We start from the raw sequence: 57,671 nt of genomic DNA on the forward strand, positions 1-57,671 counted from the left end.
GCCTCGTTGGGCGCCCCTACGGGGGCTAACCCCTAATTCCCACACGCAAAACAAAAATGCTCCGCCCTTCACGCCGCTCCTACAGGTCCGTCGGGCCGAGCAGGCGCGACATCATCGACTTCAGCGCGAGCGGCTTGAGCGGCTTGTGCAGCAGGTGGCAGCCGGCGGCGGCGATGGCGTCGCGCACCTCGGGGCCGTGGTCGGCGGTGATCACGACGCAGGGCCTCGACGGCATCAGGCCGGCCAGGCGTTCGCGCACCAGCAGACCCGTCTGGCCGCCGTCGAGGTGGAAATCCAGCAGCAGCAGGTCGGGCGGGCCGGCTTCGGCCACGCGCGCCGCGGCTTCGTCGCCGCTGCGCGCCGCCAGCACCTCGCAGCCCCAGCCACCCAGCAGGGCCTGCATGCCGCGCAGCACGTCCGGGTCGTTGTCGACCACCAGCACGCGACTGCGCGGCGGCTCGGGCGTCGGTTCCGGGGTCGCGCGGACGTCGGCGGGCTCCGGCTGCGTGCGCGGGACCCCGATCGAAAACACGGTGCCCCTGCCCGGCCACGAACGCAGCTTCAGCGGCAGCCCCAGCAGGCGCGCCACGCGTTCGGCGATCGCCAGGCCGATGCCCAGGCCCTGGCCACCCTTGTCGAGGCGCCGGAACTCTTCAAAGATCAGTTTCTGGTCGGCTTCGGCGATGCCCGGCCCGGTGTCCCAGACTTCGACGAACAGGGTTTCGCCGCGGCGCCGGCAGCCGATCAGGATGCGGCCGCTGGCGGTGTAGCGCACCGCATTGCCCAGGAAGTTCTGCAGCACGCGGCGCAAGAGCTGCGGATCGGTGAACACCCAGGCCTGGGTGGGCACCCTCTGCAGCACCAGTCCCTTCTGCGCCGCCAGCACGCCGAACTCGGCGGCCAGGTGCCCCAGCAGGTCATCGATGCGGAAGGCCTGCGGCTTGGGCTCCATGCCGCCGGCGTCGAGCCGGGAAATGTCGAGCAGGCCGGACAGCAGGCCTTCGGCGGAAACCAGCGCGCCGTCGATGTTCGCAAGTGCCTCGCGGTGCGGCGTGTCCTCGAGTTTCGGCGTCAGCGCGTGCACGAACAGGTGCGCGGCGTTCAGCGGCTGCGCCAGGTCGTGGCTCACCGCCGCTAGGAACCGCGACTTCCCGCGGTTCGCGCGCTCGGCCTCGGCCTTGGCGCCGGCCAGCTGGGCGGTGCGTTCGGCGACGCGCTGTTCCAGGGTTTCCGCGACCGACTTGAGCTCGGCCTCGCTGCGACGGAAATCGGTGACGTCAGTGAACGTGGCGACGAAGCCGCCGCCGGGCATCGGATTGCCGCGGATCTCCACCACCATGTGGCCGAACCGGCGCTCGGCGACGTAGGGCGTGCCCGCGCGCATGTGCCGCAGGCGCTTGCCGACCTCGCGTTCGGGCGGGCCGTCGCCGGCGAGGCCGCGGCCGACGTTGTGCGCCACCAGCTCGGCCACCGGCACGCCGACCTGCAGCAGCGGCGCCGGGTAATCGAACAGCTCGGCGTAGCGACGGTTCCAGGCCACCAGGCGCAGCTCCGAATCCACCACCGAGATGCCCTGGCTCATGTTTTCCAGCGCGGCCTCGAGCACGCGCTGGTTGAAGCGCAGCGCCTGCGAGGCCTCGCCAACGATGGTGGCGACGGTGTCGAGGTCGGTGCCCTGCGCACGCCGCGCCGCGTCGAGCAGCAATCGCGCCGAAGCCGCGCCCAGCACCGCCGCGAGCTCGCGTTCGATGCGCTGCTGCAGCTCGCCCGGCACCGCCTGCCCGGCCGTCGCGCCGGCCAGCACCGCGTCCACGCGCGCCACCGGCAGGAAACGCACCGCCACTTCGCGCAATGCCTCGCGCGACAGCGCGCCGCCGAGGTCGGGCGTGGCCACGTCCAGCCGCGAAGCCAGCATCCATGGCACCAGCGCGCCGGCCGCCAGGCTCAGCAGGGTCGCGCGGCCGATGCGGCTCCACTCGCCCAGGCCGAACATGCGCTCGGGCGCCAGCCAGCCCCAGCCGAAGGGTCCCTGCTGCAGCCAGGCCGGCGCCTGCCCGCCGGCTTCCGCCAGCGCCGGCGCCAGCAGCACCCAGCACCACAGCGCGACCGCCACGCCCAGGCCGGCCAGCACCGCGCGCGCCGGCGTCTGCGGCCGCCAGACCGCGAAGGCCACCGCCGGCGCCAGCGTCGCCAGCGCGGAGAACGAAAGCGCGCCGATGTCGGCCAGCGCGTCCGAACCCGCGATCAGGCGGCTGTAGCCCCAGGCCAGCAGCACCACGGCCAGGATGCCGACGCGGCGCTGGGTGAGCACCGCGCCGCGCAGGTCGGCGCCTTCGCCGCCACCGCCCGACCAGCGACCGCGCACCAGCACGGGCGCCAGCCAGTGGTTGCCGATCATCACGCTCAGCGCCAGCGTCGCCAGGATCACCATGCCGGTGGCGGCGCTCAGGCCACCAAGGAAGGCCAGCAGCGCCAGTGCTTCCTGGCCATGCGCCAGCGGCAGGGCCAGCACGTACAGGTCGGAGGGCACGCCGATCGGCGCCAGCAGCGCATCGCCGGCGCGCGCGAGCGGCAGGATCGGCAGCGCGATCAGCAGCATGTACAGCGGGAACAGCCAGCGCGCCGTGCGCAGCTCGTTTTCCTGCCGGCACTCGACGATGCCGACGTGGAACTGGTGCGGCAGCGTGAACATCGCCAGCGCGCCCAGCAGCACCAGCGCCGGGAACCCGCTGGCGCCGTCGGCCGGCGGCGGCGGCACGTCGAGGCTGGGCAGGTCGAGGCCGAACACCACGAAGGCGCCCAGCGCCAGCATCGCGCCCAGCTTGAGCAGCGACTCCACCGCCATCGCCAGCACCAGCCCGCGGTTGTGTTCGGCGGCCGATACGCGGCGCGTGCCGAACAGCATCGCGAACAGGCCCATCGCCAGCGCCACGTACAGCGCACTGTCCTGCCAGGGCGGCGGCGCCAGTTCCGACGCGCGGGTCAGCAGCCCGTAGCTCATCGCCACCGCCTTCAACTGCAGCGCGATGTAAGGAACGATGCCCAGCACCGCCACGAAGGTGACCGCGGCCGCCAGCCAGGAGCTGCGGCCCAGGCGAGTGGCGATCAGGTCGGCCAGCGAGGTCGAGTTGTGCTCGCGCGCCAGCCGCAGCAGCTTGAGCAGGAAGCCGAAGCCCAGCAGGTAAAGCAGGATCGTGCCGAGGAAGGTCGGCGGGATCGCCCAGCCCGAGCGCTGAGCCTGGGTGACGGTGCCGTAGAAGGTCCAGGAGGTGCAGTAAACCGCCAGCGAGAGGCTGTAGACGGCTGGCCATTGCTTTGCGAGCAGCGCCGGGCGGCGTTCGGCCAGCAGCGCCGTGCCGAACAGCAGGCCCAGCCACAGCAGGCCGGCACCGATGACCAGCGCGTCGGTCAGCACGACCGCGCCCGGATCACGGCATCGCGACGCCCAGCGCGCTCAGCGCCGCGGCCAGCCAGCGCAGCTGCGCGCCGTCGCGGGTGTCGTAGGCCTCGCCCGTGTAACCCCACCAGTCCCAGCATGCCTTCGGATTCAGCGGCAGGTAGCTTGATCGCACCTGAGGATACAGCACCGCCACGCGGTGCACGTCGGCCCAGCGGTTGAAGCCGGCGTCGCGCACGAAGGCCTCGCCGACCTTGTCGGCGTTCTGCTGGCAGCCGTGGAAGGCCACCAGCACGCCGCAGGTGGCGCCGGCCGCGCAGTCCGGCGGCAGGTACAGGTAACCGGCGTCGGCCATCACCGGGTCGGCATCGGCCGGCGTGAACGCGGCCTGGTCGAAGCGCCGCAGTTCGCCGGCGGCGTCCGCGGCGGCTTCGGCTTCCGGCTCACCGAACAGTTTCGCCATCATCGTGCCGGCGGCGTCGAAGCCGCAGCGGCCCAGCCAGGGTTCGCCGCCGAGCGTGCAGTCGACGCCGCGATCGCGCGTGGGCAGCAGGTGCGGAAAGGCGCGGTCGGTGTCCGTCTCCACGCGCAGCCCGCCGGCTTCCCCGGAAAGCGCCTCGTACACGCCGGCCACCGACGCGGCCAGCGCCGGCGCCACCGTGGCGTCGTCGCGTCCGTGCAGCACGTAGACCACGTCGCCGGCCAGGCCGGAAAGCGGGGCCAGCTGCCCGGCCGCGGCCCGCTCGCGCACGCGCGCGGCCAGGCGCTTCGGATCCGGCAGGTAGGGTTTGGCCTCCATGCACGGCCCCAGCGCCGTTTCCAGCGAACCCCCGGCGCAGCCATAGGGAGGGCCCGCCAGCAGCGCCGCACCGCGCAGGCGGTCGGACCAGGCGAAGTGCACCTGGCCGGCCATGATCGCGCCGGAGGAAACGCCGGCCACCGCGATCCGGTCGGAATCGACCGTGATTGCCGGCAGCGGCGGCGGCGGTTCGGCGCCGCAACCGGCCAGGCCGGCCAGCAGCGCCATCGGAATAAAAACACGGGCCGCTTGCGCGACCCGTTGGGAAAATTCCCGGGGAAACTTTGCCATCACTCAGAAGTTGTAGCGAAGCGACGCGTAGTAATTGCGGGGCGCGCCGTAATACGCGGTCTGGATGCCACCGATGGACGAGAACTCCTGGCCATCGGTCTTGTAGACCTCGTCGGTGAGGTTGCGCACGCCGGCGCGCAGCTGCCAGCGGCCGTCGGACGAATCCCAGCTGCCGAACAGCCCGGCCAGCGTGTAGCCCTCCTGGCTCAGCCCCGGGGCGTTGTCCACGCTCAGCCAGGTCTCCGAACGGTAGGAGACGTCGCCGCCGATGGTCAGCAGGCTGCCGTTGGCCAGCTCGAAGCCGTGCTGCAGCGCGACTCGGCCGGTGAACTCCGGCGAGAACGGCACGTGGTCGTGCAGGTTCGCCAGCGCCGGGTTGACCACCACGCGCGGGTCGTTGAACTCTTCGTAGCGCGCGTCCATCCAGCCCAGCTGGGTGCTAAGCAGCGTGGAGTCACCCAGCCGCGCCATGCCTTCGAACTCGATGCCGTCGATCGCCAGCTCGGCGGCGTTGAGCACCGGGAAGGCGAAGTTCGGAATCGGGTCGTTCGGGTTCTGCACTTCCGACACGCGGGCCTGGAAGTCCTCGTAGGTGCTGTGGAAAGCGGCGATGCGGCCCGACAGGCGGCGATCGGCCGACTGCATCTTGACGCCGACCTCGTAGGTCCAGACGTACTCGGGTTCGAACGCGCTGATCTCGGTGGCGGCGTTGGCGCGGCCGTTGAAACCGCCGGCCTTGTAGCCACGGTTCGCCGACACGTAGCCCATCACCTGCTCGCTGAACTGCTTCTGCAGGCTCAGGCTGGGGGTCAGGGCCTTCCAGCTGTCGGAGATGTTGAAAGCCAGCGCCGGGTCGGCGTTGCCCAGCAGGTTCGAGAAGGTGGACGTGGTGCGGAAGTACTTCTTGCTGTCCTTGCTGTAGCGCAGGCCCGCGGCCAGGGTCCAGCTGGGGCTGAACTCCCAGTTGAAGTGCGCGAAGCCGGCGACGGACTTGTTCGACAGGTCATCGTCGATGGTGCGCAGGAAGCTGATCGGGAAGCCCGAGAACAGCAGGAAGTCGTCGGCGTAGGCTTCCTGGTGCGAAGGCACCTGTTCGTTCATGTAGTACAGGCCGAAGATCGCCTGCAGGTCGTCGCCGTTGTCGTACTGCAGCTGGAACTCCTGGCTGGCCTGGCGCTGGTCGACGCCGACGAAGACGTCGCCAAGCTCGAACTCGGAGGCATCGATGTCGATGAAGGAGGCCGTGGCGAGCTCGCGGTAGGCGGTGATCGACTTGGCGGTCCAGCGTTCGCTCAGCACCCACTCCATGCCCAGCGAGGCGCCCTTGTGGGTCAGGGCCTGGCCCTGGTCCGGCGCGAAGGAGGTGCGGGTTTCGAAGTTGTACTCGCCCGGCGTCGGCAGGCGGTAAAGCACGATGCCGCCCGCCAGGTCGACGCCGTACAGCGGCGCCACCGGCTGGCCCAGGGTGAGCGCATTGTCCTGGCGGGTGTAGTCCAGGGACAGATTGCCGCTGAAGGTGTCGCTGGGGCGGAAGGCGATCTTCACGCGCGCCGCGGTGGTGTCCTCGTCGTTGTAGTCCTGGCCGGTGGCCGGGTCGGTGACGTAGCCGTCGCGGGTGATCTTCGCGGCCGCCAGGCTCACGGCCAGGGTGTCGCTGAGCTGGCCGGCGACGTAGGCGCGGCCCTCGGCGCGGCCGTAGTCACCGGCGGTCAACTCGACCGAGCCGCCCTGGTCGTCGAAGGGATTGCGCGTGGTGATCTTGATCGCGCCGCCGGTGCTGTTCTTGCCGTACAGCGTGCCCTGCGGGCCGCGCAGCACTTCGACCTGGCTGACGTCGAACAGCGAGAACAGCGCGCCGTTGATGCGCGAGTAGTAGACGTCGTCGACGTACATGCCGACGCCGGGGTCGAAGGTCTGCAGCGCGTCGGGCTGGCCGATGCCGCGGATGAAGACGTTCACCGAGTTCGAGGAGCCGCGGCCCTGCACGATGTTCATGTTCGGCACCGCGCCCTGCAGGCCGTCGATGTTGGTCGCCTGCAGGTCGCGCATGGCGTCCTCGCTGAAGGCGCTGACCGCCACCGGCACGTCCTGGATCGACTCGGTGCGGCGACGCGCGGTCACTTCGACCGCATCGAGGGTGGCCAGGGCGTCTTCCTCGGCCGTCCCGGCGGCGGGCGCGTCCTGTGCCGTCGCGTGGAGGGCGACCAGGGACAGGGTGAGGCCGATGGCCAGGCTCAGTTGCTTGCGCTTCATGGTTTCCCCTCGGACTAGCGTGTCGGACGGCCGGTCGGCCGGTTGCACGGCAGACTACGTCCGGGCCGGCGGGGCGGCACCTGTACCTTGGTACAAGTGGCCGGCGGCGCCGCGCCTGCGGACACTCGACCCCTGTGTTTTTCCCGGGGGTTCGAAGGCATGTCCTTCCTGATCGTGCTGGCGGCGCTGTGTTTCCTGATGTTCGTGGCCTACCGCGGCTACAGCGTCATCCTGTTCGCGCCGGTCGCGGCCCTGGGCGCGGTGCTGCTGACCGACCCGTCCCTGGTGGCGCCGATGTTCACCGGCCTGTTCATGGACAAGATGGTGGGCTTCCTGAAGCTCTACTTCCCGGTGTTCCTGCTGGGCGCGATCTTCGGCAAGCTGATCGAAATCTCGGGCTTCTCCAAATCCATCGTGGCGGCGACGATCCGGCTGTTCGGACCCGAACGCGCGATGCTTTCGATCGTCGCGGTCTGCGCGATCCTCACCTATGGCGGCGTGTCGCTGTTCGTGGTGGTGTTCGCGGTCTATCCCTTCGCCGCCGAACTCTTCCGCCAGGCCGACATCCCCAAGCGCCTGATCCCGGGCACGATCGCGCTGGGCGCCTTCACCTTCACCATGGACGCCCTGCCCGGCACGCCGCAGATCCAGAACATCATCCCGACAGGCTTCTTCGGCACCGACACCTGGGCGGCGCCGGTGCTGGGCACGATCGGCGGTCTTTTCATCCTGGCGCTGGGCATGAGCTATCTGGAATGGCGCCGCCGCGTGGCCCGGCGCGCCGGCGAAGGCTATGGCACCGAGCTGAAGAACGAGCCGGCACCTTACGCCGGCGACAAGCTCGCCAGCCCGTGGATCGCGCTGCTGCCGCTGGTGCTGGTGGGCGTGACCAACAAGCTCTATACGGTCTGGATCGGCAGCTACTACGGCGAAACCCACAGCTTCGAACCCTCGGTGATCGGCAACGCCGCGCCGGTGGTGCAGGAAGTTTCGCGCGTGGCGGCGATCTGGGCGGTCGAGGCGGCCCTGCTGACCGGCATCGTCGCGGTGGTGCTGCTGGCCTGGAAGGCCGTGAGCACGCACTTCGCCGAAAGCACCCAGCCGGCGATCGGCGGTGCGCTGCTGGCGTCGATGAACACCGCCTCGGAATACGGCTTCGGCGCCGTCATCGCCGCCCTGCCCGGCTTCCTGGTGGTGGCCAGTGCGCTTGGCTCGATCCCCAACCCCTTGGTCAACGAGGCGATCACCGTCACCGCGCTGGCCGGCATCACCGGATCGGCCTCGGGCGGCATGTCGATCGCGCTGGCCGCGATGTCGGAAACCTTCATCGCCAACGCCAACGCCGCCAACATCCCGATGGAAGTGCTGCACCGCGTGGCCTCCATGGCCAGCGGCGGCATGGACACCCTGCCGCACAACGGCGCGGTGATCACCCTGCTGGCGGTCACCGGCCTGACGCACCGGCAGGCCTACAAGGACATCTTCGCGATCACCATCATCAAGACGCTGGCGGTGTTCTTCATCATCGGCGTGTTCTACGCCACCGGCTGGGTCTGATCCTTCCGGGGCCGGCAACGCAAAACGCAAAAAACATCCGCAGACGGCAAATCTTCGCTGCGGATGTTTTTTTTCGCCGTGCGTAACGATTGCGACGACGGGCGTGGTCACGCTCGGCCGGCATCGTCCGACACCAGGGGAACACCATGACCAAGTTCACTTCGCTGGGCCTCGCCGCCCTGCTCGTCATTCCCGCATCCGCGCACGCCCAGGTCTTCGCCAAGCCGACCGACAGGTCGGGTATCTGGCTGACCAAGCCCGGCATCCTTTCCACGCCGGATCCCGACACGTACTACAGCTGCGTGCAGGATTCCGACGGCATGCTGATCTTCTTCAACGCCAGGAAGGGACGCTTCGTCACCTGCCAGCGCGGCACTTCGCCGGTGTCCTGGGCGGGCCGCGGTCCGCAGGGCCTGCCCGGGCCGATCGGGCCGGCGGGTCCCCAGGGTGAGACCGGTGCAACGGGTGCCACCGGTCCGGCCGGCCCGATGGGACCCGTGGGTCCGATGGGCCCGATGGGTCCGATCGGGCCCATGGGTCCGATGGGCATTCCCGGTCCCGTCGGTGCCCCCGGCCCCATGGGCCCCATGGGCCCGGCGGGTCCGCAGGGTGAACAGGGCGTTGCCGGGGCCGCGGGCGCCACCGGTCCCGCCGGTCCGATCGGACCGGCAGGCCCGGCCACGCCTGACCTGCGCTTCGGCATCAATACCGGCACGGCCGCTGCCGGTCGCGGCGAGTGCACGATGGGCGAGATTACCCTGACCGCTGGCACCGTCGGCAGGGGCGTCCCGGCGAATGGACAGATCCTGGCGATCTCGAGCAACACCGCGCTCTTTTCGCTGCTGGGCACGCGCTTCGGTGGTGATGGCGTGTCCACCTTCGCGCTGCCAGACCTGCGCGACGCGGCTCCCAACGGACACACCTACCTGATCTGCACCCAGGGCATCTACCCCTCGCGCGCCTGAGTCCGCGCCCGCCCCGCCTTGCCGGCGGGGCGGGCGACCTTTCAGATGGCGGCTGCGCCTGCGCTCAGGGAGCGCAGCCTTGGGTGGTGCCCTCGCCGCCCAGCGGCTGCAGGGTGCTCGACGCGCTCCAGGTCCCGGTGACGCCATCGGTAAACGTCGCGCTGACGTCGATGCCGGCCAGCGTGCCACCGGCGAAGGTGCGTCGCAGCGTTCCCACCGGGAAGCGCATCGGCGTGCCCTGCCAGAACGAGGTGGGAGGCGTGCCACGCAGCTGTTCCAGGCTCAGCGTGGCCTCGGCCTGGCCTGCGAACGTGCTTTCAGCGGACAGGAAACGCGCGCTGCCCTGCTTGTCGTAGACGAAAGCCGCGTAGAACTCGTACTGCGGCCACAGCTGCACGCTGAAACCGGCGCCGGCCGTCGCCGGGTCAAACCAGTGCGAGCTTGCATCCACGGGCAGGCCTGAATAGGTCGGGCAGCCGCGGCCGAGGGCGGACATCGGTTCGGAGCCGGTCAGCCCATGCACTTCGTGCGTGAAGGTGAACTGGTCCGGCCCGGTCGGCGTCACCATGACCTGGCCGATGCGGGTCAGGCGGTTGCCGTTTCCGATCCAGGCCGAATGGTAGACCGGCGCCCGCCAGATGCCATCGGCGCCTGGCCGGGGGCCCTGCGCGTAGTACCAGGTGGGACGCCCGCCGTAACCGTAGGTGTACCAGATCCCGGCCCACTGGTTTCCCGCGGGGTACAGGAAGATGCCGTGGCCGCTTCGACCGGCATTGAAGTAGCTGCCGGGCCGCACCACCGGCGTCGCGGCGCTGGTGACGGTCGCGGTGATGGTGACGGAGGCCAGGTCCTCGTCGCTGTTGACCGGCGTCACGTACCAGCGACCGGGTGACAGCGCCGCGCCGCTGACGGACAGGGTTTCGTTGCCGCCGGGCCCCACGGCGGAAGCGTCGGCGCTTGCACGCGACGGGGCGCTGCCGATCGCCGCGATGTCCGCGGAGGGCGACGCCTTTGCAACATAAAGGTCCACGTCCTCGGCGCTTGCGATCGTGACCCGCAGTTCGCTGGCGCCGGCAGGCACATCCACGAACAGGCGGTCATGCGCCTGGCCGGGCAGCAGACGCATGGCGTAGGGACTGCCGCTGGAAAGCGCGGAGCCGCTGTTGGTCGAAGGATCGGCGTCCACTTCGACGGTGACCGGCAGTGAATCCACTTCCTGCTGGCCATCGAAAACGCGCACGTACCCGACGGCCAGTTCCCCTTCGATGATGGACGGATCGTTGTAGGAGACGATGTAGGCGAGCGCGTCGCCGGCGTCCACCCGGGCCGGACCGGTGGCGACGACGCTGCCGTCACTGGCAATCATCGGCACGGCCGCCACGTGGACATCGACATCCGCCGGCCAGGCCTGCGCGTTGTGCACCATCACCCAGTACACAACCGGGCCGGTTCCCGGATGCGCCAGCGGGAAATCGCAGAATTCCTCGTCCGACCGCATCGTCGCCGCGCAGCGCACTTCGTCCGCGGAAGGCTGGCCGTCGCCATTGGCGTCCACGCCCACGTAGCCAAACACCCTCTGGCCCCCGTTCCAGCCGAAGCGGGCGTGGATACGCCAGCTGGACGCTTGCGCATCCGCCGGGGCGGGCAGCGTGTACAGGCGCGTCACGGTGCCGGACAGGCCTGCTTCCCAGGGGGTCGACGGACGCGGGTCCGCCTCGACATTGAAGAGTTCGGCCCGCGGCGTCGCCAGCGGCGTCGCCATGTAGCGGATGTCGGACATCGCCCGCGGTGATCCGGCTTCGCCGAACGAACGCCCCGACTGGCCCCGGGTGATGATCGAAAGCGGATCGTCCAGGGTGACGCGGACCGCGGCCGTTTCCTGGTAACAGGCGTTGGCCGCATCGCAGGCGCGGTAGACAAGCGTGTCCACGCCCGACCAGTCGCCGTCCGGCCGGTACTGCAGCACGTCGTCGCTGGCATCGGCGGGTGAACCGCGGTCATCGACCCAGGCGCTGCCGTTGGCGGGCGCTGCCAACAGCTCGAGGCGGCCGCCCGCCAGGTCGCCGTTCCGGCGACGATCGTTGGCAAGCACGTCGAGGCTCGATTCCGCGGCGTTCTCGATGAGGGTGAAGCGGTCGGGGACGCCGTAGAAAGTGGTGTCCGTGGCGCCATCATCGTTGAGGATGGTGCCGGTGGCGCTGGCGAACACCTGCCCGGCGCCGTCGCGAAGCTCGACGGTGAAGGTCTCGTCGATCTCAGGAGTAGTGTCGCCAAGTATGCGCACGGTATAGGTCGCACTGGTCTGTCCCGCGGGGATCGTGACCTGGTAGACCCCTTCCGCAGTGAAGTCCGAAAGATCGGCGGTTCCGGTTTCCGTCGTCACGTAGTAGACGAGGAGGTCCTCGGGCGCCGGCTCCGGCACCGAGATGGTGAAGTCCAGGGCGGTCTCGCCAGCGTCTCCTTCGGCGATGCTGGCATCCGCCACCGTGGGGATTTGCGGCGCGAACGGCGTCACCGAATTCGACTCGGCCGACCACGCGCTCGGCCCTCCCGGGTAGATCGCGCGCAGCGCGAAGGTGTAGGCCTGGCCATTCTCCAGCCCTTCGAACTGGAATGCCTGCAGGTCGGGCACCGATTCCACACGCCCGCCCGGCGTCGCCCTGACTTCATAAGCTTCGGGACGGATCTGAAGCGGTTCGGGCCAGCTCTCGAAGACCAGCCTTGCCTGCGCGTTGCCGGCTTGCGCCGTCGGCGGAACCGGCGTCGCCGGCTGCCGGTCCATGAAGGCAATGCGGCGCACGCGGGCATTGCCCACGTCGGCGACCAGGACGGTGCCGGGGTTTACCGAAGAGTCGAGGCTGGCCAGCGCTGCCGGCGAAGAGAAACGGGCCTGGGCCGCCGGACCACCGTCACCGGTGGAACCGGCCGTGCCGGTCCCGGCAAAAGGCGCGATGTCTCCGTAATACGGACTGATGCGCACGATGCGATGGCTTCCGGCGATGGTCGCGTAAATCGAGGCGACACCGGTCATGCCGCTGACCTCGCCCAGGGGGAGGTCAAGCGCGCGGCCGCTCTCGCCGGCATAACCATCACTGCCGTTGCCCGCGATGTCGCTTACCTGGCCCGTCTGCAAGGCGATCATCCGGATCCGCAGGTTGCCCCGGTCGGCGACCAGCAGGCCTGGCCCGCCGTCGTTGACGGCCGCCAGTGCGCCCGGGCGGTCGAACCTTGCGCTCGCCGAATCTCCGTTGACATGGCCCGCCACTTCGTCGCCGGCGAAAGCGCCGATGACGCCCCCGCTGCTGATGAAACGGATGCGATTGCCGCTGCTGACGTACAGGCCGCCATCCGCCGACGGCGCCAGACCCTGCGGGGATGGCAGGCCGGCGGTTGTGGCGGGGCCACCGTCTCCGGACGGGCTGGCACTGCCATTGCCGGCAATCGTGCTTATCGTGCCGTCGGCATCGATGCGCCGGATGCGATGGTTGGACGTGTCGGCGAAGACGATCGCACCGTCCCACATCGAAACGATCGCGCCGACTTCGCCGATCTGCGCCTGCGTGGCGGGCCCGCCGTCACCCGCAAAACCCCGGACGCCCGTGCCTGCCACCACCAGCGGCTCGGCATTGAACTCGAACAAGCGGTAGATGCGCCCCTGGGCGGCGACCAGCGCACGGCCGTCGGGCTCGTGGGTCAGCGCCTCCGGCGCACCCTGGCCATGGGCGATGGTCGAAACCTGCTGCGCGGCGGCGACGCCCGGCAGCAGCAGCAACAAATACAGGCCGAGGCCGGCCAGGCCCGGCGCAGATGCGCCGGGTCGGTTACGAGACTGGTTCAAGCGGATTCCCCGGGACGATCCTTCTGCCCGGATGATAGCCCGTGGCGCGCCCGCCGTGGTCAGGCAGCCGGCTGGAAATCGGGAGGGGGCTGTTACCGCGCCGGCCCCGCCAGCAGCGGATAGGGATTGATCGCCTCGCCTTCCCACCAGCGCTTGTCGGGGCCGAGCACGAAGATCGCGAAATGCAGGTGCGGGGCCGCGGCGTTGGCGTTGCCGGTGTGGCCGACGTAGCCGATCAGCTCGCCCTGCTTGAGCACCCTGCCTTCCCCGATGCCCTCGGCGTAGCGCTGCAGGTGCGCGTAATAGAACGCGACCTGGCCGGCGTCGTCGAACTGGTAGAGCGTGATCCCGCCGGGCACCGAGTCGAAGAGCTTGACGACCGGCCCGTCGGCCACGGCAAGCACCGGCGTGCCTTCCGGGGCCATGATGTCGAGCGCATCGTGCACGCGGTCGGTGCCGCGGGCATCGGCGAAGCTGTCCACCAGGTCGGCGGCCTGCACGCCTTGGACGGGAATGCGCAGCGGCGGCAGCAGCGGTCCTTCCTGCAAAGGCGGCGCCGCCTCGGGTGGCGCGACCGTTTGTACCGTGGCGAGGGGCGGCGCCTGTTCGATGGTTTCCTGCACGGCATCGTCGACGGCGACGTCCAGCGTGCTTTCGATGTCCTGTCCGGCGACCGGCCTTGGGCCGGGAGCCTGCGCCGGGCCGGGACCCGCCTGCGCAATCAACGCGGACCCCGAGGTATCGGCCTCCGGAGTGGCAGGTGCCGGTTGCGTGCCGGTCGCGCGCTCGGCCGGCACTTCGGCCACCACCCAGGCGACGGCCAGGCCGCCAACCAGCAATCCCGCCAGGAACACCAGGCCGGCCCGCATTGGCGCTTACTCCTGCAGCCGCACGGCCGTGCCGGCCGACACGGCGCCGGCGACACGCACGACGTCCCAGTTCGTCAGGCGGATGCAGCCATTGGACTGGGTCTTGCTGATGTTCGCGGGCTCCGGCGTGCCGTGGATGCCGTAGTGCGGCTTGCTAAGGTCGATCCAGACCAGGCCCACCGGATTGTTCGGGCCCGGCTGCAGCGTCGCCTTCTCATGCGACGGATCGGCAGCGTGGAACAGGCTCGGGTCGTAGTTGAAGACCGGGTTGCTGGCCACGCCGTTGATCTTCCAGTCGCCGATCGGCAGCGGGTCGTGCTCGCTGCCCGAGGTCGCCGGGAACCAGGCGATAACTTCGTCCTGCGCGTCGAGCAGCCACAGCGCGCCGTCGGATTCATCGACCACGACGGTGCTAGCCGCCGGCAGCGAGGCGTCGCGCGCGACGTTCGGCACGCGGATGGTTTCGCCGGCCGTGAACGCGGCCTCCGGATTGAGTTCGCGCAGCAAGGTGGGGCTGGCATGGAAACGTTCGCCCAGCTTTTCCTCGACGCTGGCAAAGCCCATGGATTCAAGCTCCGCCTTGGCCATCATGTCGTCGGGGATGTCCGCGAAGGGACCGGCGATGTCGTCTTCGGCCAGCACCACGTCGACGAGGGTCGGCACGTCGCCGGCCTCGAGGGCGGTCCAGGTGGCGTCGTCGAGCTCGCCGGTTTCGTCCAGGCCGTGCTTGCGCTGGAAGGCCTTGATCGCACCCGCCTGGTTGGAGCCCGCCACGCCGTCGATTTCGCCCGGGGAAAAATGCGCCCGGTCCAGCAGGACCTGGGCACGCAGGTCGTTTCGCGCGGTCGCGGCGTCCGACGGCGAGGCCTCCGCCTCCGCTGCCGCCATGGCACCCGAGGCCGCCGAGGGGCTCGCAACGGCGGCAGTGCTGGCCGCAAGCGCGGCTGCGATCCAGTACATCAGCGAACGGGTGCGCAACATGGCAGGTCTCCTCAGGCTTTGCCCGAGTGTCCCCTGCCCCGCATTAATCGCGGCTAAGCCGGCCGCCTGGTCTATGCTGGCCGGGCAAACCACCCAGGCGGAGGAAAGCCCATGAAGGACGATCCCATCACCGAACTGCTGCTTTGGTCACTCGCCATCAACTACGGCATCCTGCTGGTTTGGCTGGGTGCGCTCGCCTGGTTCCGCGAACCGGTCCGCCGCCTGCACCGGCGCTGGTTCCGCCTTTCCGACGAGATGTTCGACGCCATGCACTACGGCGCGATGGCGGTATTCAAGATCCTGATCCTCGTCTTCAACCTGACCCCGCTGCTGGCGATCCAGCTCCTGGACTGATCCCACCGGCAGCCGGCCACACCCAGAAGGGTGGGCCGGCATTCGCGCCGGCCGTTCAGTCCGCGCAGCCCTGCGTGGTTCCGGGGCCGCCAAGCGTCCGTACCTGGTCAAGGACGGACCAGCCATCGCGGATGTCGGCAAACGGCCAGGACTCCGCGAAGTCCGCATCCACCCTCACGCTGTCGAGCTCGCCGCCCTGCAGGATGCGCCGGAGCGAACCGGCCGGTTCCCTTGCCGGTGCGATGTACGAGCAGGTCGGGCACGCGCCCATCACGCGCTGCAGCGGCAGGGTCGCCGTGGCACCGGCGAAGGTGCCGCTTTCCGCGGTCAGGAAAACCGGCGAGCCCTGTACGTCGAAATCGAACACCGCGTAGAACTCGTAGTCGTTCCAGACCTGCACGCTGTAGCCGGCGCCGGCCCGCTGCGGGTCGAACCAGTGCGAGCTGATGTCCTGGGGCTGGCCATTGAGGCTCGGACAACCCCGGCCGAGGGCCGAATACACTTCCGAGCCGGTCTCGCCGTACAGCGTATAGGTGAAGGTGAATAGGTCCGGACCGACCGGCGTCACCGTGGCCTGGCCCACGATGGTGGGTTCTGCGTGGCCCGCATACCAGGCCTGACGGTAGAGCGGGCTGCGCCAGATACCGTCGGCGTCCGGCGCCGTGGCCTGCAGGTAATACCAGGTGGGACGGGCACTCACCGATTCGTAGGTGTACCAGAGCCCGGCCCACTGGTTGCCGGCCGGATACAGCATCAGGCCGGAGCCGCTGCGGCCCGGATTGAAATAACTGCCCGACCTCACCAGCGGCGCGACCGCCTGCAGGGAGGCGGTGAGGGTCACGCTGGCCCGCTCGGTGCCCGCATTGTGAGGCACGACGTACCAGCGACCCGGATGCAGCGCGCCCGCTTCGACGCGCGCCACGCGCTGGTCGCCCACGCCCGTGGAAGCAACGGCGTCCACGCCCGGCGCCGGAGCGGCGGCGATCGCCGACGAGGCCGGGTCATCGCCGCCAGGATGGCGCACCAGCTGGAAGGGCATGCCCCCCGGGCTGTTGCTGACGACCTCCAGGCGCGTGGCGCCCTCGGGCACGTCGACGAAAACACGTTCCAGGCGTGAGCCGGGAGCGACGTCGAAGCTCCTGGGCACGCCGAAGGCCAGGGGCAGGCCGACCTTTTCTTCGGAATCCTTCAACCAGACGGTGAAGTCATCGAGCACGGTGCCGGCGTCGGACCACAGGCGCACGATGCCGGCACGCTGGTCGCCGTCCAGGAAGCCTTCGTCGAGCCAGCCCAGCTGCAGGTATACCGGCGCTTGCGCGTCGGTTTGTACCGGTCCGGTCGCGAGCAGCGTGCCGTCTGACGCGTCCATCGGAATCTCGTAGACCTCGAACACCGCGGGGCGATAGTCCGGCCAGCGGTTGTGTCCCGCCACCCACCAGGTCACCGGCGCGTCGCCGACGTGCACGACGGTCTCGCAGACATTGCCCACGTCCTGTGGGCGGATCGCGCTGCACTGCACCTCCCCCTGCGACGGCACACCATCGCCGTCGAGATCGATGCCGGCGTAGGCATCGACCCAGGCGATATTGGAGTCGGGATTGACGAGCAGGATGCGGTACTCGCGGATTTCCCCTTCCGGCGAGGCGGGAATCGTGCTGGTCTCCCACACCAGGTTCGAATCCGCGTTCCAAGGCTCCCAAGGCGTGGGATCCGGGTAGACGCCCAGCGAGACTTCCCGCGGAGCCACCAGCGGCGAAGTCGTGTAGCGCGCGGCCGAGAGAGGCGGCAGGCTCTGCATCAACACCCGTTCGCTGCCGCCGCGGTCGCCCCGGGTAAGCTCGATCGAATGATTGGCGCGGATCGCCACGCGCACGGTGGCCTCGGTGCAGCCCGTCCCTGGCAGGCACAGCGAGTATCGGAAACTGTCGCGCCCCGTGAAATCGGGCGCCGGGGTATAGAGAAAACGCACGTCGCCGTTTTGCCCTTGCGGATCCAGCGCGCCGTGCGCCGGCGGGTCGATGATCTCCACGACGAGCTGGGAGCTTTCCAGGTAGTTGAACACGTCGTTGGCCAGGGGATGCAGCAAGGCCGGCTCGTTCACGACCGCCTGCACGGCATCATCGCGGGCCTGGCCCGAACGCGACACCGGTGCGTCATCGTCGCGGATGTCGACCCGGGTGCTGAACGCCGTGGGGTCCGGGCCGACGGTGCGCGCCCCCGTCACCGCCGAGAAATCGACCCAAAGGGTCTGGAAGTTCCCTTCGGCGTGGGTATCGCCGAAAACCCTGACCGTGACCTGCCCGGCAGTCTGCCCCGCCGGAATCTCCACGCGGGTGGGCGGGACCTGCACGTAATCGATGCCGGGAGTCATCGAAGAGTGGTCGGCGCGCGTAGCCCAGGTAAAGGCAACCTCGGAGCTCGCGGGCGAAGACAGCGTCCATTTGACCGCGACATCGGTATGCCCCGAATCACCCTCGTCCACCGCGACCACATGGGGTACGGAGAACAGTGGCGGATCCTGGGCGAAAGCAGCTGGCGCCCAAGCAAGCAACGGAAGCATGAGAACGACCAGTACGAGACCGCGGATGTGGGCACCAGGCATCGCGTGACTCCTCATGGTTTCGGAATCCTCACGGTCTTGCTGATCATCAGCGAGCCCGACACGGCGAACAGCAGCACCAGCGGATGCAGCTGCCAGCCCAGGTCGATGCGGCCGAACCACAGGTCTTCGCCGATGCGGCCCTGCCACGCGGCCACGGCCATCAGCCCGACCAGAACGACCGAGGTCGGGATCGGCGTGCCCTCGAAGAAGCGCACCTTCGCCGCGCCTTCGGACAAGGCTTCGGCGGTGACATTGAATCGCGCCAGCCGGCTGACGCCGCAGCCGACGAAATACGACAGCACCAGCCAGTCCCAGCCGCCCTGCATACCGCAGGCATAGGCCAGCGCGGCGGGTGCCACGCCGAAGGAAATCACGTCCGACAGTGAATCGAGTTCGCGACCGAGCAAGGAAGCCCCGTGGCGCTGGCGGGCGACCCAGCCATCGAGCGCGTCGAACACGAAGGCCAGTGGCACCAGCGCCATGCCCCACAGCAGGTCGTTCACCCGGCCGTCCTGCAGGAAGCGCATCGCCGCGAAGATCGCACCGGTGCCGCAGAAGGCGTTGGCCAGCGTGAACCAGTCGGCCAGGTGGAAGTCGCGGATCATCGAAAAATGTCTTTTCATGCCTTCGAGCCTCCCCGCACGCGCCGCAAAAGGCAGTGCCGCCCTGCGTCGTGCCTCCGGGGCAATCTAACAAGCCCCTGCCCGGCAGGCCAGCCAACGCAGACCGGCAAACGCGGGCGCGCCTGTCTCAGGGCGCGCATCCCTGCGTGGTGCCGGGGCCGCCAAGCGGCACGACCAGGTCCACCGAACTCCAGGCGCCGGGCACGGGAATGTTCATCGGCCCGTTGACGAAGATCGCGTCCAGCTCCAGCGACTGCAGGGTGCCGCCCGAAAGGACGCGCCGCAGCGTGCCGACCGTCGTGCGGCTCGGAGGGCCGTAATAGGCGCACGACAGGCATGAACCGCCGAGTTGTTCGACATTGAGCACGTCGTCGGCGTCGCCGACGCCGCTGCGTTCCGACAGCAGGAACCGCGGCTCGCCGAGCCCGTCGTAGACGAAGGCGGCGATGAACTCATAGTTGGCCATCATCTGCACGCTGTAGCCCGGTCCGGCGTTCGCCGGGTCGAACCAGTGCGAGCTCACGTCCAGTACCTGGCCATCGATCGTCGGGCAGCCGCGTGCCAGCGCGGCCATCGGCTCCGAACCCTCGATGCCATCGACGGTGTAGCTGAATCGGAAGGCATCCGGACCCGTCGGCGTGACCGTCGCGGAACCCACCGCCACCAGGTGCCCGGCATCGCCGCTCCACGCCGACCGGTAGACGGGGGATGTCCAGGTGCCGTCGACGCCCGGCGCAGGGGCCTGCAGGTAATACCAGGTCGGGGAGCCGTTCTCGCGATAGGCATACCAGATGCCGGCCCAGGCGCCGCCGGCCGGATACAGGAAGAGTCCGTGGCCTGAACGGAGCTGGTTGAAGTAGCTGCCCGGACGCACCACCGGTGCCGCGGCGTCGATGGCTGCCGTCAGCTCGAGCCGCGCGTCGGAACCGTCGCGGTTGATCGCGACGACATGCCAGCGGGCGGGCTGGTCCAGGCCGTCGTGCACGACCACGCTCTCGTTGCCACCGGGACCCTCGCCCACGGCGACCGGCACGTAAGGCAGCGCGACCGGCTGCACCCTCGTGGCGGCGTCGTTCGGGTGCGGCACGCGCACGAGATGCAGGTCGATATTGGCGTCGCTCCGGCTCTCGACGCTCAAACGGGTCGCACCGCGCGGCACGTCGATATAGATGCTGCGATGGCTGGCACCGGCGGCCAGGGCCAGGACCTGCGGCTGGCCGTCGACAAGGCGCAGCGGTCGTTCCTCGTCGTTGCCCTGGACCAGCAGCACCGGGAAATCACCCGTTGCGGTGTTGGCATCCGACTTCACGCGCACGTAGCCCAGGCGCCGCTCGCCGGACAGCATGGTCGGATCGTTCCAGACCATGTTCAGCGCAAAACGCTGGCCGGCGGGCAGGTGGCCCGGGGCAGTGACCGCCAGGCTGCCGTCGCCATCGACGAAGGGCACTTCGTAGACATTGACCTGTACCGAGCGGGGCTCCTCGTTCCGGCTTTGCAGCATGACCCAGTAAGCCAGGGACTGGCCCGCGGCCTGCTCGAAGGACAGTTCGCAGGTTCGCGTCATGTCGTTCTGGATGCAGCGCTGCTCCGCCGGGTTTGGACGCCCGTCGCCGTTGCTGTCCACGCCCATGTACAGCGTCGCGTTGAATCCGAACTGCGTCCCGTCTTCGGCGAAAACCTTGACGGTGCGGGCGCGGCCGTCTGCCGGCGCCGGGATCGTCCGCAGCTGCCAGACCACACCGTTCGTGCTGTCCCAGGGAGTGGCCGGCGTATCGTCCACGCCGACGTAGAACGACATCACGTGGGGTTCGACCAGGGGCGTGGCCAGGAAGCGGGCGCCCGGCATCGCACGCAGGTTCGACACTTCCAGTCGTCCGCGGCCCGTGCGGCCGGAGACGCCCAGGTACTGGTCGGCCAGCGGGCGCACCACCAGGGTCACGGTCGCCGTCAGACAGCGCGCTTCGGTCTCGCACACTTCATAGGTGAGCTGCTCTTCACCTGTCCAGTCCTGCGGCGGGTAGTACCAGACGTACTGTCCGTTGACCGAAACGGTGCCCAGGGCGGGTGGGCTGACGATCGTGAAGCCGCCATCGGGATTGAATTCGGTGCTGTCATTGAGGGTGACGGGAAAAACGTAGGGCGAGGCATTCTCGGGAACGATCTCCCGGTCGTCGCGCAGGAAGAATTCCGGAGGGCCGGCTTCGTCATCGTCGTAGATGACGCCCGAGGCCTCGCCGTAATAACCATTGCCATAGGACACCGCCCCGGCAAGGATCACGACCCGCAGGTTGAAGGTTTCGTAACCCTCGACGTATTCGTCGCCGTTGACGAGCACCGTCAGCTCACCCAGGGATTCGCCGGCCGGGATTTCCACGATCTGCCCGGTGACGGGCTGGTAGTCGTGGTCCGAGGTCGCCAGATGGTCTTCGGTAGACACCCGCAGCCTGACCGGCACGAGCGCGGGCCGGTCCAGCCGGAACCGGAACACCGCCGGCGTGGTGCCGGTGTCGCCTTCGTCCACGAAGGCGCTTTCGAAGTAGACGCGGGGCAGCATCGCGTCGAGCGAGGTGACGCGGCGGACACGGCGGTTGTCGGAGTCGGCGACGAGAATGTCTTCCGCGGCGATCGCCAGGGAGGTCATCGTGCCAAGCCGCGCGTCCAGGGCCGGACCGCCGTCACCGGAGAAACCCGGGCTGCCGGTTCCCGCCACCGGCTCCACCACCTGCAGATGCGGCAGGTAGCGTTCGATGCGCGCGGAACCGACGCGGTGGTAGTACAGGTTTCCGTGGATGTCGGTGGCCAGCCCGGCGGGGGAGTTTTCCGCGAGCGTGCGGATGATGCCTTCCGCATCGATCACACGAAGGCGGCCATTGCCGCGGTCGGCTACGTACACCTGGCCGCCGAAAGGGGCCACCAGACCATCCGGGGAATTGAGCTGCGCGCCCGTGGCCGGGATGCCGTCGCCGTTGTAGCCCGCCGCGCCCGTTCCCGCGACCAGATGCATCACGCCACTGGAGTCGACCTTGCGGATGCTGACCTGGTCCGCGATGTACAGGTCGCCACCCGGCGCGAAGGTGATCGCGGCGGGATGCCGGAGCGCACGTTCGCCGGCGGGACCGCTGTCGGCGGTGAACTGATGCTCGCCCGTCCCGGCGACGGTGTGCACGATGCCCTGGGAGTCGATGCGGCGGATGCGGGCATTGCCCTGGTCGACGACATGGAGTTCGCCGCTCCGCGGGTGCAGGGCCATGGCCACGATGTCGGTGAACCGCGCCTGCGTGGCAGGGCCACCGTCCCCGGCAAATCCCGTCGTGCCGCCCTGCCCCGCGATGGTGGTGATGGTGCCGTCCTCGCCGACCTTGCGAATGAGCCCGCTGCCACCGATGTAATACGCCGACGAACCCGGGACCTGCACCACGGAAAGCGGCACGTCGATCGCGGCCGCGATCGCCGGGCCGCCGTCGCCCGAGAATCCGCTGCTGCCGTCGCCGGCGACGGTGTCGATGGTCTGCGCGGAGGCGGTGGCCGCACCGAACGCGACCGCGGATGCAAGGACCACTGCGATGAGTGCGGATACCCGCGGGAGGAAGGGCAAGGTCATGGCCGGGGGGCTCCGCTGCGCGATACTTTCCGGGGCAGTGTAGTCACACAATACCGCGACGGCTACGCAAAACACGCGAAAAAATCGCAACAAAAAAGCGGGCCGAAGCCCGCTTTCTTGTATTGCTAACGAGGTTAGCGAGGCTTAGCCTTCGCCTTCCTCGATGGCCTTGATGGACAGGCGGATGCGGCCCTGCTTGTCCACTTCCAGCACCTTGACCTTGACCAGGTCGCCTTCCTTGAGCTTGTCGGAAACCTTCTCGACGCGCTCGTTGGAGATCTGCGACACGTGCACCAGGCCGTCCTTGCCCGGGGCAATGGTGACAAACGCACCGAAGTCCATGATCTTGGCGACCTTGCCTTCGTAGATGCGGCCCGGCTCGACGTCCGAGGTGATCTGCTCGATGCGCGCCTTCGCGGCCTGGGCGGCGGCGGCGTTGACCGAGGCGATGACGATGGTGCCGTCGTCCTGGATGTCGATCTGGGTGCCGGTTTCCTTGGTGATGCCCTGGATGGTGGCGCCACCCTTGCCGATCACTTCGCGGATCTTGTCCGGGTGGATCTTGATGGTCAGCAGGCGCGGCGCGTACTCGGACAGCTCCGAACGCGGCGCGTTGATGGCCTTGTTCATCTCGCCCAGGATGTGCAGGCGGCCGGCCTTGGCCTGGCCCAGCGCGACCTTCATGATCTCTTCGGTGATGCCGTCGATCTTGATGTCCATCTGCAGCGCCGAGATGCCGCCTTCGGTACCCGCCACCTTGAAGTCCATGTCGCCGAGGTGGTCTTCGTCACCCAGGATGTCCGACAGCACGACGTAGTCGCTGCCTTCCTTGACCAGGCCCATGGCGATACCGGCCACCGGCGCCTTGATCGGCACGCCGGCGTCCATCAGGGCCAGCGAGGAACCGCAGACCGAGGCCATCGACGAGGAGCCGTTGGATTCGGTGATCTCGGACACCACGCGGATGGTGTACGGAAACGATTCCATGGTCGGCATCACGGCCTGGACGCCGCGGCGGGCAAGGCGGCCGTGGCCGATCTCGCGACGCTTCGGGCCCATCATGCGGCCGGCTTCACCGACCGAGTACGGCGGGAAGTTGTAGTGGAACAGGAAGTGGTCCTTGGACTCGCCTTCGACGGCGTCGATGATCTGGCCGTCGCGGGCGGTGCCGAGGGTGGCGACCACGATGGCCTGGGTCTCGCCGCGGGTGAACAGCGCCGAACCGTGGGTGCGCGGCAGCACGCCGGTGCGCACCGAGATCGGGCGAACGGTGTCGAGCGCGCGGCCGTCGATGCGGACCTTGGTCCTGAGCACGGACTCACGCATGGTGCTGTATTCGAACTCGCCGAATTCCTTGGCCAGGTCGGCCATGTTCCAGCCATTGGCCTCGGCCTGCGGCTTGAGCGACTCGAGCACTTCCTTCTTCAGCGCCGAGATGGCTTCCTTGCGCTCGAGCTTGTCGCGCACCTGGAAGGCGGCCTCGAGGCGGTTGCCGATGGCGGCCTTGATGGCGTCGACCGGGGCCTGCGCCTTTTCCGGGGCTTTCCAGTCCCAGTGCTTGACGCCCACTTCGGCGACCAGCTCGTTGATGGCGTTGATCGCGACCTGCATCTGCTGGTGGCCGAACATCACGGCGCCCAGCATCACGTCTTCGCTGAGTTCCTTGGCTTCGGACTCGACCATCAGCACGGCGTTGGCGGTACCGGCGACCACCAGTTCCAGGTCCGAGGTCTTGAGCTCGGAAATGGTCGGGTTCAGCAGGTACTTGCCGTCGGCGTAACCGACCTTGGCGGCGCCGATCGGGCCGGCGAACGGGATGCCCGACAGGGCCAGCGCGGCGGACGCACCGATCAGGGCCGGGATGTCGCCGTGCACTTCCGGGTTCATCGACATCACGGTGGCGATGACCTGCACTTCGTTGCGGAAGTGTTCCGGGAACAGCGGGCGGATCGGACGGTCGATCAGGCGGGAGACCAGGGTCTCGCGCTCGGTCTGGCGGCCTTCGCGCTTGAAGAAACCACCCGGGATGCGGCCGCCGGCGTAGAACTTCTCGATGTAGTCGACGGTGAGGGGGAAGAAATCCATGCCCTCGCGCTGGTTCTTGTTGCCAACCGCCGTCACCAGCACGACCGTGTCGCCGAACTTGACGATGACCGAACCACCCGCCTGGCGGGCGACTTCGCCCGTCTCGAGGGTGACTTCGTGCTGACCGTACTGGAACGTCTTGGTTACTTTCGCCACGTTTATCGCTTCCTTTGTCTCTGGATTCATCCCCACGGGGCACCCTGCCCCGCGGTTGTCGCATTTCCGTTCCCGGATGTTCCGTTCCCCGAAAATGCACACGGCGCATTTCTGCGCCGTGTGGGATCTTGCTGTTTTAGCGGCGCAGGCCCAAGCGCTCGATCAGCGTCTGGTAGCGCGCGACGTCCTTCTTCTTGAGGTAGCCGAGCAGGCTGCGGCGCTGGTTGACCATCTTGAGCAGGCCGCGGCGGGAGTGGTGGTCCTGCTTGTGGGCCTTGAAGTGGTCGGTGAGCATGTCGATGCGGGCGGAGAGCAGCGCGACCTGGACTTCCGGCGAACCGGTGTCGTTCGGGGTGCGCTTGAACTCTTCGATGACCTTGGCGGAATCAATGGACATTTGTTTTCTCTTTGGTGATGCGCAGCCTGCAGGAACGCCGCTCTGGGCGACGCACCGCGATGGCCCGCCGGTTGGGGGAATTGCTTGGTGAAAAAGCCGCAAAAGTTTAACGGACAAGGGCTTGCCGGACAAGGCGGATTTTGTGAAGGCGGTCCCGGGGACGGGGTCCGGCGCTGGTTTCAGCAGGCGCTGGCCCAGCGGAACAGGCGTTTCGGCCAGAGCTGGCCCTGATCATCGCGCCGGCCCAGGCCCAGCGACCGGCCGTCCGGGCCGACCAGGTTCAGGTTTGTCGCAGGCTCGCCTGCGACGGCGACCGGCTGGCCATGACCGAGGCGCCGGGCCTGGTCCGCATCGAGGGGCACGGCCTCGAAGTGCACCAGGCCGGCCTCGACCGGCAGCAGCAGGGCGTCCAGCGCCGCGTCGCCGCCCTCGCCCGCCGTGGCCTCGAGTTCGTCGATCGTGAACATGCGCGGCTGCAGGAAGGGTTCGACCCAGGTGCGCCGCAGCGCGGTCACGTGGGCGCCGCAGCCAAGGGCCTCGCCCAGGTCGCGGGCCAGGCTGCGGATGTAGGTGCCGGAGCCGCAGGTCACGGCCAGGCGCAGGCGCGCGCCGTCGAGTTCGAGCAGCGTGATCGACTCCACGTCGACCTCGCGCTCGGGCACCTCGATGGTTTCGCCGCGCCGGGCCTTCACGTACAGCGGCTCCCCGCCCTGCTTGAGGGCCGAATAGATCGGCGGGCGCTGGCGGATCCGGCCGGTCAGGGGCCGCAGCGCGGCTTCGACCTGCGCGCGCTCGAGCGCGGGCACCGGTCGTTCGCGCAGCACTTCGCCGTCGGCGTCGTCGGTGTCGGTGGTGCGCCCCAGTTCAACTCCGGCTTCGTAGGCCTTGCGGCCGCCCAGCAGCAGGCCGGCGATCTTGGTCGCTTCGCCGAAGCACAGGGGCAGCAGGCCGGTGGCCAGCGGGTCGAGCGCGCCGGTGTGGCCGCCCTTCTCGGCGCGGAACAGCAGGCGGGCCCGCTGCAGGGCTTGGTTGGAACTCAGGCCGGCCGGCTTGTCGAGCAGCAGCAGGCCGTCGAGCGGCCGGAAAATCGTGCGACCCATCGGCGGGCCGTCAGTCTTCGGCGGGCGGGACGGGGTTCTCGCGCAGCAGCTGTTCGATGCGCTCGCCCTTGTCCACCGAATCGTCGTAGTGGAAATGCAGCTCGGGCACGTGGCGCATGCGCACCGCCTGCGCCAGGCGATGGCGCAGCTCGGGCGCCAGCTCCTTGAGGGCCGACACCGCGGTGGGGCCCTGCTCGGCCAGCAGCGCGGTGACGAAGACCTTGGCGTGGGCCAGGTCGCGCGTCACCTCGACGTCGGATACCGACACCGACGGCAGGCCGTGTTCGCGCACCGCCTGGTGCACGATCTGGCCCAGGTCGCGGCGCAGCTGCGCCGACACCCGGTCGGTACGATGGAAGCTCTTGGTCGCCATGGTCCGTGCCTCCCTTACAGGGTGCGCTGCACCTCGATGCGTTCGAAGCACTCGATCTGGTCACCCGGCTTGACGTCGTTGTAGGCCTTCACCGCGATGCCGCACTCGGTGCCCGACTTGACCTCTTCGACGTTGTCCTTGAAGCGGCGCAGGGACTCGAGCTCGCCTTCGAAGACCACGACGCTGTCGCGCAGCACGCGGATCGGCTTGCTCTTCTTGACCACGCCCTCGATGACCAGCGAACCGGCGACGGCGCCGAACTTCGAGCTGCGGAACACGTCGCGGACCTCGGCGATGCCGATGATTTCCTCGCGGATCTCCATGCCCAGCAGGCCGGACGCGACCTGCTTCACCTGGTCGATGACGTCGTAGATGATCGAGAAGTAGCGCAGGTCCAGGCCGTTGGTCTCGATGACCTTGCGGGCGCTGGCGTCGGCGCGGACGTTGAAGCCGATGATCACGGCCTTCGAGGTCGCGGCCAGCGTGGCGTCGGACTCGGTGATGCCGCCGACGCCCGAGCTGATCACGTTGATCTTGATCATCTCGTTCGACAGCGCCACCAGGGCCTGGCGCAGCGCCTCCACCGAACCCTGCACGTCGGCCTTCACCAGCAGGTTCAGAGTGACCTGGCCGTTGTCCTGGCCCATCTGGGCCATGATGTCTTCCATGCGGCTGCCGGCGGCGGCGACCAGGCGCGACTCGCGGCGCTTGGCGTCGCGTTCCTGGGCGACTTCCTTGGCCAGGCGCTCGTCGGCCACGACCACGAAGTCGTCGCCGGCGTCGGGCACGCCCGACAGGCCCAGCACCTGCACCGGGATCGACGGCTGCGCCGAATCGACCTGCTTGCCGGCTTCGTCGAACAGCGCGCGGACGCGGCCGTAGTGCGTGCCGCAGACCAGGTAGTCGCCCTTCTTCAGGGTGCCCTGCTGCACCAGCACCGTCGCGACCGGGCCGCGGCCCTTGTCCAGCGCCGATTCGATGACCACGCCGGTAGCGCGGGCGTCGTACACGGCCTGCAGCTCCATCACCTCGGCCTGCAGCGAGATCGCCTCGAGCAGCGCGTCGACGCCTTCGCCGGTCTTGGCCGAGACGTTGACGAACTGCACGTCGCCGCCCCATTCCTCGGGCACGACTTCCAGCTTGACCAGGCCCTGCTTGACGTTGTCCGGGTTGGCTTCCGGCTTGTCGATCTTGTTGACCGCGATCAGCAGCGGCACGTTGGCGGCGCGGGCATGCTGCACGGCCTCCACGGTCTGCGGCATCACGCCGTCGTCGGCAGCCACGACCAGCACGACGATGTCGGTGAGCTTGGCGCCGCGGGCGCGCATCGAGGTGAACGCCGAGTGGCCCGGGGTGTCGAGGAAGCTGATGACGCCCTTGTCGGTTTCCACGTGGTAGGCGCCGATGTGCTGGGTGATGCCGCCGGCTTCGCCGGTGGCCACCTTGGTGCGGCGGATGTAGTCGAGCAGCGAGGTCTTGCCGTGGTCGACGTGGCCCATGATGGTGACCACCGGCGGACGCGGCTTCTTCTCGCCCTGCACTTCTTCCTGCAGCGCCGCGACCAGCGTGGTCTCGGCGTTGTCTTCCTCGGACTTGCTGGCGCGGTGGCCCAGTTCCTCGACGACCAGCACCGCGGTGTCGTGGTCGAGCACCTGGTTGATGGTGGCCATCACGCCCATCTTGAACAGCGCGCGCACCACTTCGCCGCCCTTCATCGCCAGCTTCTGGGCAAGGTCGGTCACGGCGATCGAATCACCGATGAAGACCTCGCGCACGATCGGCGCGGTCGGGCGGGAGAAGCCGTGCTGGCCGCCGCCGCTGCGCGAAGGCTCGGGACCACGGGCGCGGGACTTCTTGCGGTTGCCGGCGGCGCCGCGGCGGGCGCGCTCGGATTCGGAAAGGTGCAGCTGGCCGGCGGCGAAGCGCGTGGCCTGGCCACCGTCGCCTTCGTTGTCGACCATCGCGTGCGAACCGCGCACGGTCTTGTGCTTGCCGGCGGCCTTGCCCGCGGGCGCGGCGGCCTTGGGGCTCGGCGGCGGCGGCGGAGCCGGCTTCGGGCGCGGCTTGCGCTCGTGGATGACGATGGCGCCGGGCGCCAGCGGCGCGACTTCCGGCGCGGCCGGGGCCGCCGGTTCCTCGCTGGCGGGCTTGGCCTTGGCGGCTTCCGCGGCGGCGGCGCGGGCCGCCTCCTCGTTGCGACGCGCGGCCTCGTCGGCCTCGCGCTCGAGCTGGCGCTTGCGGTCGGATTCGGCGATCGCGGCCAGTTCGGCCTCGTTGCGCGCCTTGGACTCCTCGAGCTTGCGCAGGGCTTCGGTGCGCTCGTCGGTGGCCGGCACCGCCTCCACTTCGTCACGCTTGACGTAGGTGCGCTTCTGGCGGACCTCGACGGTGACGGTGGACTTGGACTTGCCGGCGCTGACGGTCAGCTCTTCCTGCTTGCGTCGCTGCAGCGTGATCTTGCGCGGCGCGGCGCCTTCGGCCGGCTTGTCGTCCTTGCCGTGCGTGCGGCGCAGGAAGCCAAGCAGCTTCATCTTCTCGGTGCTGCTGACCACCTGATCCGGCCCGCTGAAGGACATGCCTGCGCCGGCCAGCTGCTCAAGCAGCTTCTCGACGGGCATTCCCAGCACTTTGGCCAGCGAACCAACGGTGACTTCAGACATGTGGTGGCGATTCCTTCGTTTCCTGCGCGCGGGGCGCGCAATGGTGACTCTCGGGTCAGGCGGGGCGGAGCGGTCTTATTCGAACCAGTGCGCGCGGGCGGCCATGATCAGCTTGCCGGCACGCTCCTCGTCCATGTCCTCGATGTCGGTGATCTCGTCCGTGGCCAGCTCGGCCAGGTCGTCGCGGGTGGCCACGCCGCGCGCGGCCAGGGCGTAGGCAGTGGCCTCGTCCATGCCCTCGAGCGACAGCAGGTCGTCGGCCGGCTTGTGTTCCTCGATGTCCTCTTCGACCAGCAGGGCCTCGGTGAGCAGGGCATCGCGGGCGCGGGCGCGCAGTTCCTCGACGATGTCCTCGTCGAAGCCCTCGACGGCCAGCAGCTCGGCGGCCGGCACGTAGGCGATTTCCTCGACCGTGCTGAAGCCCTCGGTGACCAGGATGCCGGCGATTTCCTCGTCGACTTCCAGCTTGTCCATGAACAGCTGGCGCGCGGCCGCCTGTTCGGACTCGGACTTGGCGGTCACCTGGTCCTGGGTCATCACGTTGAGCTGCCAGCCGGTCAGGCGGCTCGCCAGGCGGACGTTCTGGCCGCCCTTGCCGATCGCCTGGGCCAGCTTGTCCTCGGCCACGGCCAGGTCCATCGAGCGCTTTTCCTCGTCGACGATGATCGACTGCACTTCGGCCGGCGCCATCGCGTTGATCACGAACTGCGCCGGGTTGTCCGACCACAGCACGATGTCGATGCGCTCGCCGTTGAGCTCGTTGCTGACGGCCTGCACGCGCGAACCGCGCATGCCGATGCAGGCGCCGATGGGATCGGTGCGGTGGTCGTGGGCGAGCACGGCGATCTTGGCGCGGTCGCCCGGGTCACGGGCCGCGGCCTTGATCTCGACCAGGCCCTGGCCGACTTCCGGCACCTCGAGCTTGAACAGCTCGATCATGAATTCCGGCGCGGTGCGGCTGATGAACAGCTGCGGGCCGCGGGCTTCCGAACGCACGTCCAGCAGGTAGCCGCGCACGCGGTCGCCCGGGCGCAGCACGTCGCGCGGGATGGCCTTGTCCTTCGGAATCAGGGCCTCGGCGTTGCCGCCCAGGTCGACATAGACATTGCCGCGCTCAACGCGCTTGACGATGCCGTTGATCAGCTCGCCGATGCGGTCCTTCCAGGCGTCGACCACCTGGGCGCGCTCGGCTTCGCGCACGCGCTGCACGATCACCTGCTTGGCGGCCTGGGCGGCGATGCGGCCGAACTCGGCGTTCTCGACCTGCTCCTCGACGTAGTCGCCGACTTCGGCGCCTTCCTTCTCGTCGACGGCGTCCATCAGGCGGATCTGGCGGTCCGGCGATTCCATCACCACGTCGTCGGCCACGACTTCCCAGCGGCGGAAGGTTTCGTAGCTGCCGTCGGCCGGATTGATGGCGACACGCATGGCGACGTCCTGCTCGTGGTAGCGCTTCTTCGCGGCCGAGGCCAGCGCGGCCTCCATGGCCTCGATGATCACGCCGCGCGGCACGCCCTTTTCATTGGCCACCGCTTCCATCACCAGCAACAGTTCCTTGCTCATCTCTTCCAGCTCCGTGAAAGGCGTCGGACGCCTCAGGGGTTATCGGATTCATCGCCGGCCTTGCGCTTGCCGCGCGGACCGGTGGGTTTGGGCTGGGCCGCAAGGCCCAGGGCGACGAGGTCGGGGACCAGGCGCGCCTTTTCGATGTTCTCGTGCGCGACCTGCATCTCGCGGCCGTCGAAGGACAGCACGATGGTGTCGCCTTCCACGCGCACGATGCGCGCCTGGAAGCGTCGGCGGCCGTCGACCGGCAGCCGCAGGTTCAGCTTGGCCTGCTCGCCGGTGAAGCGCGCGAACTGGGCCGGCGTGAAAAGCGGGCGGTCGATGCCGGGCGAGGACACCTCCAGCGTGTACTGCGAGCTGATCGGATCCTCGACGTCAAGCACGGCCGCCACTTCGCGGCTGACCGCCTCGCAGTCCTCGATGGCGACGTGGCGGCTGGCGTCGGCGACGTCGATGTACAGGCGCAGCAGCGCGCTGTTGCCGGTCGGGGCGAATTCCACGCCCAGCAGCTCCAGGCCCAGTCCTTCGACGGTGGGCGCAAGCAGATTGCTGATTTCGGTCGCCTTTCCGGTCATTCGTCGGTCCCGCGCCTCATTCGCGTTTGTCAAATTTCGAAAACAAAAAAGGGCCGTGAGGCCCTTTTCCGGTACATCCAGGTTCCGGCTTCCCCGGGATCGGCTGGCAGCCAACCCGGGGAAAAAGCCTGTGCGATGAATTCCTTTCGGAAACCAAAGCCAGAAACTGGTAGCGGGGGCAGGATTTGAACCTGCGACCTTCGGGTTATGAGCCCGACGAGCTGCCAGACTGCTCCACCCCGCAGCAGTGAGCGCGCATTATAGGGGGCTTGGCTTTCGCGGCGCAAGCCCGGCGTGAGATTGATGCTCAGCCGGCACTCAGGCCGGGAACGCCAGGCCGACCCAATGCAGGATGCTGTCGGCGAAAAGTCCCAGCGCCAGCAGCGCGATCGCGTTGACCGCGAACAGCACGCGCAGGTGGCTGTCCGGATGAACCTTCGGGCCCTCGCCTTCGGGTTCGTCGAAGAACATCGCCTTCATCACCCGCAGGTAGTAGAAGGCGCCGATCACCGCGCACACCACGCCGACCACGGCCAGCCACAGCAGGCCGGCGTCCAGCGCAGCCAGCAGGACCTCAAGCTTGGCCCAGAAGCCCAGGAACGGCGGCACGCCGGCCAGCGAGGCCATGATGAACATCACCAGCAGGGCCTGGAACGGATTGCGCGACCACAGGCCGCGGAAGTCGGCGATCTCCTCCGCCTCGTGGCCCTTGCGCGAAAGCAGGATGATGGCGCCGAAGGCCGCCGCCGACATCAGCGCGTAGGCAATCGCGTAGAACATCGCCGCGCCGTGGCCGAGCGGGCCGCCGTGGGCCAGGCCCATGAACAGGAAGCCGACGTGCGAAATGGTCGAATAGGCCAGCATGCGCTTGAGGTTGGTCTGCACCAGCGCGACCAGGTTGCCCACCACCAGCGACAGCGCCGCCAGCCAGGCGACCATGTCCTGCCACTGCGCGTCGAGCGGGCCGACGCCGTCCTCGAGCAGGCGGTAGGCCATGCCGAAGGCCGCCAGCTTCGGCGCCGAGCCGATAAACAGCGTGATCGCGGTCGGCGCACCGTGGTAGGTGTCGGGCAGCCACATGTGGAAGGGCGCGGCGCCGAACTTGAAGGCGATGCCGACCAGCATGAAGACCACGCCGAACAGCAGCAGGGTGCGGTCGCCGGTGGAGGCCGCGGCGGCGTGGATCTCGCCCAGCTGCAGGCTGCCGGTGGCGCCATAGACCATGGACATGCCGTACAGCAGCAGGCCCGAGGCCAGCGAGCCGAGCACGAAATACTTCATCGCCGCTTCCGAGCAGCGCGGGTTGTCACGGTCCATCGCGACCAGGCCGTAGGAGCTCAGCGCCAGCAGTTCCAGGCCCAGGTACAGCACCAGCATGCTGCCGGCCGAGACCATCAGCATCATGCCCAGCACCGAGAACAGGCCCAGCACGTAGAACTCGCCCTTGAACAGGCCGCGGTCCTGCAGGTAGGGCTTGGCATAGACAAAGGACGCGGCGGCCACCAGGTAAATGGCGATCTTGAGCACGTCGCCGATGGTGTCGCGCACGAACAGGTTGGCGAAGCCCCAGGTGGTTTCCGCGCCCAGCTCGCGCGCGGTCAGGACCGCGGCGGCGGCCAGGATGAACAGCGCCAGGAAGTGCGTGAGGCCGCGACGCGCGTCCGAGAGGAACAGGTCGATCATCAGCAGGGCGAAGGCTGCGCCGCAGACGAAGATCTCCGGCCCCAGGGGCTGGAGGTCGGCAAGGGTGGGCATCGGCAGGGCCATCGGGGCTTCCTTACAGCTTGGTGGCGGCGAGCTGGGTCAGCAGCTGCGCGATCGGTGCTTCCATGAGGTCGGTCAGCGGCTTGGGATACACACCCAGCGCCAGGGTGCCCAGGGCGAACACGCCCAGCACCAGGACCTCGCGGCCGTTGATGTCGGTGAGTTCGGCCACGTGGTGGTTGGCGACGTCGCCAAAGACCACGCGCTTGACCATCCACAGGGTGTAGGCCGCGCCCAGGATCAGCGTGAAGCCGGCGCCGAAGGCGACCCACGGGTTGTACTGGAACGAGGCCAGGATGACCATGAACTCGCCGACGAAACCCGAGGTGCCCGGCAGGCCGGCATTGGCCATCGCGAAGAACACGAAGAAGGCCGCGAACCAGGGCATGGTATTCACCACGCCGCCGTAGTCGCGGATCATGCGGCTGTGCATGCGGTCGTAAACCACGCCGACGCAGGAGAACATCGCGCCGGAGATGAAGCCGTGCGAGATCATCTGCACCATCGCGCCCTGCACGCCCAGCTGCGCGGCGTCGGTGTTGCCCAGCTCGCGCACCAGCGCGAAGGCGATGAAGGTGCCGAGGGTGACGAAGCCCATGTGTGCGATCGACGAATACGCGATCAGCTTCTTCATGTCCTCCTGCACCAGCGCGACCAGGCCGATGTAGATCACCGCCGCCAGCGACAGCGCGATCACCAGCCAGGCCCACTCCTGCCCCGCGTCCGGCACGATCGGCAGCGTGAAGCGCAGGAAGCCGTAGCCGCCGATCTTGAGCATGATCGCCGCCAGGATGACCGAGCCGCCGGTGGGCGCCTCGACGTGGGCGTCGGGCAACCAGGTGTGCACCGGGAACATCGGCACCTTCACCGCGAAGGCGGCGAGGAAGGCGAAGAACAGCCACATCTGCTCGGTCGCGGTGAGCTTGAGCAGGTACAGGTCGGCCAGCTGGAAGCTGGCGCCGCCCTCCAGGCGCTCGCCCGAGACGATGTACAGGTACACCAGGCCGACCAGCATGAACACCGAGCCGAGGAAGGTGTACAGGAAGAACTTGATCGACGCGTACACGCGCCGCGGGCCGCCCCAGACGCCGATGATGATGAACATCGGGATCAGCATCGCCTCGAAGAACACGTAGAACAGGATGGCGTCGAGCGCGCAGAAGACGCCGACCATCATGCCCTCGAGGATCAGGAAGGCGGCGAAATACTGGTGGCCCCGGCGCTCGACCGAACCCCACGCACCCACCAGCACCAGTGCCGTGGTCAGCGTGGTCAGGGCGATCAGCGCGATCGACAGGCCGTCCACGCCCAGGTGGTAGCGGATGTCGAAGCTGGGGATCCAGGTGCGGTCTTCGACGAAACGCATCGCGGCCGAACCGGTGTCGTGGCCGGCGAACAGGAACAGGCTCAGCGCGAAGGTGGCGACCGCGACCAGCAGCGCGAACCACTTGGCCTGGGTCTGGCGGGCGTCACCGAAGGCCAGCGTCAGGATGCCGCCGAGGATCGGCAGCCAGACCAGGACGCTCAGCAGGGGCCAGGAGGATTGCATCGGGTCTTCCTTGTCAGTCTCAGGCGCCGGTCATCTTGACCAGCACCGCCAGCAGGACGATGAGGCCAATGATCATGGCGAAGGCGTAGTTGTAGAGGCGACCGGTCTGCACGTGCCGCACCAGGCCGGCGATCCGGTCGACCAGGGTGGCCGAACCGTTCACCAGCAGGCCGTCGATCAGGCCGGCGTCACCGCGCTTCCAGGAGAACTTGCCCAGCTTGATGCCGCCGCCGGCGAAGCCCTTGATCCACAGGTCGTCGAAACCGTACTTGTTCTCGAGCAGGCGCACGACGGGCGCGAACAGCTTCGCGAGGCGGTCGGCCAGCGCCGGGTTGAACAGGTAGATGTAGGTGGCCAGGCCGAAACCGGCGAAGGCCAGCCAGAACACCACCGACTCGATCGCATGGGCGCCGAACTTCACCGCGGCCATGAACCAGCCATACTCGTCGTGCCACAGCAGCTCACCAGCCCGCGCAACCGTATCGTGCGCCGGCATCACCTCGATGGCGCCGCGGAAGAAGTCGCCGAACAGCATCGGACCGACCGTGAAGAAGCCGATGAAAATGGACGGGATCGCCAGCAGCACCAGCGGCACGGTGACCACCCACGGCGACTCGTGCGGCTCGACCGGGCCATGGTGGCCGTGGTGGGCGTCGGCATTCTCGTCGTGGTGCGCGTCGGCGTGCACTTCCGCATGCGGCTCGTGGTGGGCCACCTCGCGGAATCGCTCCTTGCCGTGGAAGGTCAGGTACAGCAGGCGGAAGCTGTAGAAAGCGGTGACGAACACGCCCAGCAGCACCGCGTAATAGCCGTACTGCTGCACCCAGCCGCCCTGCTCCGCCGCCTGCTGCGCGGCGACGATGATGGTGTCCTTGGAGAAATAACCCGACAGGAAGGGCGTGCCGACCAGGGCCAGGGTGCCGATCAGGCTGGTCCAGTAGGTGATGGGCATGTACTTCTTCAGGCCGCCCATCTTGCGCATGTCCTGCTCGTGGTGCATGCCGATGATCACCGAGCCGGCCGCCAGGAACAGCAGCGCCTTGAAGAAGGCGTGCGTCATCAGGTGGAACACGGCGGCCGAGTAGGCCGACACGCCCAGGGCAACGGTCATGTAACCGAGCTGGGAAAGCGTGGAATACGCGACCACGCGCTTGATGTCGTTCTGGACGATGCCGATCAGGCCGGTGAAGAAAGCCGTGGTGGCGCCGATGAACAGCACGAAGGCCAGCGCGGTTTCACTCTGCTCGAACAGCGGCGACATGCGCGCCACCATGAAGATGCCGGCGGTGACCATGGTCGCCGCGTGGATCAGCGCCGAGATCGGGGTCGGGCCTTCCATCGAGTCAGGCAGCCAGACGTGCAGCGGCACCTGCGCCGACTTGCCCATCGCGCCGATGAACAGGCAGATGCAGATGAAGGTCATGATCTCGACATCGACCGGGCCGGACAGCACGTCCATGCTCCAGCCGCCCATGCCGATCTTGCCCGACCACAGGGTGAAGGTGCCCTGCAGCTCGCTGTTGTAGGCATGCGCGAACACGGTCGCGTAGTCGAGCGTGCCGACCCAGGCCAGCACGCCGGCGATGCCGAGCAGGAAGCCGAAGTCGCCGACGCGGTTGACCAGGAAGGCCTTGAGGTTGGCGAAGATGGCGGTCGGGCGCTTGTACCAGAAGCCGATCAGCAGGTAGGACACCAGGCCCACCGCTTCCCAGCCGAAGAACAGCTGCAGGAAGTTGTTGCTCATCACCAGCATCAGCATGCTGAAGGTGAACAGCGAGATGTAGCTGAAGAAGCGCTGGTAGCCCGGGTCCTCTTCCATGTAGCCGATGGTGTAGATGTGCACCAGCAGCGACACGAAGGTGACCACCACCATCATCATCGCGGTGAGCGTGTCGACCATGAAGCCGACGTGGGCCGAATAGCCGCCGACCTCGAAGAAGGTGTAGACGTTCTGGTTGAACGGCGCCGCCTCCAGGCCCACGAACTGCCACAGCACGTGCACCGACAGCGCGCAGCTGACCGCGACGCCCAGGATGGTGACCCAGTGCGCGCCGGCGCGGCCCACCTGCTTGCCGAACAGGCCGGCGATGGCGGAGCCGAGCAGCGGCGCGAGCGCGATGACCAGCAGGATGTTCATTGAAATCATCGCGCGATCAACCCTTCAGCGAATCGAGTTCGGCGACATTGATGGTCCGCCGGTTGCGGAACAGCGTCACCAGGATGGCCAGGCCGATGGCGGCCTCGGAAGCCGCCACGGTCAGGATGAAGAACACGAAGATCTGGCCGTCGACGTGGCCCAGGAAGCGCGAGAAGGCCACGAAGTTGATGTTCACGGCCAGCAGCATCAGCTCGATGCACATCAGCAGCACGATGACGTTCTTGCGGTTGATGAAGATGCCGGCCACCGAGATGCAGAACAGCACCGCGGCGAGCGCGAGGTAATGGCCGAGGCTGATCACGGGTTGCCCTCCTGGCGGGGTTCGGACGCCACCTTGACCAGGCGCACGCGGTCCTCGCGGCGCACGGCGACCTGGCGGGCCGGATCCTGGTGCTTGGTGCCCGGGCGGCGGCGCAGGGTCAGCATCACCGCGATCACCAGCGCGACGGTGAGGATCACGGCGGCGGTTTCAAACGGCAGGATGTACTTGCTGAACAGCGTTTCGCCGATCCACTGGATATTGGTCTTGCCTGCCGCGACCGCCGGGTCGGTGGCCGACAGGCCCACGTCGAAGCGCTGCAGGCCGATCAGCATCACCATCTCGGCGGCCATCACCACCACCACCGCGCCGGTCAGCGGCAGGTAGCGCACGAAACCCTCGCGCATCGGCGTGGTGTTGATGTCGAGCATCATCACCACGAACAGGAACAGCACCATCACCGCGCCGATGTAGACCAGCACCAGCACGACGCCGAGGAACTCGGCCTGCAGCAGCAGCCACAGGCAGGCGACGGAGAAGAAGGTCAGCACCAGGCTGAGCACCGCGTGCACCGGGTTGCGGGCCAGGATGACGCCCAACGCGGCCAGCACGGCGACCGTGGCGAAGGTGAAGAAGGCGGCGAGTTCGTAAGTCATGTCTGTCCTTTGTCCCCTGCCCTCAGCGGAAGGCCGCGTCGGCGGCGCGACGTTCGGCGATCTCGTCCTCGAGGCGGTCGCCCAGGGCCAGCAGCTGGGCCTTGCTGACGATGTTCTCGCCGCGCTTCTCGAAGTGGTACTCGTGCACGTGGGTTTCGACGATCGAATCGACCGGGCAGCTTTCCTCGCAGAAACCGCAGTAGATGCACTTGAACAGGTCGATGTCGTAGCGCGTGGTGCGGCGCGAGCCGTCGGCGCGGCGCTCGGAGTCGATGGTGATCGCCAGCGCCGGGCACACGGCCTCGCACAGCTTGCAGGCGATGCAGCGCTCTTCCCCGTTCGGGTAGCGGCGCAGCGCGTGCAGGCCGCGGAAGCGCACCGACTGCGGCGTCTTCTCGAACGGGTAGTTGAGCGTGTACTTGGGCTTGAACATGTAGCCCAGGGTCAGCTTCATGCCGGCCAGAAGCTCCAGCAACATGAGGCTCTTGAGGTAGTTGGCGATGCGGGTCATGGCTTCCTCAGGCGCCCAGCGTGAACCATTCGTTGTAGGCCATGATGGCCGTCACGAAGATCCAGAAGATCGTGATGGGAATGAACACCTTCCAGCCCAGGCGCATGATCTGGTCGTAGCGATAGCGCGGGAAGGTGGCACGGAACCACAGGAAGCTGAAGGCGAAGAACAGGAACTTCAGGATCAGCCACCACCAGCCCGGCTCGCCCAGGAAACCCCAGGACGCCGGGAACGGCGACAGCCAGCCGCCCAGGAACAGCACGGCGGTCAGGAAGGCCACCAGCATCATGTTGGCGTATTCGGCCAGGAAGAAGATGGCGAAGGCCGAGCCCGAGTATTCGACGTGGAAGCCGGCGACGATTTCCGACTCGCCCTCGGCGACGTCGAAGGGCGCGCGGTTGGTTTCGGCCACGCCGGAGATGAAGTAGATGATGAACAGCGGGAACAGCGGCAGCCAGAACCACTCGAGCAGGCCGGCATTGCCCGACTGGGCCATGACGATCTCGCTGAGGTTCATCGTGCCCGCCGCGACCAGCACGCCGACCAGGGCGAAGCCCATCGCGATCTCGTAGCTGATGACCTGCGCGGCCGAGCGCAGCGCGCCCAGCACCGCGTACTTCGAGTTCGAGGCCCAGCCGCCGATGATGATGCCGTAGACGCCCATCGAGGTGAGCGCCAGCAGCACCAGCAGGCCGGCGTTGACGTTGGCCAGCACCACGCCGTCGTCGAAGGGGATCACCGCCCAGGCCGCCAGCGCCGGGGCCAGCGCCAGCAGCGGCGCCAGCCGGTACAAGAAGCCGCTGGCATTGGTCGGGACGACCAGCTCCTTGAACAGCATCTTGAACACGTCGGCGAAGGCCTGGATCACGCCGATGCCCAGCACGCCGCCGATGAACTGCGGCCCGTGGCGCACGTGCATCCAGCCGATCACCTTGCGCTCGGCCAGCGTGTAGAAGGCCACGCCCACGACCACCGGCAGCGTGATCGCCAGGATCTTGATCAGGGTCCAGAGCACCAGGCCCAGGTCACCGAAGGACAGGAAGAACTCGCGCATCGGATCAAACATGCTCAGGCCCCCACCACGGACAGCCGCGCCGCGGGCGCGATCGGCGCCGTGGCCTCGTAGTCGGATTCGATCCAGGCGGCGCCGCGGGCGACCCGCTTGCTCACCTGCACCGGAAGCGCGGCATTGCCGTGGCCATCGCCGAGCTTGGCCATGGCGCCGTCGGACAGGCCGCGCGCCAGCGCGTCTTCCGGATTCAGGACCACGCGTGCGCCCAGCGTCAGCGGATGCGCGTTGAGCGCGCCCGCGCGGCGCAGCACCGCGTCGCCGCGGTAGATCGGCGTGCTGGTGATGCGCTCGAGGCCGGCATCGGCACCGGCGGCAGCGGCCGGGGCCAGGCCTTCACCGGCGGCCGGCGCCTGCGCAGACAGGCCGGCGCGCAGGCCCGCAAGGTCGGTGTAGTCGAAGCCGGACAGGCCGAGCTGGCCACCCAGCGCGCGCAGCACGCGCCAGCCCGGACGGGCTTCGCCGGGCAGCTTGCCGCCGGCGAGCACGAGCTGGTCGGTGCCGTCGAGGTTGCTCAGGGTGCCGTCAAGCTCGGGCAGCAGGCCGATCGGCAGGATCACCTGGGCGAGGCGCTTGAGGTCGTCGCTGGCGTAGGCCGAGAAGGCCACGATCCTGGCACCGGCCAGCGCCTTGAGCGCCTGGGCGCCGTGCGCAAAGTCGTACTGCGGCTCGACGCCATACAGCAGGTAGGCCGGCAGCGGCTGGGCCAGCATGGCGCCGGCGTCGCGACCGCCCTGCCCCGGCCGCAGGCCGTGACGGGCCAGGCCGATGGCATTGGCGCCCTGCGGGATGCGGTTGAGGCTGGCACCGGTGGCCGAGGCCAGGGCGCGCGCGGCGGCGCGCAGCCAGGAGGCCTGGGCGTGGTTCTCGGCCATTTCGCCGAGCACGATGACCGCCTTGCCGCCCTTGGCCAGCGCTTCGGCCATGGCCTGGGCCGCGTCGTGGTCGGCGGCTTCGATGCCCGACGGCAGCGTGGCACCGGCGGCCTTGGCCACCGCCGCCAACGCACCCGGCAGCTGGGACGGCGCGACGATGCGCTTGCCCGACACCGGGAAGGTGAACTCGAAGTCCACCGGGTTGATGCAGAACACCTTCGCGCCGCGCTTGCCGGCCTTGTGCAGGCGCTGGTGCAGCAGCGGCAGCTCGTGGCGCAGGTTGCAGCCGACCAGCAGCACGGTGTCGGCGAGCTCGAGCTCGGCCGCCGGTAGCTGGAAGGGTTCGGCGAAGGCCGCGTCGGCGAAGTCCAGCGCCTTCAGGCGGTGGTCGAGGTTTGCCGTGCCCAGGCCCTTCGCGAGGGTCGCCAGCTGGGCGCCCTCTTCGTTGGTCGTCGCCGGGTGGGCGAGCACGCCGAGCGAATCGCCGGCTTCCCTGAGCAGCTTGGCCGCGACGGCCAGAGCTTCTTCCCAGGACGCCTCGCGCCAGGCATCGCCTTCGCGCAGCAGCGGCCGGGTGGCCCGGTCGGCCGAATACAGGCCTTCGTGCGAATAGCGGTCGCGGTCAGACAGCCAGCACTCGTTCACCGCCTCGTTGTCGCGCGGCACGGTGCGCAGCACTTCGCCGCGGCGGGTGTGCAGGAACAGGTTGGAACCCAGCGCGTCGTGGTAACCCACGGATTCACGCGCGATCAGCTCCCAGGCGCGGGCGCGGAAGCGGAAGACCTTGTTGGTCAGCGCGCCGACCGGGCACACGTCGATGACGTTGCCCGAGAGTTCGGTCATCAGCGGCTTGCCGTCGTAGGTGCCGATCTGCAGGCGCTCGCCGCGGTACATGCCGCCCAGCTCGAAGGTGCCGGCGACGTCCGCGGTGAAGCGGATGCAGCGGGTGCACTGGATGCAGCGGGTCATGTCGGTGGCGACCAGCGAACCCATGTCCTCGTCCGGCACCACGCGCTTGCGCTCGACGAAACGCGACACCGAGCGGCCATAGCCCATGGCCAGGTCCTGCAGCTCGCACTCGCCGCCCTGGTCGCAGATCGGGCAGTCCAGCGGGTGGTTGATCAGCAGGAACTCCATGACGTTGCGCTGCGCGTCGAGCGCGCGCTTGGTCTGGGTGGTGACCTTCATGCCTTCCATCACCGGCGTGGCGCAGGCCGGTGCCGGCTTGGGCATCTTCTCGACGTCCACCAGGCACATGCGGCAGTTGGCGGCGATCGGCAGCTTCTCGTGGTAGCAGAAGCGCGGGATCGCGACGCCGGCCTTGTCGGCGGCGTGGATGATCATCGAGCCCTTCGGCGCCTGCATCGGCTTGCCGTCGATCTCGATGTTCACCAGGTCCGGCGCGGTGGTGTTGCTCGGCTGGGCGCTCATGCGGCCTGCTCCGTGGTGGCGAGCTGGCCCTTGGCCAGGTCGTCGACGTAGAAACGCTTGTTGACGATCGCGTACTCGAACTCGTGCCAGTAGTGGCGCAGGAAGCCCTGCACCGGCCAGGCGGCGGCTTCGCCGAAGGCACAGATGGTGTGACCTTCGATCTGGCCGGCGGCGGCCTTGAGCATCTGCAGGTCTTCAAGCACCGCCTTGCCTTCCGCGATGCGGGTGAGCATGCGGTACATCCAGCCGGTGCCTTCGCGGCAGGGCGTGCACTGGCCGCAGGATTCGGCGTAGTAGAAGCGCGCGATGCGCTGGCAGGCGCGGACCATGCAGGTGGTTTCGTCCATCACGATGACGGCGCCCGAACCCAGGCCGGAACCGGCCTTCTGGATCGAGTCGTAGTCCATCGTGCAGCCCATCATGATGTCCGCCGGCAGCACCGGCATCGAGCTGCCGCCCGGGATGACCGCCTTGAGCTTGCGGCCACCCTTCACGCCACCGGCCATTTCCAGCAGTTCGCTGAAAGGCGTGCCCAGGCGGATCTCGAAGTTGCCCGGGTTGTTGACGTGGCCCGACACCGAGAACACCTTCGGGCCGCCGTTGTTGGGCTTGCCCAGATTGAGGAACCACTCGGCGCCGTTGCGCATGATCGCCGGCACGGACGCGTAGGTTTCGGTGTTGTTGATCGTGGTCGGCTTGCCGAACAGGCCGAAGTTGGCCGGGAACGGCGGCTTGTAGCGCGGCTGGCCCTTCTTGCCCTCGAGCGATTCCATCATCGCGGTCTCTTCGCCGCAGATGTAGGCGCCTGCGCCGAGCGCGGCATGGATGTCCACGTCCACGCCCGAGCCCTGGATGTCCTTGCCCAGCCAGCCGTTGGCGTAGGCTTCCTTCAGCGCCTCTTCGAAATGTTCGAAGGGCTCGTGGTGGAATTCGCCGCGCAGGTAGTTGTAGCCGACCGTGCAGCCGGTGGCGTAGCAGGCGATCGCCATGCCCTCGATCACCGAGTGCGGGTTGTAGCGCAGGATGTCGCGGTCCTTGCAGGTGCCCGGCTCGGATTCGTCCGAGTTGCACAGGATGTACTTCTGGCCGGGCGCCTGGCGCGGCATGAAGCTCCACTTCAGGCCGGTCGGGAAGCCGGCGCCGCCGCGGCCGCGCAGGCCCGACTGCTTGACCATCTCGATGACGGCCGCCGGGTCCATCTTCTCCGCGAGGATCTTGCGCCAGGCGGAATAACCGCCGGTCTTGAGGTAGTTCTCGTAGGACCAGGGCTTGTCGAAGTGCAGCGTCGTGTAGACGACGTTGTGCTCCTGCGGGGCCGGGCCCACGGGGCCGGTGGCTTCGGAATAGCGGGAATCGTGCGCCATGTTCCTAGATCACTCCAGTCCGTCGAGCAGCTTGTCCACCTGCTCGGTGGTCAGCTTCTCGTGGTAATGGCCATCGACCACCATCATCGGCGCGCCGGCGCAGGCCGCCAGGCACTCTTCCTCGACCTTGAGGAAGATCCGGCCGTCCGGGGTGGATTCGCCGTGCCGGATGCCGAGCTTGCCTTCGCAGTGGCGCACGATGTCCTCCGCGCCGTTGAGCCAGCAGCTGATGTTGGTGCAGATGGCGACCTTGTGCCGGCCGACCGGCTGCAGGTCGAACATCGAATAAAAACTCGCGACCTCGTAGGCCCACACCGGCGGGATGCCGAGGTACTTGGCGGTGGCGGCGATCAGTTCGTCGCTGAGCCAGCCGCCGTTCTGTTCCTGGGTGGCCATCAGGCCCTGGATCACGGCCGAACGCTTGCGGTCGGGCGGGAACTTGGCGACCCAGTGGTCGATGTGCGCGCGCGTGGCGTCGGACAGCGCGACCATGGGGTCGACGTCCTGGCAGGCGGCGAAATTTCCGGTGGCTTTCATCGGTCTGGCAGTCCTTAGCGATCGATCTCGCCGAACACGACGTCGTAGGTGCCGATCATGGCGACCACGTCGGGCAGCATGTGGCCGCGCACGATCGCGTCCATGGACGAGAGATGGGCGAAACCCGGCGCGCGCAGCTTCAGGCGGAAAGGCTTGTTGGCGCCGTCGGAGACGATGTAGGCGCCGAACTCGCCCTTGGGGGCTTCCACCGCGGCATAGGCTTCGCCGGCCGGCACGGAATAACCTTCCGTGAACAGCTTGAAGTGGTGGATCAGCGCTTCCATGTCGTCCTTCATCTCGGCGCGGCGCGGCGGCGCGACCTTGAAGTTGCGCACCATCACCGGGCCCGGGTTGGCCCGCAGCCACTGGACGCACTGCTTGATGATGCGGTTGGACTGGCGCATTTCTTCCATGCGCACGAGGTAGCGGTCGTAGCAGTCACCCTGCACGCCCACCGGGATGTCGAAATCGACCTTGTCGTAGGCGGCGTAGGGCTGCTTCTTGCGCAGGTCCCAGGCCAGGCCGGAGCCACGCAGCATCGGACCGGTCATGCCCCAGGCCAGGGCCTTCTCGACCGGCACCACGCCGATGCCGACGGTGCGCTGCTTCCAGATGCGGTTGTCGGTGAGCAGGGTTTCGTACTCGTCGACCCGGCGCGGGAAGTCGTCGGTGAAGGCGTCGAGGAAGTCGAGCATCGAGCCTTCGCGCCACTCGTTGACGCGCTTGAGCTCGCTGCCCTTGCGCCACGGCGATTCCCGGTACTTGGGCATCGCGTCGGGCAGGTCGCGGGCGACGCCGCCCGGGCGGTAATACGTGGCGTGCATGCGCGCGCCGGAGACCGCCTCGTAGCAGTCCATCAGCTCTTCGCGTTCGCGGAAGGCGTACAGGAACACCGCCATCGCGCCCAGGTCGAGGCCGTTGGAGCCAACCCACATCAGGTGGTTCAGGATGCGGGTGATCTCGTCGAACATGGTGCGGATGTATTCCGCACGCATCGGCACCTCGACGCCCATCAGCTTCTCGATGGCGCGCACGTAGGCGTGCTCGTTGCACATCATCGAGACGTAGTCGAGCCGGTCCATGTAACCGATGGACTGGTTGTAGGGCTTGGACTCGGCCAGTTTTTCGGTGCCTCGGTGCAGCAGGCCCACGTGCGGGTCGGCGCGCTGCACGACCTCGCCGTCCATCTCCAGCACCAGGCGCAGCACGCCGTGCGCGGCCGGGTGCTGGGGACCGAAGTTGAGGGTGTAGTTGCGGATTTCCTGGGTCATGGCCGGTCAGTCCTTGCTCGGCTGCTCGGAGGCGGCTTGCTGCCAGCGCGAGTCTTCGCGCACCACGCGCGGCACGCCGACGCGCGGCTCGATCGAAACGGGTTCGTAGACCACGCGCTTGCGTTCGGCGTCGTAGCGGACCTCGACGTTGCCGATCAGCGGGAAGTCCTTGCGGAACGGATGGCCGACGAAGCCGTAGTCGGTGAGGATGCGGCGCAGGTCCGGGTGGCCTTCGAAGATGATGCCGAACAGGTCGAAACACTCACGCTCGAACCAGTTCGCGACCGGCCAGACCTCGACCAGCGAGGGCACGACCGGCAGGCTGTTGTCGGCGGCAAAGCAGCGCATGCGCAGGCGGCGGTTGTGGCGCACCGACTGCAGGTGCACGACCACCGCGAAGCGGCGCTCGGGGCCGTTGCCGCGCGGGCGGTGTTCCCAGTCGAAGCGGCCCGGGCCGGCGGCGCCTTCGACGCCGCGCGAGAAACCTTCCGAGGACACGTCGTCGGTGTCCCACTCGTCGTCGCCGTAGCCGAGGTAGTCGACGCCGCACAGGTCGATCAGCTGCTCGAAGCCCAGTTCGGGATCGTCGCGCAGGATGCGCGCGGCCGCGTCCCAGCCCTCGGGGGTGATTTCGACCGTGGTTTCGCCCAGCGCCTCGTGCACGGACACCAGCTTGTCCTGCAGGCGCGCCTTGAGGCGCTCGGTGAAGCTCGTCGTCGGTTCGACCATGGCGTCGGCTGGGTCCTTAGCGGGCGATGGTGTTGGTGCGGCGGATCTTCTTCTGCAGCTGCAGGATGCCGTAGATCAGCGCTTCCGCGGTCGGCGGGCAGCCCGGCACGTAGACGTCCACCGGCACCACGCGGTCGCAGCCGCGCACCACCGAATAGGAATAGTGGTAATAACCGCCGCCGTTGGCGCAGCTGCCCATCGAGATGACCCACTTGGGCTCGGGCATCTGGTCGTAGACCTTGCGCAGCGCCGGGGCCATCTTGTTGACCAGGGTGCCGGCGACGATCATCACGTCGGACTGGCGCGGCGACGGGCGGAAGATGACGCCGTAGCGGTCGAGGTCGAGGCGCGAGGCGCCGGCGTGCATCATTTCGACCGCGCAGCAGGCCAGGCCGAAGGTCATCGGCCACATCGAGCCGGTGCGGGCCCAGTTGACCAGCGCGTCCACCGAGGTGGTGACGAAACCGCGCTCGAGCAGCGGGTTGTCGCCTTCGGGGCGCAGGATGTCGTCGACCCGCCCTTCCGGGATCGGGTTGTGCATGAAATTCGAAACGGACTGGGTCACTCCCATTCGAGCGCTCCCTTCTTCCAGACGTAGACGAAGCCAAGCACCAGCAGGCCGATGAAGATGCCCATCTCGGTGAGGCCGACGATCCCGAGGTTGCGGAAGTTCACCGCCCACGGGAAGACGAACGCGATTTCCAGGTCGAAGATGATGAACTGGATGGCGATCAGGTAATAGCGCACGTCGAATTGCATGCGCGCGTCTTCGAAGGCTTCGAAGCCGCACTCGTACGGCGACAGTTTCTCTGCATCGGGGCGCTTGGGGCCCAGGGCCCAGCCGGCGATCAGCAGGACGATGCCCAGGCCGGTCGAGACGAAGAGGAACAGAAGGATCGGCAGATATTCGCCCAGCACGCGCGCTTCCTCACCTTGGCGCCCTTGGGCGCGTCAGGGCCGCCGCTCCAGTCAGATGCCGGGCGGCAGCCCGTTGGTTCAAATTTGGTGCCCAAGGGGGGACTCGAACCCCCACGACTCTCGTCGCTACCACCTCAAGGTAGTGCGTCTACCAATTCCGCCACCTGGGCAGGTGTGCCTTTGATCCGGGCGACCGGATCGAAGGCGAAAGATTGTACCAGCGGATCAGTCGCCGCGGGTGGTTTCCGCGTCATCGCCGGTGGTCGGCGCGCTGGCTTCCGCCGGCGCCGCATCTGCGGCCGCGGGAACGTCGGCGGCCGCCGGCACGGCATCGCTGGCCGGGGCGGCGCCCGCGGCCGGCACGTCGCTCGCCGGGACTTCGTTCGTCGGCAGTTCGCCAGCCGGTGCCGGCGCAGCGGGCACGTCGGACATGGCGCCGATGTCTTCCAGCGGCTCCGCCGTCGGACGGCCGCCGTGGGTGGCGTACCACGCCATGCCCAGGCTCATGCCGAAGAAGACCACCGCCAGCCACTTGGTGGCGGTGGACAGGAAATTGGACGCGCCGCGCGCGCCGAACACGGTGGCCGACGCGCCGCCGCCGAAACCCGAGCCAGCGGCGGCACCGGAGCCGCGCTGCATGAGGATCAGCACGATCATCGCGATCGCGACCAGCACATAGATGACACTGACGATGGTGAGCAGCATGTTCTTCCGTTACCTCGCCGCCGCGGCGGCGATTGCCAGGAAATCCTGGGCCACGAGGGACGCGCCCCCGATCAGGCCGCCATCGACGTCGGGCTGTGCGAACAGCTCGGCCGCGTTGGCGGGCTTGACGCTGCCCCCGTAGAGGATGGGCAGCGAGCCGGCGATTCTAGCATCGTGGGCCGCCAGTTCGCCACGGATGAAGGCATGGACCTCCTGGGCCTGTTCCTTGGAGGCCGTCCGGCCGGTGCCGATGGCCCAGACCGGCTCGTAAGCGACCACGGCGCCCTCGAAGGCGGCGATGCCGGCCAGCTCGACCACCGGGCCCAGCTGCTTCTCCAGCGCGTATTCGGTGTGGCCGGCCTCGCGCTGGTGCAGGGTTTCGCCCACGCACAGCACCGGCACCAGGCCGGCCTTGCGGGCGGCGACGAACTTTTCGGCGACGTCCTGCGGGCTCTCGCCGTGGTACTGGCGGCGCTCGGAATGGCCGACCAGGACGTAGCGGGCACCGACGTCGCGCAGCATGGCGCCGGCGATTTCGCCGGTATAGGCGCCCTGCTCGTTCACGCCCAGGTCCTGGGCGCCGAAGGCCAGGCCGGCCTCGCCGTAGCGCGCCGCCAGTTCGCCCAGGTAGGGCACCGGCGGCATCACCACCAGCTCGACGCCCGGGGCCCGGGGCGCGGCCACGACCGCGTCGAGCAGTTCGGTGGCGAAGCGGCGGCTGCCGTTCAATTTCCAGTTGCCGGCGACGATCCTGGGGCGCATGCGCTCTCTCCTGCGGACAAGGCCGGCAGTTTAGCGCGCCCGGTCAGGGGCTGACGATGTCCCCGTGCATCGGCGCCAGCCTTGCCAGCAGCCGGTTCTGGGCCGCGCGCGGGATGCCGCGGGCGTCCATCGCATCCACCAGGCCCTCGACCAGGGCGTTGAAGTCGGCCTCGGTGATGCCCAGCCCGGCGTGCGATTCGGCCATCTCGCGGCCGGTGTAGGTGCAGGGGCCGCCGAGTTCGACGCAGAACTGTTCGACCAGACGGTCGTTGAGGTTCACCAGGTCGGTTTCCGCGAACTGGGCGTTGATGCGCTCGTCCTCCAACAGCCGCACCAGGAACTCCTCGACCAGGGCCTCGACCCCGGCCTGGCCGCCGAACTGCTCGTAAAGCCCGGCCCGCGGCGGGTTGCCCGCGCAGGCGGCCAGCAGCACGGCCAGGGCCAGGACGGTCAGCAGGCGCATCGGTCTGGCCATCGTCGCCACCTCAGTAGCTGAGCTGCAGGGAAACATAGCCGCCGCGCTGCCCGTCCAGGGTGGCGATGCTGCCCAGGTCGGCCCAGGCGGCCACCACGGCGAGGTTCTTGTTCGGGAACCAGGCCACGAAGGCGTCTTTCCAGGCGTCTTCAGCGGCGAAACCGAGGTTGTCGGGCTTCTGCCGGTATTCCACGCCCACGACCCAGCGCGGATTGAGCACCACGGCCGCACTGCCCTCGAAGACCAGCGAGCGCCCGCCATCGCGGTCGCCGCCGTGGCCCAGCAGGCCCATCTGGTTGGCGCGGGTCGAACGCAGGGTGCCGTTGAGCAGCAGCTGGCGCCCGCCCGGGCCGGCCAGGAAGAGCTTGCTGGCGCTGAGGTAGACGTCGGTGCCCCGGTCGTCGCGGGCGCCCACGGCCAGCGGCAGGGCACCGTCGCGCAGCCGCTTGTGCTGCACGCCAAGGCTCACCTGAGGCCAGGCCGTGTAGACCAGGTCGCCGCCCAGGCGCAGCTTGGCGCCGAAGACGTCCTGCTCCAGCGAATCCCAGGGCAGCGAAAGCCGGCGCTGCAGTTCGCCCAGGTCGAAACGCTGCCGCGCCAGCGAAAGCTCCAGCCGGTTGCGGAAGGTGTAGGCCACGCCGTAGGCGTCGAGCGCGTAATCGCCGGTGTCCACGCGCGTGTAAAAAGCGGTGCCGCCGTCCTGGTCGCGGGTGCCGTAGCCGGCCAGCACGGCCCAGGGCACGATGCCGCCGCCGGCCGAACCCTCGACCTGGCTGGCTCCGCCGGTCGCCAGCAGGCGGCCGTCGCGCGCCAGTGCGCCCGCCGGAAGGACCAGTGCAAACAGTGCCGCCACCAACAGCTTCATGCCGTGGCCTCCGAATAGCGCCGGCACCATTCCAGCAGCGGTCCCGCCTCCAGCGGCGGGCTGAAGAAATAACCCTGCACCATGTCGCAGCGGTATCGACTCAGCAGGCCCAGGCTGACGTCGGTTTCCACGCCCTCGGCGATCACCTTCAGGCCCATGTTGTGACCGAGCTCGATGGTCGAACGCACGATCACCGCGTCGTCGCTTTCTTCCGTCATGTGCATCACGAAACTCTTGTCGATCTTGATCTCGTCCACCGGCATGCGCTTGAGCTGCGCCAGCGAGGAATAGCCGGTGCCGAAATCGTCGATCGACAGCCGCACGCCGCCGGCGCGCAGGCGGTGCAGCATGCGGATCGCATAGTCGACGTCGCGCATCAGCGCGCCTTCGGTCACCTCCAGGATCAGCCGGTGTGGCGGCACCTGGTGCTGGCGCAGGCAGGCCTGCACGAAGTCGGGAAGGTCGGCGTCCATCAGGTCCATGGCCGAAAGGTTCACCGCCACGCCCAGGTCCACGCCCCCGGTTCGCCAGCGGGCGTTCTGGGCCAGGGCGGTGTCGAGCACGAAGCGGGTGATCTCGTGCACGAAGCCCGAGCGTTCGGACAGCGGGATGAACTCGTCCGGCGACACCGGCCCCAGGGTGTGGTGCTGCCAGCGAAGCAGGGCCTCGACGTGCGCCACCCGGCGCGTCGCCAGGTCCACCTTGGGCTGGAAACGCAGGCTCAGTTGCCCGCGGGCGATCGACTGGCGCAGGTCGCCGACGAGGGCCAGCTGGCGCAGGTGCACCTCGTCCCTGCCCTGCGTGTAGACCGCCACCCCGCTGCGGTTTTGCTTGGCGTCGTAAAGCGCGATGTCGGCGCGGCGCAGCAGGGTCTGGGCATCGTCGCCGTGGTCCGGGTGCAGGGCCAGGCCCAGGCTGGCGTCGAGGTTGATGCGCGTGCTGGGCAGGTCCAGCGGCTTGCGCAGCTGCTCGAGCAGCAGCCGCGCCCGGGACGCGGCGAAGTCCGCGTCCACGTCGTGCATCAGCACCATGAACTCGTCGCCGCCCAGCCTTGCCACCAGGTCGCCGGGCCGCACGGCCTGGCGCAGGCGCTTGCCCACCTCCTCCAGCACCTGGTCGCCGAAACCGTGGCCCAGGGTGTCGTTGATTTCCTTGAACCGGTCCAGGTCGAGCATCAGCACCGCGACCCGCGCCGAGCCCAGCGCCGCGTCCAGGCGTTCGCGCGCCAGGCTGCGGTTGGGCAGGCCGGTCAGGCCATCGTGGTGGGCCTGGTGCAGGATGCGCTGCTCGCGCGCGGCGATGCCCTGCTGCATGTGCCCGAAAGCCGCGGCGAGGCGCCCGATCTCGTCCTGTCCATGCACGGCGATGGGGCGGCTGTAGTCGCCGTCCTGGACGCGCTGGGCGGCTTCGGCCAGTTCCACCACCGGCCGGCTGATGCCACGCCCGAGGAAGCCCGCGACCAGCAGCGCCAGCGCGGCCGCCAGCCCCGACAGCCACAGGATGCGGGTCTTGAGCGTGGCGTAGGGCGCCATCGCCTGGTCCAGCGAACCCTGCAGCAGCACCCGCACCGGCGGTTCGCCGCTGCCGGACATTGGCAGCGCCAGCACGAACCAGTGCTCCTCGCCGAGCGCCACGTCGCGCACCGCCTCGCCGGTGGGCAGCTGGGCCGGCGACAGCTGCGCCAGCGATTCCCGGGCCGGCCCGGACAGGCTGCTGGCGAAAACGTCCAGGCCACCGGCGCCGTCGCGGGCGAAACTGGCGTCGAGCCCGGTCAGGGCCTGGAAATCGCCGGCGTAGGCCCCGTCCACCGCGGTTCCGATGCCAACCCAGCCAATCCGGTTCGGGGCCATCACCGGGATCAGGGCCAGCTGGTAGAGCCTGCCTTCCACGGGCAGCGCCGACAGCGAGAAGCCTTCGGCCTCGGCCGCCGCCAGCGGGGCCGCCAGGCCGTCCCCGCGCCAGCCGGGCGAGTCGCCCTGCAAGCCGGCCAGCCAGCGGCCGTCGGGGCCCAGCATCACCGCCGCGTCGGCGCCGACGCGACTGGCGTGGTTGCGCAGGGCCGATTCGACCGTCGCCGGATCGCCGCTGGCGACGGCGGCCTTCAGGCCGAAGTCGTCGGCCAGCACCAGCGCGGTTTCCAGCAGCTGTTCGCCGCGGGCTTCGTGGAAGCGGCGCCAGACGCGCTCGCCGACCGCCAGTTCTTCGGAAAGCTGGGCGCGCACGCTTCGTTCGGTGGCCAGGTGGACCACGGCGAAGGTCGCCAGCTGGGCGGCCAGCACCAGGCCGATCAGCAGGGCGACGATGCGGCCGTGCAGGCGCAGTTTCATCAGTCGTCCTTGCGCAGGCTGCGCAGGCGGTCCTGCAACGCGCGCAGGCGGTCGCTGCCACGGCGCTCGGGCGGCGGCGGGCCGAGTTCAAGGTCGACGGAAACGCGGTCACCGGGTACCGACACCGCCTGCACGACGGCCTCGCCGGCCAGCCGCGGGTGCCAGGCCTGCAGGCGGTAATCGCCGTCGGGCACGTCCAGCCGGGCGATGCCGTCGGCGCCACTGCGGGCGTGGTGCGGGGTATCGAGCACGACGATCCAGCCGATCATCCAGTCGTGGATGTTGCAGCCGACGACCACCACGCCGGGCTGGCCGAAGACCACGGGCTCGGGCGGCGTGCCGGAATACAGCGGCAGTTCGAAAGGCTTGGCCGGCGAAAAGGAATAAACCTGGTGGCGCACCGTGTCGCTGTTGGGAAAGCTCACCGCGGTGCCGGCCTGGATGACCAGCACGCCCGGTTCGAAGGCGGTGTTGCGCTGGTCCATCACGGCCCGGCCGGCCACCGGGGCGCTGGCGCCGTGCAGGCTGAGCACCGCGCCCTCGAGCGGGGCGCCGTCGGCGGTCACCTGCACTTCGAAGCCGGCGGCGAAAACGGGCACGGCCCAGGCGGTCGCCGCAATCCATGCCAGCGCCGCGGCCAGCCGCGGGCGCCCTGACTTGCCAGTGATCATGCGGCCCCCTGTGGCCCGTCGCCCTCGGCGTACGCGGGCTATTAGCGCCCAGCGGGGGTGATAATGGCGCGAAACCAACCGGAGCCCCGCCGATGCCGAACGCCCTGCCCCATGCCCTCGTCACCGGCGCCTCCAGCGGCATCGGCGCCGACATCGCCCGGGAATATGCGCGCCGCGGCAAGCCGCTGGTGCTGACCGCGCGGCGCGTCGAGCGGCTCGAGGCGCTGGCGGCGGAGCTGTCGGCGCAGGTGCCGTGCGTGGTGCTTGCCGCGGACCTGGCCGACCCGGCGGCGCCGGCGGCGCTGTTCGCGCAGACGCAGGCCCGGGGCATATTCGTGGACACGCTGGTCAACAACGCCGGCTTCGGCGTGCCCGGGCGCTACCTGAGCGTGGATTGGAAAACCCACGCCGATTCGATCCAGGTCCTGATGACCGCGGTGGCGCACCTGACCCACCTCTACCTGCCGGCGATGGAAGCGGCCGGGCGCGGCCGGATCCTCAACGTGGCCTCGCTGGCCGGCCTGGTGCCGTCGTCGGCGGGCCACACGCTCTACGGCGCCAGCAAGGCCTGGCTGATCCGCTTTTCGGAAACGCTGGACCAGGAGTCGCGCAGCCGCGGCGTGTTCGTGACGGCGCTGTGCCCGGGCATGACCTACACCGAGTTCCACGACGTCAACGGCATGCGCGAGAAGGTGTCGAAGCTGCCCAAGGGGATCTGGCTGACCAGCGCCGAGGTCGCCCGCCAGGGCGTGGACGCGGTGGAATCGGGCCGCGCCCGCATCGTCACCGGCCGCTCGAACAAGCTGATCGCCGGCCTGTCGAAATACCTGCCCGACCGTTTGGCCCGCGCCCTGCTCGCCGCCAAGGCCAAGGACTTCCGCGACGCGGATTGAAGTACCCATGTAGGAGCGCCTTCAGGCGCGAATCTTTTGACTTTGCCTTTGGCAAAGAAGGGATTCGCGCCTGAAGGCGCTCCTACAGGAGGCATCAGACGAGCTTGATCTCGCGCAGGCGTTCCATGAGGTAGTCGTGGCCGGTGATCGGCTCCGGGTAGCGGTCCGGGTTTTCCGCGCTGATGCACTGCGGCAGAGTCTTGATCAGGAAGTCCGGGTTCGGGTGCAGGAAGTACGGCGTCGAATAACGCGGCTTGCGCGCTTCGTCGCCCGGCGGGTTCACCACGCGGTGCGTCGTCGACGGGTACACGTGGTTCGTAAGGCGCTGCAGCATGTCGCCGATGTTCACCACGATCGTGTCCGCCTCGGCCGTGAACGGCACCCACTCGCCCTTGCGCGACAGCACTTCCAGGCCGGCGGCGCTGGCGCCGACCAGCAGCGTGATGAAGTTGATGTCCTCGTGCGCGCCGGCGCGCACGTTCGGCACGTCCGGCGCGGTGATCGGCGGGTAGTGGATCGGGCGCAGGATCGAATTGCCGAAGTTGGTCTTGTCGGCGAACCAGTCCGCGGGCAGGCCGATGTGCAGGGCCAGCGCGCTGAGCACGCGCGACCCCAGCTGGTCGAGCGCCGTGTACAGGCCATAGGCCACTTCCCGGAACTCCGGGATTTCCTCCGGCCACAGGTTCGGCGGCATCACGTCGGCGTACTTGGAATCGCGCGGGATCTCGCGGCCGACGTGCCAGAACTCCTTGAGGTCGAAGTGGGTCGCGCCCTTGGCCGTTTCGATGCCGAAGGGCGTGTAGCCGCGGGCGCCACCGCCGCCGGGCACGTGGTACTTGCGCTTGGTTTCCTCGGGCAGCGCGAAGAAGCGCTGGAACACGTCGTAGGCGCGGTCGATCTGCGCCTGCGGGATGCCGTGGTTGCGGATGCCCGCGAAACCCCATTCGCGGTAGGCGGCGCCGAGCTCGGCCACGAAGGCTTCGCGGTCGGTGTCAAAACGCTGGATGTCGAGGGTCGGGATACGGGCGGTCACGGCAGGTTCCAAAGGGGTTTCGAAGGGAGGCAAGTCTAGGCCAGTCGGGGCGACGCGTTCCTTGACGGGGCTCAAGGCCCGGGGTTCAGGCCGCGGCGCGCACCACTTCGGCCAGGCGGTCGAGCACCTGGCGCATCAGGCCGGCGTCGTCGGCTTCGACGGTAACGCGCACCACCGGCTCGGTGCCCGAGGCCCGCAGCACCAGCCGGCCGCGGCCGGAAAGCGCCTGCTCGGCTTCGGCGCGCGCCTGCTGCACCGCGGCCTGGTCGAGCGGCCGGGCGCCCGGCGCGATGCGCACGTTGACCGTCTGCTGGGGCAGCGGCTGGTAGTCCGACAGGGCGTCTTCCAGGGACCTGCCCTGCCGGCGCAGCGCCTCGAGCACCTGCAGGGCGCTGACGATCGCGTCGCCGGTGCTGGCCCGGTCCAGGCACAGCAGGTGGCCCGAGGCCTCGCCGCCGAGCACGCCGCCGTTCTCGACCAGGCCCTGGTGCACGAAGCGGTCGCCGACTTTCGCCCGCACGAAGCCGATGTCCAGGCCCGACAGCGCCCGTTCCATCGCGTAGTTGGTCATCAGCGTGCCGACCACGGGGCCGGCCAGGCGGCCGCTGTCGCGCCAGTCGCGGGCCAGCAGGTAGATCAGGCCGTCGCCGTCGACCAGCTGGCCGCGGCCGTCGACCATCAGCACCCGGTCGCCGTCGCCGTCGAAGGCGATGCCGAGGTCGGCGCCGGTCTCGCGCACGCGCGCCATCAGCGCCTCGGGATGGGTGGAGCCGACGCCGTTGTTGATGTTAAGGCCATCGGGTTCGACGCCGATCGCATCCACCACCGCGCCCAGTTCCTCGAACACGCGCGGGGCCACCTGGTAGGTGGCGCCGTGGGCGCAGTCGATGACCAGGCGCATGCCGTCGAGCTTGAAGTCCTCCGGCACGGTGGTCTTGCAGAATTCGGCATAACGCGACAGCGCGTCGTCCACGCGCTGGGCCTTGCCCAGTCGTTCCGACGGCACGGTGCGGAAGGCCTGGTCGAGTTCGGCCTCGATCGCCGCCTCGACCGCGTCAGGCAGCTTTTCGCCCTGGGCCGAGAAGAACTTGATGCCGTTGTCGTGGTGCGGGTTGTGCGAGGCGCTGATGACGATGCCGGCATCGGCGCGCAGCGAACGCGTCAGGTAGGCGACCGCCGGCGTGGGCATCGGCCCGAGCATGCGCACGTCGGCACCGGCCGCCACCAGCCCGGCTTCGAGCGCCGATTCGAACATGTAGCCGGAAATGCGGGTGTCCTTGCCGATCACCACCGTGGCGTGGTCGCGGCCCTCGCCCGCCAGCACGCGGCCGGCGGCGGCGCCCAGGCGCAGCATGAAGTCGGCGGAGATCGGGAAGTCACCCACCCGCCCGCGGATGCCGTCGGTACCAAAATACTTGCGCTCTGCCATGGTTTCCTCAGGCGGTTTCGGCGGTCGCGGCCGGATCGGCGGCGGGGGCCGGCTGGCGCATCATCAGCGCCAGCAGGGCCGACAGTTTTTCGCGCATCTGCCGGCGGTCGACGATCAGGTCGATGGCGCCGTGCTCGACCAGGAACTCCGAGCGCTGGAAGCCTTCGGGCAGGGTCTCGCGCACGGTCTGCTCGATCACGCGCGGGCCCGCGAATCCGATCAGCGCATGCGGTTCGGCGACGTTGATGTCGCCGAGCATGCCCAGCGAAGCCGACACGCCGCCCGTGGTCGGATGCGTGAGCACCGACACGAAGGGCAGACCCTTCGCGCGCAGGCGGCCCAGCGCCGCCGAGGTCTTGGCCATTTGCATCAGCGAGAACAGGCCTTCCTGCATGCGGGCGCCACCGGTGGCGGAGAAACACACCAGCGGGCAGCCGATTTCGGCCGCACGCTCGGCGGCCAGGGCGAAACGCTCGCCGACCACCGAGCCCATCGAACCACCCATGAAGCGGAACTCGAAGGCCGCCACGCACACCGGCCGGCCCTTGAGCTGGCCCTGCACGGCCACCAGCGCGTCGCGCTCGCCGACGCCCTTCTGGGCCGCCTTGATGCGGTCTGCGTACTTTTTCTGGTCCTTGAAGTGCAGCGCATCCACCGGGCCGAGCGCCGCGCCGATCTCTTCGCCGCTGTCGTCGTCCAGCAGGGCCACGAGGCGCTCGCGGGCGCCGATGGCCATGTGGTGCGAGCACTTGGGGCAGACGCGCAGGTTCTTTTCCAGCTCGGGGCCATAGAGCGCCGCGCCGCACTTGTCGCACTTTTCCCACAAGCCTTCGGGCACGCCGCGCTTGCCGTTGCCCTGCGTACGGATGCGCGCGGGCATGAGTTTGGTCAGCCAGCTCATTGGTCCACCGGTGTGTTTCTGGGCCGGGCAGTTTATCCCGAAAGCCCCGGTGCGGGCCCGTGGGCGGGCTCAGCCGGCGTCCAGCGCCTCCCGCAGCGGCGCCAGGAAGGCCGCGGCGCGCGCCGCGGCGTCCTCCGGGTCGCTGGCGCCGCCCAGGGCGTCAACCAGCGCACTACCGACGACCACGCCATCTGCCGCCGGGGCCAGGGCCGCGGCCGACCTGGCGTCGCGGATGCCGAACCCGACCAGCACCGGCACGTTCGCCTGGGCGCGCAGCTCGCCGGCGCGTTTGAGCACGTCGGCGACGTCGAGCTGGCTGCCGCCGGTGACGCCTGCGAAGGAGACGTAATACAGGTAGCCCTGCGATTCGGTGGCCAGCCTCGCCAGCCGCGCCGGCGTGGTGGTCGGCGCCGCCAGCGAGATCAGGTCAAGGCCATGGGCATTGAAGGCTTCCCGGGTCGGCGCGGCCTCTTCGGGCGGCAGGTCGACCAGCAGCACGCCGTCGACGCCGGCCGCGGCGGCGTCGCGGGCGAAGGCGTCCGCGCCGAGGATCTCGATCGGGTTGAGGTAGCCCATCAGCACCACGGGCGTGTCCGCGTCATTCTCGCGAAAGCCAGCGACGCAGCGCAGCACGTAGCGCAAGCCGGCGCCGCGTTCGATCGCGCGCTCGGAGCTGCGCTGGATCGAGGGGCCGTCGGCCATCGGGTCGGAGAACGGCACGCCCAGCTCGATGACGTCGGCCCCGGCCCGCACCAGCGCATGCATCACCGGCACGGTGGCATCCAGCGAAGGATCGCCGGCGGTGATGAAGGGAACCAGGGCCTTGCGGTTTGCTTTGGCGAGCGCTTGGAACTTGGATCGGACCCGGCTGCTCACAGTTCGATACCTTCGCGCTTTGCGATCGTGAAGATGTCCTTGTCGCCGCGGCCGGACAGGTTGCACAGCACCAGCGCGTCCTTGGGCAGGTCCCGCGCCAGTTTCATGGCCTGGGCGATGGCGTGGCTCGATTCAAGCGCGGCCAGGATGCCTTCCTTGCGCGCCAGCAGGTGGAAGGCTTCCATGGCCTCGTCGTCGGTGACGCCCACGTAGTCGGCCCGGCCGCTGTCCTTGAGGAAGGCGTGTTCGGGCCCGACGCCCGGGTAATCGAGGCCGGCGGAGATGGAATGGGTTTCGATGATCTGGCCGTCGTCGTCGCAGATGACATAGGTGCGGTTGCCGTGCAGCACGCCCGGGCGGCCCGCGACCAGCGAGGCCGCGTGGCGGCCGGTGTCGACGCCGTCCCCGGCCGCTTCGGCGCCGACCAGGCGCACTTCGCGGTCGTTGAGGAAGGCGTGGAAGATGCCGATGGCGTTGCTGCCGCCGCCGACGCAGGCGGTGACGGCATCGGGCAGGCGACCGTAGTCGGCCAGCATCTGCGCCCTCGCCTCCTGGCCCACGACCGCGTTGAAGTCGCGCACCAGCTTCGGATACGGATGCG

The 57,671-nt window shown here is 68.7% G+C and carries 44 protein-coding genes, 2 tRNA genes and 1 pseudogene (1 of these 47 running past the window's edge); 4 read left to right on the forward strand and 43 right to left on the reverse strand.

Annotation, left to right across the window (positions count from 1 at the left end; genetic code table 11):
* Positions 1 to 79 precede the first annotated feature (79 nt).
* The 3 genes from ACE3TE_RS09765 to ACE3TE_RS09775 form a co-directional block, all read right to left on the reverse strand.
* Entirely contained in the window at positions 80 to 3,415 is a 3,336-nt protein-coding gene (locus tag ACE3TE_RS09765; protein ID WP_374604464.1) for a PAS-domain containing protein, read from the reverse strand.
* A 13-nt stretch (positions 3,416 to 3,428) separates the two neighbouring features.
* Entirely contained in the window at positions 3,429 to 4,424 is a 996-nt protein-coding gene (locus ACE3TE_RS09770) for a PHB depolymerase family esterase (protein ID WP_374604466.1), read from the reverse strand.
* A gap of 66 nt (positions 4,425 to 4,490) precedes the next feature.
* Positions 4,491 to 6,740, reverse strand: a complete 2,250-nt coding sequence (locus ACE3TE_RS09775) for a TonB-dependent receptor (RefSeq protein ID WP_374604468.1) — start codon at positions 6,738 to 6,740, stop codon at positions 4,491 to 4,493.
* Positions 6,741 to 6,899: 159 nt separating this feature from the next.
* Here ACE3TE_RS09775 and ACE3TE_RS09780 point away from each other — a divergent pair, with 159 nt between their 5' ends.
* Both ACE3TE_RS09780 and ACE3TE_RS09785 read left to right on the forward strand, forming a co-directional pair.
* A complete protein-coding gene (locus ACE3TE_RS09780; protein WP_374604470.1) occupies positions 6,900 to 8,297 on the forward strand; it encodes a GntP family permease in 1,398 nt (465 codons plus the stop codon).
* 794 nt (positions 8,298 to 9,091) lie between these two features.
* Positions 9,092 to 9,217, forward strand: a pseudogene (locus ACE3TE_RS09785) (phage tail protein); the annotation flags it as partial.
* Positions 9,218 to 9,326: 109 nt separating this feature from the next.
* On the opposite strand, the gene ACE3TE_RS09790 reads toward ACE3TE_RS09785, so the two are convergent.
* From ACE3TE_RS09790 to ACE3TE_RS09800, 3 genes are all read right to left on the reverse strand, one after another.
* The gene (locus ACE3TE_RS09790) at positions 9,327 to 13,100 is read right to left on the reverse strand and encodes an Ig-like domain-containing protein (RefSeq protein WP_374604472.1); all 3,774 of its coding nucleotides are present in this window, start codon (positions 13,098 to 13,100) and stop codon (positions 9,327 to 9,329) included.
* Between the two features lie 92 nt (positions 13,101 to 13,192).
* Positions 13,193 to 13,969: a M23 family metallopeptidase gene (locus ACE3TE_RS09795; protein WP_374604473.1), complete on the reverse strand. Its 777-nt coding sequence runs from the start codon at positions 13,967 to 13,969 to the stop codon at positions 13,193 to 13,195.
* A 6-nt stretch (positions 13,970 to 13,975) separates the two neighbouring features.
* The gene (locus tag ACE3TE_RS09800) at positions 13,976 to 14,950 is read right to left on the reverse strand and encodes a L,D-transpeptidase family protein (RefSeq protein WP_374604475.1); all 975 of its coding nucleotides are present in this window, start codon (positions 14,948 to 14,950) and stop codon (positions 13,976 to 13,978) included.
* 111 nt (positions 14,951 to 15,061) lie between these two features.
* Here ACE3TE_RS09800 and ACE3TE_RS09805 point away from each other — a divergent pair, with 111 nt between their 5' ends.
* Positions 15,062 to 15,304, forward strand: a complete 243-nt coding sequence (locus ACE3TE_RS09805; RefSeq protein WP_374604477.1) for a DUF6868 family protein — start codon at positions 15,062 to 15,064, stop codon at positions 15,302 to 15,304.
* Between the two features lie 55 nt (positions 15,305 to 15,359).
* On the opposite strand, the gene ACE3TE_RS09810 is transcribed toward ACE3TE_RS09805, so the two are convergent.
* The 32 genes from ACE3TE_RS09810 to ACE3TE_RS09965 all read right to left on the reverse strand — a co-directional run bounded on the left by ACE3TE_RS09810 (position 15,360) and on the right by ACE3TE_RS09965 (position 51,938).
* Positions 15,360 to 17,675: an Ig-like domain-containing protein gene (locus ACE3TE_RS09810; protein ID WP_374604479.1), complete on the reverse strand. Its 2,316-nt coding sequence runs from the start codon at positions 17,673 to 17,675 to the stop codon at positions 15,360 to 15,362.
* A 242-nt stretch (positions 17,676 to 17,917) separates the two neighbouring features.
* The gene (locus tag ACE3TE_RS09815) at positions 17,918 to 18,529 is read right to left on the reverse strand and encodes a phosphatidylcholine/phosphatidylserine synthase (protein ID WP_374604480.1); all 612 of its coding nucleotides are present in this window, start codon (positions 18,527 to 18,529) and stop codon (positions 17,918 to 17,920) included.
* A 127-nt stretch (positions 18,530 to 18,656) separates the two neighbouring features.
* A complete protein-coding gene (locus ACE3TE_RS09820; protein ID WP_374604482.1) occupies positions 18,657 to 22,130 on the reverse strand; it encodes an Ig-like domain-containing protein in 3,474 nt (1,157 codons plus the stop codon).
* 144 nt (positions 22,131 to 22,274) lie between these two features.
* Complete coding sequence (gene pnp / locus ACE3TE_RS09825) at positions 22,275 to 24,371, reverse strand: polyribonucleotide nucleotidyltransferase (protein ID WP_374604483.1); 2,097 nt, start codon at positions 24,369 to 24,371, stop codon at positions 22,275 to 22,277.
* 136 nt (positions 24,372 to 24,507) lie between these two features.
* A complete protein-coding gene (rpsO, locus tag ACE3TE_RS09830; RefSeq protein WP_374604485.1) occupies positions 24,508 to 24,768 on the reverse strand; it encodes a 30S ribosomal protein S15 in 261 nt (86 codons plus the stop codon).
* Positions 24,769 to 24,947: 179 nt separating this feature from the next.
* On the reverse strand, positions 24,948 to 25,868 hold the full coding sequence (truB, locus tag ACE3TE_RS09835; RefSeq protein ID WP_374604487.1) for a tRNA pseudouridine(55) synthase TruB: 921 nt from the start codon (positions 25,866 to 25,868) through the stop codon (positions 24,948 to 24,950).
* 10 nt (positions 25,869 to 25,878) lie between these two features.
* The gene (gene rbfA / locus ACE3TE_RS09840; protein WP_374604488.1) at positions 25,879 to 26,241 is read right to left on the reverse strand and encodes a 30S ribosome-binding factor RbfA; all 363 of its coding nucleotides are present in this window, start codon (positions 26,239 to 26,241) and stop codon (positions 25,879 to 25,881) included.
* Between the two features lie 14 nt (positions 26,242 to 26,255).
* A complete protein-coding gene (gene infB, locus ACE3TE_RS09845; protein ID WP_374604489.1) occupies positions 26,256 to 28,901 on the reverse strand; it encodes a translation initiation factor IF-2 in 2,646 nt (881 codons plus the stop codon).
* 75 nt (positions 28,902 to 28,976) lie between these two features.
* Positions 28,977 to 30,464 carry a transcription termination factor NusA gene (nusA, locus tag ACE3TE_RS09850; RefSeq protein ID WP_374604491.1) on the reverse strand — a complete coding sequence of 496 codons (1,488 nt, stop codon included), beginning with the start codon at positions 30,462 to 30,464 and terminating at the stop codon, positions 28,977 to 28,979.
* 32 nt (positions 30,465 to 30,496) lie between these two features.
* Complete coding sequence (gene rimP / locus ACE3TE_RS09855) at positions 30,497 to 31,042, reverse strand: ribosome maturation factor RimP (protein ID WP_374604493.1); 546 nt, start codon at positions 31,040 to 31,042, stop codon at positions 30,497 to 30,499.
* A gap of 167 nt (positions 31,043 to 31,209) precedes the next feature.
* Positions 31,210 to 31,286, reverse strand: a tRNA-Met gene (locus ACE3TE_RS09860).
* Between the two features lie 74 nt (positions 31,287 to 31,360).
* Entirely contained in the window at positions 31,361 to 32,809 is a 1,449-nt protein-coding gene (gene nuoN, locus ACE3TE_RS09865) for an NADH-quinone oxidoreductase subunit NuoN (protein ID WP_374604495.1), read from the reverse strand.
* 10 nt (positions 32,810 to 32,819) lie between these two features.
* Positions 32,820 to 34,355, reverse strand: coding sequence for an NADH-quinone oxidoreductase subunit M (locus ACE3TE_RS09870; protein ID WP_374604497.1), 1,536 nt, complete (start codon positions 34,353 to 34,355; stop codon positions 32,820 to 32,822).
* Positions 34,356 to 34,374: 19 nt separating this feature from the next.
* Entirely contained in the window at positions 34,375 to 36,501 is a 2,127-nt protein-coding gene (nuoL, locus tag ACE3TE_RS09875; RefSeq protein ID WP_374604498.1) for an NADH-quinone oxidoreductase subunit L, read from the reverse strand.
* 7 nt (positions 36,502 to 36,508) lie between these two features.
* A complete protein-coding gene (nuoK, locus tag ACE3TE_RS09880; RefSeq protein ID WP_374604500.1) occupies positions 36,509 to 36,814 on the reverse strand; it encodes an NADH-quinone oxidoreductase subunit NuoK in 306 nt (101 codons plus the stop codon).
* Positions 36,811 to 37,428 carry an NADH-quinone oxidoreductase subunit J gene (locus ACE3TE_RS09885; RefSeq protein WP_374604502.1) on the reverse strand — a complete coding sequence of 206 codons (618 nt, stop codon included), beginning with the start codon at positions 37,426 to 37,428 and terminating at the stop codon, positions 36,811 to 36,813. The genes nuoK and ACE3TE_RS09885 overlap by 4 nt, the downstream gene beginning before the upstream one ends.
* A 22-nt stretch (positions 37,429 to 37,450) precedes the next feature.
* On the reverse strand, positions 37,451 to 37,939 hold the full coding sequence (gene nuoI, locus ACE3TE_RS09890; RefSeq protein WP_374604504.1) for an NADH-quinone oxidoreductase subunit NuoI: 489 nt from the start codon (positions 37,937 to 37,939) through the stop codon (positions 37,451 to 37,453).
* Between the two features lie 7 nt (positions 37,940 to 37,946).
* Complete coding sequence (gene nuoH / locus ACE3TE_RS09895) at positions 37,947 to 38,993, reverse strand: NADH-quinone oxidoreductase subunit NuoH (protein ID WP_374604542.1); 1,047 nt, start codon at positions 38,991 to 38,993, stop codon at positions 37,947 to 37,949.
* A 14-nt stretch (positions 38,994 to 39,007) separates the two neighbouring features.
* Positions 39,008 to 41,314 carry an NADH-quinone oxidoreductase subunit NuoG gene (nuoG, locus tag ACE3TE_RS09900; RefSeq protein ID WP_374604505.1) on the reverse strand — a complete coding sequence of 769 codons (2,307 nt, stop codon included), beginning with the start codon at positions 41,312 to 41,314 and terminating at the stop codon, positions 39,008 to 39,010.
* Positions 41,311 to 42,678 (reverse strand): NADH-quinone oxidoreductase subunit NuoF, encoded by a 1,368-nt coding sequence (gene nuoF / locus ACE3TE_RS09905; RefSeq protein ID WP_374604507.1) that lies wholly within the window; start codon positions 42,676 to 42,678, stop codon positions 41,311 to 41,313. Before nuoF ends, nuoG begins: the two co-directional genes overlap by 4 nt.
* Positions 42,679 to 42,687: 9 nt before the next feature.
* The gene (nuoE, locus tag ACE3TE_RS09910) at positions 42,688 to 43,215 is read right to left on the reverse strand and encodes an NADH-quinone oxidoreductase subunit NuoE (protein WP_374604509.1); all 528 of its coding nucleotides are present in this window, start codon (positions 43,213 to 43,215) and stop codon (positions 42,688 to 42,690) included.
* A gap of 14 nt (positions 43,216 to 43,229) precedes the next feature.
* Entirely contained in the window at positions 43,230 to 44,486 is a 1,257-nt protein-coding gene (locus ACE3TE_RS09915; protein WP_374604511.1) for an NADH-quinone oxidoreductase subunit D, read from the reverse strand.
* Positions 44,487 to 44,492: 6 nt separating this feature from the next.
* Positions 44,493 to 45,215: an NADH-quinone oxidoreductase subunit C gene (locus ACE3TE_RS09920; RefSeq protein WP_374604513.1), complete on the reverse strand. Its 723-nt coding sequence runs from the start codon at positions 45,213 to 45,215 to the stop codon at positions 44,493 to 44,495.
* A gap of 16 nt (positions 45,216 to 45,231) precedes the next feature.
* Positions 45,232 to 45,756: an NADH-quinone oxidoreductase subunit B family protein gene (locus tag ACE3TE_RS09925; protein WP_374604544.1), complete on the reverse strand. Its 525-nt coding sequence runs from the start codon at positions 45,754 to 45,756 to the stop codon at positions 45,232 to 45,234.
* A 20-nt stretch (positions 45,757 to 45,776) separates the two neighbouring features.
* A complete protein-coding gene (locus ACE3TE_RS09930; RefSeq protein ID WP_339828318.1) occupies positions 45,777 to 46,133 on the reverse strand; it encodes an NADH-quinone oxidoreductase subunit A in 357 nt (118 codons plus the stop codon).
* An 85-nt stretch (positions 46,134 to 46,218) separates the two neighbouring features.
* Positions 46,219 to 46,303: transfer RNA gene (locus ACE3TE_RS09935), tRNA-Leu, on the reverse strand.
* Positions 46,304 to 46,358: 55 nt separating this feature from the next.
* Complete coding sequence (secG, locus tag ACE3TE_RS09940; RefSeq protein ID WP_374604515.1) at positions 46,359 to 46,838, reverse strand: preprotein translocase subunit SecG; 480 nt, start codon at positions 46,836 to 46,838, stop codon at positions 46,359 to 46,361.
* Positions 46,839 to 46,847: 9 nt separating this feature from the next.
* Complete coding sequence (tpiA, locus tag ACE3TE_RS09945) at positions 46,848 to 47,600, reverse strand: triose-phosphate isomerase (RefSeq protein WP_374604517.1); 753 nt, start codon at positions 47,598 to 47,600, stop codon at positions 46,848 to 46,850.
* Positions 47,601 to 47,643: 43 nt separating this feature from the next.
* Positions 47,644 to 48,075, reverse strand: coding sequence for a group 1 truncated hemoglobin (locus ACE3TE_RS09950; RefSeq protein ID WP_374604519.1), 432 nt, complete (start codon positions 48,073 to 48,075; stop codon positions 47,644 to 47,646).
* A 10-nt stretch (positions 48,076 to 48,085) separates the two neighbouring features.
* The gene (locus ACE3TE_RS09955) at positions 48,086 to 48,940 is read right to left on the reverse strand and encodes a DUF3034 family protein (protein WP_374604521.1); all 855 of its coding nucleotides are present in this window, start codon (positions 48,938 to 48,940) and stop codon (positions 48,086 to 48,088) included.
* Positions 48,937 to 51,270, reverse strand: coding sequence for a putative bifunctional diguanylate cyclase/phosphodiesterase (locus ACE3TE_RS09960; RefSeq protein WP_374604545.1), 2,334 nt, complete (start codon positions 51,268 to 51,270; stop codon positions 48,937 to 48,939). The genes ACE3TE_RS09955 and ACE3TE_RS09960 overlap by 4 nt, the downstream gene beginning before the upstream one ends.
* Positions 51,267 to 51,938, reverse strand: a complete 672-nt coding sequence (locus ACE3TE_RS09965) for a methylamine utilization protein (RefSeq protein ID WP_374604523.1) — start codon at positions 51,936 to 51,938, stop codon at positions 51,267 to 51,269. Before ACE3TE_RS09965 ends, ACE3TE_RS09960 begins: the two co-directional genes overlap by 4 nt.
* Before the next feature lie 92 nt (positions 51,939 to 52,030).
* Between ACE3TE_RS09965 and ACE3TE_RS09970 the strand changes: the two genes are divergently transcribed.
* Positions 52,031 to 52,831 carry an SDR family NAD(P)-dependent oxidoreductase gene (locus tag ACE3TE_RS09970; protein ID WP_374604525.1) on the forward strand — a complete coding sequence of 267 codons (801 nt, stop codon included), beginning with the start codon at positions 52,031 to 52,033 and terminating at the stop codon, positions 52,829 to 52,831.
* 94 nt (positions 52,832 to 52,925) lie between these two features.
* Here ACE3TE_RS09970 and ACE3TE_RS09975 read toward each other — a convergent pair whose 3' ends face one another.
* The 5 genes from ACE3TE_RS09975 to trpB form a co-directional block, all read right to left on the reverse strand.
* Entirely contained in the window at positions 52,926 to 53,864 is a 939-nt protein-coding gene (locus ACE3TE_RS09975) for an isopenicillin N synthase family dioxygenase (protein ID WP_374604527.1), read from the reverse strand.
* An 85-nt stretch (positions 53,865 to 53,949) separates the two neighbouring features.
* On the reverse strand, positions 53,950 to 55,293 hold the full coding sequence (glmM, locus tag ACE3TE_RS09980) for a phosphoglucosamine mutase (protein WP_374604529.1): 1,344 nt from the start codon (positions 55,291 to 55,293) through the stop codon (positions 53,950 to 53,952).
* A 7-nt stretch (positions 55,294 to 55,300) separates the two neighbouring features.
* Positions 55,301 to 56,194, reverse strand: coding sequence for an acetyl-CoA carboxylase, carboxyltransferase subunit beta (gene accD / locus ACE3TE_RS09985; RefSeq protein WP_374604531.1), 894 nt, complete (start codon positions 56,192 to 56,194; stop codon positions 55,301 to 55,303).
* 69 nt (positions 56,195 to 56,263) lie between these two features.
* Positions 56,264 to 57,070, reverse strand: coding sequence for a tryptophan synthase subunit alpha (trpA, locus tag ACE3TE_RS09990; RefSeq protein ID WP_374604533.1), 807 nt, complete (start codon positions 57,068 to 57,070; stop codon positions 56,264 to 56,266).
* Positions 57,067 to 57,671, reverse strand: the end of a protein-coding gene (trpB, locus tag ACE3TE_RS09995; RefSeq protein ID WP_374604546.1) for a tryptophan synthase subunit beta. The gene runs 616 nt beyond the window's last position; the window shows 605 of its 1,221 coding nt (coding positions 617–1,221); its start codon lies off the right edge, out of view; it ends in the stop codon at positions 57,067 to 57,069. Before trpB ends, trpA begins: the two co-directional genes overlap by 4 nt.

This window comes from Arenimonas sp., assembly GCF_041919775.1.
Taxonomy (GTDB): domain Bacteria; phylum Pseudomonadota; class Gammaproteobacteria; order Xanthomonadales; family Xanthomonadaceae; genus Arenimonas.

What these genes read in the sequence shown, in the direction of transcription:
- ACE3TE_RS09780 (WP_374604470.1), top strand. Translation starts at nt 6,900, where the DNA reads ATGTCCTTCCTGATCGTGCTGGCGGCGCTGTGTTTCCTGATGTTCGTG.
- ACE3TE_RS09775 (WP_374604468.1), bottom strand. Translation starts at nt 6,740, where the DNA reads ATGAAGCGCAAGCAACTGAGCCTGGCCATCGGCCTCACCCTGTCCCTG.
- ACE3TE_RS09770 (WP_374604466.1), bottom strand. Translation starts at nt 4,424, where the DNA reads ATGGCGCTGCTGGCCGGCCTGGCCGGTTGCGGCGCCGAACCGCCGCCG.
- ACE3TE_RS09820 (WP_374604482.1), bottom strand. Translation starts at nt 22,130, where the DNA reads ATGACCTTGCCCTTCCTCCCGCGGGTATCCGCACTCATCGCAGTGGTC.
- ACE3TE_RS09915 (WP_374604511.1), bottom strand. Translation starts at nt 44,486, where the DNA reads ATGACCCAGGAAATCCGCAACTACACCCTCAACTTCGGTCCCCAGCAC.
- ACE3TE_RS09885 (WP_374604502.1), bottom strand. Translation starts at nt 37,428, where the DNA reads ATGACTTACGAACTCGCCGCCTTCTTCACCTTCGCCACGGTCGCCGTG.
- rimP (WP_374604493.1), bottom strand. Translation starts at nt 31,042, where the DNA reads ATGACCGGAAAGGCGACCGAAATCAGCAATCTGCTTGCGCCCACCGTC.
- tpiA (WP_374604517.1), bottom strand. Translation starts at nt 47,600, where the DNA reads ATGCGCCCCAGGATCGTCGCCGGCAACTGGAAATTGAACGGCAGCCGC.
- nuoI (WP_374604504.1), bottom strand. Translation starts at nt 37,939, where the DNA reads ATGACCCGCATCGCCAACTACCTCAAGAGCCTCATGTTGCTGGAGCTT.
- nusA (WP_374604491.1), bottom strand. Translation starts at nt 30,464, where the DNA reads ATGAGCAAGGAACTGTTGCTGGTGATGGAAGCGGTGGCCAATGAAAAG.
- ACE3TE_RS09805 (WP_374604477.1), top strand. Translation starts at nt 15,062, where the DNA reads ATGAAGGACGATCCCATCACCGAACTGCTGCTTTGGTCACTCGCCATC.
- rbfA (WP_374604488.1), bottom strand. Translation starts at nt 26,241, where the DNA reads ATGGCGACCAAGAGCTTCCATCGTACCGACCGGGTGTCGGCGCAGCTG.
- infB (WP_374604489.1), bottom strand. Translation starts at nt 28,901, where the DNA reads ATGTCTGAAGTCACCGTTGGTTCGCTGGCCAAAGTGCTGGGAATGCCC.
- glmM (WP_374604529.1), bottom strand. Translation starts at nt 55,293, where the DNA reads ATGGCAGAGCGCAAGTATTTTGGTACCGACGGCATCCGCGGGCGGGTG.
- ACE3TE_RS09800 (WP_374604475.1), bottom strand. Translation starts at nt 14,950, where the DNA reads ATGTTGCGCACCCGTTCGCTGATGTACTGGATCGCAGCCGCGCTTGCG.
- nuoE (WP_374604509.1), bottom strand. Translation starts at nt 43,215, where the DNA reads ATGAAAGCCACCGGAAATTTCGCCGCCTGCCAGGACGTCGACCCCATG.
- ACE3TE_RS09925 (WP_374604544.1), bottom strand. Translation starts at nt 45,756, where the DNA reads ATGCACAACCCGATCCCGGAAGGGCGGGTCGACGACATCCTGCGCCCC.
- ACE3TE_RS09920 (WP_374604513.1), bottom strand. Translation starts at nt 45,215, where the DNA reads ATGGTCGAACCGACGACGAGCTTCACCGAGCGCCTCAAGGCGCGCCTG.
- truB (WP_374604487.1), bottom strand. Translation starts at nt 25,868, where the DNA reads ATGGGTCGCACGATTTTCCGGCCGCTCGACGGCCTGCTGCTGCTCGAC.
- ACE3TE_RS09955 (WP_374604521.1), bottom strand. Translation starts at nt 48,940, where the DNA reads ATGAAGCTGTTGGTGGCGGCACTGTTTGCACTGGTCCTTCCGGCGGGC.
- nuoF (WP_374604507.1), bottom strand. Translation starts at nt 42,678, where the DNA reads ATGGCGCACGATTCCCGCTATTCCGAAGCCACCGGCCCCGTGGGCCCG.
- ACE3TE_RS09810 (WP_374604479.1), bottom strand. Translation starts at nt 17,675, where the DNA reads ATGACTCCCGGCATCGATTACGTGCAGGTCCCGCCCACCCGCGTGGAG.
- ACE3TE_RS09965 (WP_374604523.1), bottom strand. Translation starts at nt 51,938, where the DNA reads ATGATCACTGGCAAGTCAGGGCGCCCGCGGCTGGCCGCGGCGCTGGCA.
- nuoN (WP_374604495.1), bottom strand. Translation starts at nt 32,809, where the DNA reads ATGGCCCTGCCGATGCCCACCCTTGCCGACCTCCAGCCCCTGGGGCCG.
- ACE3TE_RS09950 (WP_374604519.1), bottom strand. Translation starts at nt 48,075, where the DNA reads ATGGCCAGACCGATGCGCCTGCTGACCGTCCTGGCCCTGGCCGTGCTG.
- nuoH (WP_374604542.1), bottom strand. Translation starts at nt 38,993, where the DNA reads ATGCGCGAGTTCTTCCTGTCCTTCGGTGACCTGGGCCTGGTGCTCTGG.
- nuoL (WP_374604498.1), bottom strand. Translation starts at nt 36,501, where the DNA reads ATGATTTCAATGAACATCCTGCTGGTCATCGCGCTCGCGCCGCTGCTC.
- accD (WP_374604531.1), bottom strand. Translation starts at nt 56,194, where the DNA reads ATGAGCTGGCTGACCAAACTCATGCCCGCGCGCATCCGTACGCAGGGC.
- rpsO (WP_374604485.1), bottom strand. Translation starts at nt 24,768, where the DNA reads ATGTCCATTGATTCCGCCAAGGTCATCGAAGAGTTCAAGCGCACCCCG.
- ACE3TE_RS09870 (WP_374604497.1), bottom strand. Translation starts at nt 34,355, where the DNA reads ATGCAATCCTCCTGGCCCCTGCTGAGCGTCCTGGTCTGGCTGCCGATC.
- ACE3TE_RS09795 (WP_374604473.1), bottom strand. Translation starts at nt 13,969, where the DNA reads ATGCGGGCCGGCCTGGTGTTCCTGGCGGGATTGCTGGTTGGCGGCCTG.
- nuoG (WP_374604505.1), bottom strand. Translation starts at nt 41,314, where the DNA reads ATGAGCGCCCAGCCGAGCAACACCACCGCGCCGGACCTGGTGAACATC.
- secG (WP_374604515.1), bottom strand. Translation starts at nt 46,838, where the DNA reads ATGCTGCTCACCATCGTCAGTGTCATCTATGTGCTGGTCGCGATCGCG.
- ACE3TE_RS09970 (WP_374604525.1), top strand. Translation starts at nt 52,031, where the DNA reads ATGCCGAACGCCCTGCCCCATGCCCTCGTCACCGGCGCCTCCAGCGGC.
- ACE3TE_RS09815 (WP_374604480.1), bottom strand. Translation starts at nt 18,529, where the DNA reads ATGAAAAGACATTTTTCGATGATCCGCGACTTCCACCTGGCCGACTGG.